This window comes from Paraburkholderia sp. Ac-20340, assembly GCF_017104965.1.
In the GTDB taxonomy this organism is placed as follows: domain Bacteria; phylum Pseudomonadota; class Gammaproteobacteria; order Burkholderiales; family Burkholderiaceae; genus Paraburkholderia.
The window spans coordinates 1-57,671 of sequence record NZ_JAAGPR010000042.1 but is presented as its reverse complement, the minus strand read 5'-3'; the positions used below and the strand labels follow the sequence as shown (position 1 = coordinate 57,671).

General features: G+C 64.3%; 41 protein-coding genes and 2 pseudogenes (1 of these 43 running past the window's edge). 22 read left to right on the top strand and 21 right to left on the bottom strand.

The features are described 5' to 3' along the window. Positions 1-10,382 carry the 3' portion of an autotransporter-associated beta strand repeat-containing protein gene (locus tag G3N59_RS32940; protein WP_346777975.1) on the top strand. 676 nt of this gene lie to the left of the window's left edge, so the window shows 10,382 of its 11,058 coding nt (coding positions 677-11,058); its start codon lies off the left edge, out of view; its stop codon occupies positions 10,380-10,382. A gap of 25 nt (positions 10,383-10,407) precedes the next feature. On the opposite strand, the gene G3N59_RS32935 is transcribed toward G3N59_RS32940, so the two are convergent. Together G3N59_RS32935 and adh are read right to left on the bottom strand one after the other, a co-directional pair. Next, a complete protein-coding gene (locus G3N59_RS32935) occupies positions 10,408-10,797 on the bottom strand; it encodes a DUF779 domain-containing protein (RefSeq protein ID WP_205987012.1) in 390 nt (129 codons plus the stop codon). A gap of 110 nt (positions 10,798-10,907) precedes the next feature. After that, a complete protein-coding gene (gene adh, locus G3N59_RS32930; RefSeq protein ID WP_205987011.1) occupies positions 10,908-12,428 on the bottom strand; it encodes an aldehyde dehydrogenase in 1,521 nt (506 codons plus the stop codon). 255 nt (positions 12,429-12,683) lie between these two features. Between adh and G3N59_RS32925 the strand changes: the two genes are divergently transcribed. Continuing rightward, positions 12,684-13,082 carry a BON domain-containing protein gene (locus G3N59_RS32925; RefSeq protein ID WP_205987010.1) on the top strand — a complete coding sequence of 133 codons (399 nt, stop codon included), beginning with the start codon at positions 12,684-12,686 and terminating at the stop codon, positions 13,080-13,082. 69 nt (positions 13,083-13,151) lie between these two features. Here G3N59_RS32925 and G3N59_RS32920 read toward each other — a convergent pair whose 3' ends face one another. Continuing rightward, positions 13,152-13,895, bottom strand: a complete 744-nt coding sequence (locus G3N59_RS32920; RefSeq protein WP_205987023.1) for a type IV toxin-antitoxin system AbiEi family antitoxin domain-containing protein — start codon at positions 13,893-13,895, stop codon at positions 13,152-13,154. A gap of 170 nt (positions 13,896-14,065) precedes the next feature. Next, a complete protein-coding gene (locus tag G3N59_RS32915; RefSeq protein ID WP_205987009.1) occupies positions 14,066-15,019 on the bottom strand; it encodes a LysR family transcriptional regulator in 954 nt (317 codons plus the stop codon). 99 nt (positions 15,020-15,118) lie between these two features. On the opposite strand from G3N59_RS32915, the gene G3N59_RS32910 reads away from it, so the two are divergent. Beyond that, positions 15,119-16,285: a mandelate racemase/muconate lactonizing enzyme family protein gene (locus G3N59_RS32910; protein ID WP_205987008.1), complete on the top strand. Its 1,167-nt coding sequence runs from the start codon at positions 15,119-15,121 to the stop codon at positions 16,283-16,285. A 173-nt stretch (positions 16,286-16,458) separates the two neighbouring features. Here G3N59_RS32910 and G3N59_RS32905 read toward each other — a convergent pair whose 3' ends face one another. The 3 genes from G3N59_RS32905 to G3N59_RS32895 form a co-directional block, all read right to left on the bottom strand. Further along, complete coding sequence (locus tag G3N59_RS32905; protein ID WP_205987007.1) at positions 16,459-17,577, bottom strand: Ig-like domain-containing protein; 1,119 nt, start codon at positions 17,575-17,577, stop codon at positions 16,459-16,461. A 378-nt stretch (positions 17,578-17,955) separates the two neighbouring features. Further along, positions 17,956-18,939 carry a DUF6492 family protein gene (locus tag G3N59_RS32900; protein ID WP_205987006.1) on the bottom strand — a complete coding sequence of 328 codons (984 nt, stop codon included), beginning with the start codon at positions 18,937-18,939 and terminating at the stop codon, positions 17,956-17,958. A gap of 24 nt (positions 18,940-18,963) precedes the next feature. Continuing rightward, complete coding sequence (locus tag G3N59_RS32895) at positions 18,964-21,075, bottom strand: hypothetical protein (protein WP_205987005.1); 2,112 nt, start codon at positions 21,073-21,075, stop codon at positions 18,964-18,966. Between the two features lie 242 nt (positions 21,076-21,317). On the opposite strand from G3N59_RS32895, the gene G3N59_RS32890 reads away from it, so the two are divergent. The 4 genes from G3N59_RS32890 to G3N59_RS32875 are packed head-to-tail and all read left to right on the top strand — an operon-like array spanning position 21,318 to position 26,487. Then, the gene (locus G3N59_RS32890; protein ID WP_205987004.1) at positions 21,318-22,037 is read left to right on the top strand and encodes a polysaccharide biosynthesis/export family protein; all 720 of its coding nucleotides are present in this window, start codon (positions 21,318-21,320) and stop codon (positions 22,035-22,037) included. 49 nt (positions 22,038-22,086) lie between these two features. Continuing rightward, on the top strand, positions 22,087-23,430 hold the full coding sequence (locus G3N59_RS32885; RefSeq protein WP_241024654.1) for a hypothetical protein: 1,344 nt from the start codon (positions 22,087-22,089) through the stop codon (positions 23,428-23,430). After that, positions 23,384-25,069 (top strand): glycoside hydrolase family 44 protein, encoded by a 1,686-nt coding sequence (locus tag G3N59_RS32880; protein WP_241024628.1) that lies wholly within the window; start codon positions 23,384-23,386, stop codon positions 25,067-25,069. Before G3N59_RS32885 ends, G3N59_RS32880 begins: the two co-directional genes overlap by 47 nt. A 53-nt stretch (positions 25,070-25,122) precedes the next feature. Continuing rightward, positions 25,123-26,487 carry an oligosaccharide flippase family protein gene (locus G3N59_RS32875; protein WP_346777974.1) on the top strand — a complete coding sequence of 455 codons (1,365 nt, stop codon included), beginning with the start codon at positions 25,123-25,125 and terminating at the stop codon, positions 26,485-26,487. A 28-nt stretch (positions 26,488-26,515) separates the two neighbouring features. Here G3N59_RS32875 and G3N59_RS37390 read toward each other — a convergent pair whose 3' ends face one another. Further along, positions 26,516-26,641, bottom strand: a complete 126-nt coding sequence (locus tag G3N59_RS37390) for a hypothetical protein (RefSeq protein WP_277397960.1) — start codon at positions 26,639-26,641, stop codon at positions 26,516-26,518. A 656-nt stretch (positions 26,642-27,297) separates the two neighbouring features. On the opposite strand from G3N59_RS37390, the gene G3N59_RS32870 reads away from it, so the two are divergent. Then, positions 27,298-28,131 (top strand): WecB/TagA/CpsF family glycosyltransferase, encoded by an 834-nt coding sequence (locus G3N59_RS32870; protein ID WP_241024626.1) that lies wholly within the window; start codon positions 27,298-27,300, stop codon positions 28,129-28,131. Between the two features lie 89 nt (positions 28,132-28,220). On the opposite strand, the gene G3N59_RS32865 is transcribed toward G3N59_RS32870, so the two are convergent. Then, positions 28,221-29,633, bottom strand: coding sequence for an undecaprenyl-phosphate glucose phosphotransferase (locus tag G3N59_RS32865; RefSeq protein ID WP_241024624.1), 1,413 nt, complete (start codon positions 29,631-29,633; stop codon positions 28,221-28,223). Between the two features lie 287 nt (positions 29,634-29,920). Here G3N59_RS32865 and G3N59_RS32860 point away from each other — a divergent pair, with 287 nt between their 5' ends. After that, positions 29,921-30,229, top strand: coding sequence for a hypothetical protein (locus G3N59_RS32860; protein ID WP_205987002.1), 309 nt, complete (start codon positions 29,921-29,923; stop codon positions 30,227-30,229). 137 nt (positions 30,230-30,366) lie between these two features. After that, positions 30,367-30,759 (top strand): hypothetical protein, encoded by a 393-nt coding sequence (locus tag G3N59_RS32855; RefSeq protein WP_205987001.1) that lies wholly within the window; start codon positions 30,367-30,369, stop codon positions 30,757-30,759. Positions 30,760-30,932: 173 nt separating this feature from the next. Here the strand turns inward: G3N59_RS32855 and G3N59_RS32850 are convergent, their stop codons facing one another. Further along, positions 30,933-32,348: a 3-deoxy-D-arabino-heptulosonate 7-phosphate synthase gene (locus G3N59_RS32850; protein WP_205987018.1), complete on the bottom strand. Its 1,416-nt coding sequence runs from the start codon at positions 32,346-32,348 to the stop codon at positions 30,933-30,935. A 188-nt stretch (positions 32,349-32,536) separates the two neighbouring features. Between G3N59_RS32850 and G3N59_RS32845 the strand changes: the two genes are divergently transcribed. Next, positions 32,537-33,034 carry a YbaK/EbsC family protein gene (locus tag G3N59_RS32845; protein WP_205987000.1) on the top strand — a complete coding sequence of 166 codons (498 nt, stop codon included), beginning with the start codon at positions 32,537-32,539 and terminating at the stop codon, positions 33,032-33,034. Here G3N59_RS32845 and G3N59_RS32840 read toward each other — a convergent pair. Continuing rightward, positions 33,025-34,254: an MFS transporter gene (locus G3N59_RS32840; protein WP_205986999.1), complete on the bottom strand. Its 1,230-nt coding sequence runs from the start codon at positions 34,252-34,254 to the stop codon at positions 33,025-33,027. The genes G3N59_RS32845 and G3N59_RS32840 overlap by 10 nt on opposite strands. 312 nt (positions 34,255-34,566) lie before the next feature. Here G3N59_RS32840 and G3N59_RS32835 point away from each other — a divergent pair, with 312 nt between their 5' ends. Beyond that, entirely contained in the window at positions 34,567-35,718 is a 1,152-nt protein-coding gene (locus G3N59_RS32835; RefSeq protein ID WP_205986998.1) for an MFS transporter, read from the top strand. Between the two features lie 37 nt (positions 35,719-35,755). Here G3N59_RS32835 and G3N59_RS32830 read toward each other — a convergent pair whose 3' ends face one another. The 3 genes from G3N59_RS32830 to G3N59_RS32820 all read right to left on the bottom strand — a co-directional run bounded on the left by G3N59_RS32830 (position 35,756) and on the right by G3N59_RS32820 (position 39,380). After that, positions 35,756-37,390: a bifunctional 3-(3-hydroxy-phenyl)propionate/3-hydroxycinnamic acid hydroxylase gene (locus G3N59_RS32830; RefSeq protein WP_205986997.1), complete on the bottom strand. Its 1,635-nt coding sequence runs from the start codon at positions 37,388-37,390 to the stop codon at positions 35,756-35,758. 120 nt (positions 37,391-37,510) lie between these two features. Then, positions 37,511-38,449, bottom strand: coding sequence for a VOC family protein (locus tag G3N59_RS32825; RefSeq protein ID WP_205986996.1), 939 nt, complete (start codon positions 38,447-38,449; stop codon positions 37,511-37,513). 55 nt (positions 38,450-38,504) lie between these two features. Further along, on the bottom strand, positions 38,505-39,380 hold the full coding sequence (locus G3N59_RS32820; RefSeq protein ID WP_205986995.1) for a fumarylacetoacetate hydrolase family protein: 876 nt from the start codon (positions 39,378-39,380) through the stop codon (positions 38,505-38,507). A gap of 186 nt (positions 39,381-39,566) precedes the next feature. Here G3N59_RS32820 and G3N59_RS32815 point away from each other — a divergent pair, with 186 nt between their 5' ends. Further along, positions 39,567-40,307, top strand: coding sequence for a TetR/AcrR family transcriptional regulator (locus G3N59_RS32815; RefSeq protein WP_205986994.1), 741 nt, complete (start codon positions 39,567-39,569; stop codon positions 40,305-40,307). On the opposite strand, the gene G3N59_RS32810 is transcribed toward G3N59_RS32815, so the two are convergent. The 5 genes from G3N59_RS32810 to G3N59_RS32790 all read right to left on the bottom strand — a co-directional run bounded on the left by G3N59_RS32810 (position 40,304) and on the right by G3N59_RS32790 (position 45,862). Next, complete coding sequence (locus tag G3N59_RS32810; RefSeq protein ID WP_241024622.1) at positions 40,304-40,948, bottom strand: glutathione S-transferase family protein; 645 nt, start codon at positions 40,946-40,948, stop codon at positions 40,304-40,306. The two genes, G3N59_RS32815 and G3N59_RS32810, sit on opposite strands and share 4 nt — an antisense overlap. A 100-nt stretch (positions 40,949-41,048) precedes the next feature. Continuing rightward, complete coding sequence (locus G3N59_RS32805; protein ID WP_205986992.1) at positions 41,049-42,197, bottom strand: porin; 1,149 nt, start codon at positions 42,195-42,197, stop codon at positions 41,049-41,051. Between the two features lie 324 nt (positions 42,198-42,521). Beyond that, positions 42,522-43,091: a thioredoxin gene (locus G3N59_RS32800; RefSeq protein ID WP_205986991.1), complete on the bottom strand. Its 570-nt coding sequence runs from the start codon at positions 43,089-43,091 to the stop codon at positions 42,522-42,524. Positions 43,092-43,171: 80 nt separating this feature from the next. Further along, positions 43,172-45,061, bottom strand: a complete 1,890-nt coding sequence (locus G3N59_RS32795; protein WP_205986990.1) for a tannase/feruloyl esterase family alpha/beta hydrolase — start codon at positions 45,059-45,061, stop codon at positions 43,172-43,174. A 126-nt stretch (positions 45,062-45,187) separates the two neighbouring features. Further along, the gene (locus G3N59_RS32790; RefSeq protein WP_205986989.1) at positions 45,188-45,862 is read right to left on the bottom strand and encodes a TetR/AcrR family transcriptional regulator; all 675 of its coding nucleotides are present in this window, start codon (positions 45,860-45,862) and stop codon (positions 45,188-45,190) included. A 327-nt stretch (positions 45,863-46,189) separates the two neighbouring features. Between G3N59_RS32790 and G3N59_RS32785 the strand changes: the two genes are divergently transcribed. From G3N59_RS32785 to G3N59_RS32750, 8 genes are all read left to right on the top strand, one after another. Next, positions 46,190-47,749 carry a DHA2 family efflux MFS transporter permease subunit gene (locus G3N59_RS32785; protein ID WP_205986988.1) on the top strand — a complete coding sequence of 520 codons (1,560 nt, stop codon included), beginning with the start codon at positions 46,190-46,192 and terminating at the stop codon, positions 47,747-47,749. A 79-nt stretch (positions 47,750-47,828) separates the two neighbouring features. Further along, on the top strand, positions 47,829-49,361 hold the full coding sequence (locus tag G3N59_RS32780) for an efflux transporter outer membrane subunit (RefSeq protein ID WP_205986987.1): 1,533 nt from the start codon (positions 47,829-47,831) through the stop codon (positions 49,359-49,361). Positions 49,362-49,388: 27 nt separating this feature from the next. Beyond that, positions 49,389-50,579, top strand: coding sequence for an EmrA/EmrK family multidrug efflux transporter periplasmic adaptor subunit (locus tag G3N59_RS32775; RefSeq protein WP_205986986.1), 1,191 nt, complete (start codon positions 49,389-49,391; stop codon positions 50,577-50,579). A gap of 603 nt (positions 50,580-51,182) precedes the next feature. Further along, positions 51,183-51,377, top strand: a complete 195-nt coding sequence (locus tag G3N59_RS32770) for a hypothetical protein (protein WP_205986985.1) — start codon at positions 51,183-51,185, stop codon at positions 51,375-51,377. Between the two features lie 79 nt (positions 51,378-51,456). Next, positions 51,457-51,618, top strand: a complete 162-nt coding sequence (locus G3N59_RS32765) for a hypothetical protein (RefSeq protein ID WP_205986984.1) — start codon at positions 51,457-51,459, stop codon at positions 51,616-51,618. 49 nt (positions 51,619-51,667) lie between these two features. Then, on the top strand, positions 51,668-51,982 hold the full coding sequence (locus tag G3N59_RS32760; RefSeq protein ID WP_205986983.1) for a hypothetical protein: 315 nt from the start codon (positions 51,668-51,670) through the stop codon (positions 51,980-51,982). Positions 51,983-52,098: 116 nt separating this feature from the next. Next, the gene (katG, locus tag G3N59_RS32755; protein ID WP_205986982.1) at positions 52,099-54,273 is read left to right on the top strand and encodes a catalase/peroxidase HPI; all 2,175 of its coding nucleotides are present in this window, start codon (positions 52,099-52,101) and stop codon (positions 54,271-54,273) included. A gap of 350 nt (positions 54,274-54,623) precedes the next feature. Then, positions 54,624-55,487: a hypothetical protein gene (locus G3N59_RS32750; RefSeq protein WP_205986981.1), complete on the top strand. Its 864-nt coding sequence runs from the start codon at positions 54,624-54,626 to the stop codon at positions 55,485-55,487. 15 nt (positions 55,488-55,502) lie between these two features. Here the strand turns inward: G3N59_RS32750 and G3N59_RS32745 are convergent, their stop codons facing one another. Next, a complete protein-coding gene (locus G3N59_RS32745; protein ID WP_205986980.1) occupies positions 55,503-56,387 on the bottom strand; it encodes a transglutaminase family protein in 885 nt (294 codons plus the stop codon). After that, positions 56,384-57,571, bottom strand: a pseudogene (locus tag G3N59_RS32740) (alpha-E domain-containing protein); the annotation flags it as partial. The gene G3N59_RS32745 and the pseudogene G3N59_RS32740, both read right to left, overlap by 4 nt. On the opposite strand from G3N59_RS32740, the pseudogene G3N59_RS32735 reads away from it, so the two are divergent. Beyond that, positions 57,534-57,671 (top strand): annotated as a pseudogene (locus tag G3N59_RS32735) (MotA/TolQ/ExbB proton channel family protein); the annotation flags it as partial. The pseudogenes G3N59_RS32740 and G3N59_RS32735 sit on opposite strands and share 38 nt — an antisense overlap.

Sequence of the window (57,671 nt, the reverse complement as noted above, 5' to 3'; positions counted from 1 at the left end):
CTGGCGCTGGCGCATCGCTCGATGTGCTCGGCATTGCGGGGCTTTCGCTGGGCTTTGCGCAGGCCGGTTACGTGGATGGCGGCGCGGGCGGCAACAATACGCTGCATCTGCAGCAGGGTTCGGGCGGTCCGGCCACCGGTGCGATCTCGCTGGCGAACTACATCAACTTCAATCACCTCGCCATCGACAGCGGCAGCTGGACCTTGAGCGGCGCGTCGAGTGCAGCCGATGCGACGCTCGGCGCGGCCGCCACGGCGATCCTCGATAACGCCCAGGGGCTGGGCACCGGCACGATCACGGCAACCGGCGGCGCGCTGCAGAGCAGCGTGGCGGGCCTGAACATAACGAACGCGGTTTCGCTGGGGACGGGCGGGCTGATTGCTTCGGGGTCCAATGCATTTACGTTGTCGGGCGTGATCTCGGGAACCGGAGCGCTCACGCAGTCGGGCACGGGCGCGCTTTCGCTCAGCGGCGCGAACACCTATAGCGGCGGTACGGTGCTCAACTCGGGTTCGATCGTCGCGGGCAATAACGCCGCGCTGGGCACCGGCGCGTTGACGCTCGGCGGGGCGGGCACGCTCGATACCAGCACGGCGGGCCTGTCGATCGGCAATGCCGTGAATCTGGGCGCGAACACGCTGACGCTCGGCGGCAGCAACGCGCTGGCGCTGTCGGGCGCGATCGCAGGAACTGGCGCGCTCGTGAAGAACGGCGCGGCAACCGTGACGCTCACGGGCCTGAACACGTACACGGGCGGCACGACCGTCAGCGCGGGCACGCTGGCGCTGGGCGCAGGCGGAGCGCTGGCATCGACGGGCGCGCTCAACGTGGCGTCGGGCGCGGTGTTCGACATCGGCGCGGCGAGCGCGAACCAGACCGTGGGCGCGCTGTCGGGCGCGGGTGGCGTGACGCTCGGCGCACATACGCTGAGTTTCGGCGATAGCACCAATCAGACCTTCAGCGGCGTGGCGAGCGGCACGGGCGGCCTCGTCAAGCAGGGCAGCGGCACGCAGACGCTCACGGGCGTGAACACCTATACGGGCGCGACGACGATCAACGGCGGCACGCTCGCGCTCTCCGGCAATGGCGCGCTGGCATCGACGGGCGCCGTGAATCTCGGCGCGAGCGGCGCGAGTTTTTCGATCGCCGGCGCCTCGGGCGCCCGCACGGTGGGCGAGCTTGCGGGCGTGGCGGGGTCGAGCGTCTTGCTGGGCGCCAATGCGCTGACGATCGGCGATGCGACCAACCAGACGTATGCGGGCGCAATCAGCGGAACGGGCGGCCTCGTCAAGCAGGGTAGCGGCACGCAGACGCTCAGTGGTGCGAACAGTTATACCGGCGGCACGACCGTCAACGCAGGGACGCTGGCGCTGGGCGCGGGCGGCTCGCTGGCGGCAACCGGCGCGGTGAATCTCGCCAATAGCGGCGCGGTATTCGACATCGGCAATGCGGGCGCGGGAGAGACCATCGGCGCGCTGTCCGGCGTGGCGGGAAGCGCCGTCACGCTGGGCGCGAACGCGCTGACTTTCGGCGCGGCCACCAGTCAGACCTTTGCGGGCAGCATCGGCGGCACGGGCGCGCTCGTTAAGCAGGGCAGCGGCACGCAAACGCTCACGGGCGCGAACACCTTCACGGGCGGCACGACCATCAACGCGGGCACGCTGGCGCTGGGCGCGGGCGGCTCGCTGGCGAGCTCGGGTGGCGTGACGCTGGGCGGCACGGGCGCGTCGTTCAATATCGGCGCGGCGGGCAACCAGACGATCGGCGCGCTCGCGGGCGTGGGGGGAACCACGGTGGCGCTGGGCGCCAATACGCTCAGCTTCGGCAACGCGACGAACCAGACCTTCGCGGGCGCGATCACGGGCACGGGCGGCCTCGTCAAGCAGGGCAGCGGCACGCAGACGCTCAGCGGTGCGAGCAGTTTCACCGGCGGCACGACGGTCAATGCCGGCACGCTGGCGCTTTCGGGCGCGGGCACGCTGGGCGCGGCGTCGAATCTCAATCTTGCCAATGCGGGCAGCGCCTTCGATATCAGCGCGGCGACGGGCGCGGCGACGATCGGCGCGCTCAACGGCGTGGCGGGCAGCACGGTCACGCTGGGCGGCAATGCGCTGACGCTCGGCAGCGCTGCGAACAGCGCCTATGCGGGCGTGATCCAGGGCGCGGGCGGCGTCGTCAAGCAGGGCAGCGGCACGCAGACGCTCACGGGCATCAACACCTACACGGGCGGCACGACCGTGAACGCGGGCACGCTCGCTTTGGGCGCAGGCGGCGCGCTGGCATCGACGGGCGCGCTCAATCTCGCCAATGCCGGCGCGGCGTTCGATCTCAGCGCAGCGGGCGCGAATGCGACCATCGGCGCATTGAGCGGCGCGAGCGGCAGCACGCTCGCGCTGGGCGGCAATTCGCTGACTTTCGGCGATACGACGAATCAGACCTTCGCGGGCGCGATCACGGGCACGGGCGGCATCGTCAAACAGGGCAGCGGCACGCAGACGCTGGCGGGCGCGAGCACGTACAGTGGCGGCACGACGCTCGATGCGGGCGGACTGGTGCTAGGCAATGCGTCGGCGCTGGGTACGGGCGTGCTGACGGTCGGCGGCCCGGCGTCGCTCGACAACAGCAGCGCGCTCACGGTGGCCAACGGCATCGTGCTCGACAGCGCGCTGAATGTGGCGGGATCGAATGCGTTGACGCTCTCGGGCGTGCTTTCCGGCGCGGGCAGTCTGACGAAGTCGGGCGCATCTACGCTCACGTTGACGAACGCGAATACCTTCACGGGCGGCACGACGGTCAATGCGGGCACGCTCGCGCTGGGTGCGGGCGGCTCGCTCGCGAGCACCGGCGCGCTGAATCTCGCCAACGCGGGCGCAACGTTCGACATCGCCAACTCGGGCGCTGCGCAGACCATCGGCGCGCTCAACGGCGTGGCGGGCAGCACGGTCGCGCTGGGCGCGAATACGCTGAGTTTCGGCGATGCGGGCAACGCAAGCTTCGGCGGCGTGCTGCAAGGCACGGGTGGCATCGTCAAGCAGGGCAGCGGCACGCAAACGCTCACGGGCGCGAATACCTTTAGCGGCGGCACGACGCTCGCGGCGGGCGGGCTGGTGCTGGGCAATGCGTCGGCGCTGGGCACGGGCGTGTTGACGGTGAGCGGCCCGGCATCGCTCGACAATAGCAGCGCGATTACCGTCGCCAACGGCATCGTGCTCGACAGCGCGCTGACTGTGGCGGGATCGAACGCGCTGACGCTCTCGGGCGTGCTTTCCGGCGCGGGCAGTCTGACGAAGGCGGGCGCATCCACGCTCACGCTGACGAACGCGAATACCTTCACGGGCGGCACGACCGTCGATGCGGGCACCTTGGCGCTGGGCGCAGGCGGCTCGCTCACGAGCACCGGCGCGGTGAATCTCGCCAACGCGGGTGCCACGCTCGACATCAGCAATGCGGGCGCTGCGCAGACCATCGGCAGCCTGAGCGGCGTGGGCGGCAGCGCGGTGACGCTGGGCGCGAATACGCTGAGTTTCGGCGATGCGGGCGACGCGACTTTCGGCGGCGTATTGCAAGGCACGGGCGGCATCGTCAAGCAAGGCAGCGGCACGGCGACGCTCACGGGCGCGAACACCTTCACGGGCGGCACGACCATCGATGCGGGGACGCTCGCCATCGGCGCGGGCGGTTCGCTCGCGGCCACGGGCGGCGTGAATCTTGCCAATAGCGGCGCGGGCTTCGATATCGGCAATGCGGGCGCGGCGCAGACCATCGGGGCGTTGAGCGGCGTGAGCGGCAGCACGGTGACGCTCGGCGGCAACACGCTGGCTCTCGGCGATGCGGGCAACGCCACTTTCGGCGGCGTGCTGCAGGGCGCGGGCGGCATCGTCAAGAACGGCACGGGCACGCAAACGCTCACAGGCGCGAACACCTTCAGCGGCGGCACGACGCTCAACGCGGGCGGGCTGATCGTCGGCAACGATGCGGCGCTGGGCACGGGCGCGCTGAGCGTGAACGGGGTATCGACGCTCGACAGTACGGCCGCCACCAAGCTGGCCAACGATGTCGTCCTGAATAGCGGGCTGGGCGTGGCGGGCAGCAACGACCTCACGCTGGACGGCGTGCTTTCGGGCAGCGGCGGGCTGACGAAGAACGGCGCGGCCACGCTCGCGCTCGACGGTGCGAACACCTACACGGGCGGCACGACGCTCGACGCGGGCACGATCGTCGTCGGCAACGATGCGGCGCTGGGCACCGGCGCGCTGAGCGTGAACGGCGCATCGACGCTCGACAGTTCGGCCGCGACGACGCTCGCCAACGACGTCGCCCTGAACAGCGCCCTCAGCGTGGCGGGCAGCAACGATCTCACGCTGGACGGCGTGCTTTCGGGCAGCGGCGGGCTGACGAAGAACGGCGCGGCCACGCTCACGCTCAACAACGCCAACACCTACACGGGTGGCACGACGCTCGATGCGGGCACGATCGTTGTGGGCAACAACGCGGCGCTGGGCACCGGCGCGGTCACGGTGAATGGCGCGGCGACGCTCGACAGTTCTACGGCGGTGGCGCTCGCGAACGACTTCATCCTCAGTAGCGGATTGACGGTCGCTGGCAGTAACGATGTGACGCTCAACGGCGTCCTCGCGGGCACCGGCAGTCTGACGAAGAACGGCGCGGCCACGCTCACGCTCAACGGCGCCAACACTTACATCGGCGGCACGCAGATCAACACGGGCACGCTCGCACTCGGCGCGAACGCGAGCCTGGCATCGACCGGTATCGTCGATGTCGCTACCGGCGCGGTCTTCGATCTGTCGGCGGGCAACGGCCAGCAGCAGTTCGGCACGCTCACGGGCGGCGGCACGGTGCTGCTGGGCGTGAACAATCTCACGCTGGGCAGCGCGGCGGACGGCACCTTCAGCGGCGCGATCGGCGGCAGCGGCAGTCTGACCAAGATCGGCAGCGGCACGGAAACGCTCACGGGCGCGAACACCTTCACGGGCGGCACGACCATCGATGCGGGCACGCTCGCGCTGGGCGCGGGCGGCTCGCTGGCGGCATCGGGCGCGGTCGATCTGGCCAATAGCGGCACGGGCTTCGATATCAGCGGGGCGAGCGGCGCGCAGACCATCGGGGCGTTGAGCGGCGTGGGCGGCAGCACGGTGACGCTGGGCGCAAATACGCTGACTTTCGGCGATGCGGGCGACGCAACGTTCGGCGGCACGCTGGCGGGCACGGGCGGCATCGTCAAGGATGGCGCGGGTACCGAAACGCTCACGGGCGCGAATACCTTCACGGGCGGCACGACCATCGACGCAGGCACGCTCGCGATTGGCGCGGGCGGCTCGCTCGCGGCCACGGGCGGCGTGAATCTCGCCAATGCAGGCACGACCTTCGACATCAGCGGGGCGAGCGGCGCGCAGACCATCGGGGCGTTGAGCGGCGTAGGCGGCAGCACGGTCGCGCTGGGCGGCAACACGCTGACTTTCGGCGATGCGGGCAGCGAGACCTTCGGTGGCACGATTGGCGGCACGGGCAGCATCGTCAAGGCGGGCAGCGGCACCGAAACGCTCACGGGCGCGAACACGCTCACCGGCACTACCACTGTCGATGACGGCACGCTCGCGCTGGCGGGCAATGGCTCGCTTTCCACGAGCGACGTCACGCTCGCCGGTGCGGGCACCACGCTCGACGTGAGTGGCTCAAGCGGAGCAACGTCGATCGGCGCGCTCAACGGCGTGAGCGGCAGCACGGTCGCGCTGGGCGGCACGACGCTCACGCTCGGCAGTGCGAACGATGGCGCATTCGCAGGCGCCATCGGCGGTACGGGCGGCATCGTCAAAGCGGGCGCGGGCACCCAAACGCTCACGGGCGCGAACACCTACACGGGCGGCACGACTGTCGATGCCGGCACGCTGGCGATTGGCGCGGGCGGCTCGCTGGCGGCCACGGGCGGCGTCAATCTCGCCAATGCGGGCACAGGCTTCGACATCAGCGGCGCAAGCGGCGCGCAGACCATCGGCGCTCTGAGCGGCGCGGGCGGCAGCACGGTCGCGCTGGGCGGCAACACGCTGACGTTCGGCGACGCCAGCAACCAGAGTTTCGACGGCACGATCAGCGGCACGGGCGGCATCGTCAAGACGGGCAGCGGCACGCAGACGCTCACGGGCGCGAACACCTATAGCGGCGGCACGACGCTCGACGCGGGCGGCCTCGTGGTGGGCAACAACGCGGCGCTGGGCACGGGCGCGGTGACGGTAAACGGCGACTCGACGCTCGACAGCACCACGGCGACCACGCTCGGCAACGACTTCGTGCTCAACAGCGGCCTCACGGTGCTGGGCAGCAACGATCTCACGCTCGACGGCGCGCTGTCCGGCGCGGGCGGGCTGACCAAGGACGGCGCGGCCACGCTCACGCTCAACGGCACCAACACCTACACGGGCGGCACGCTGATCAACGACGGCACGCTGGCGCTGGGCGCGAACGCGAGCCTGGCATCGACCGGCATCGTCGATGTCGCCGATGGCGCGACCTTCGATCTTTCCGCCGGCAACGGCCAGCAGCAGTTCGGCACGCTGATCGGCGGCGGCACGGTCAATCTCGGCGGCAACGATCTGACGCTGGGCAGCGCGACGGACGGCACCTATACCGGCTCGATCGGCGGCACGGGCAGCCTGACCAAGATCGGCAGCGGCACGGAAACGCTCACGGGCAGCAATACCTACACGGGCGGCACGACCATCGACGCGGGCACGCTCGCCATCGGCGCGGGCGGCTCGCTGGCGGCCACGGGCGCGCTCGATCTCGCCAATAGCGGCACGACCTTCGATATCGGCGGCGCGAGCGGCGCGCAGACCATCGGGGCGTTGAGCGGCGTGGGCGGCAGCACGGTCGCGCTGGGCGGCAATACGCTGACGTTCGGCGATGGCGGCAGCGAGACCTTCGGCGGCACGATTGCGGGCACGGGCGGCATCGTCAAGGATGGCGCGGGCACGGAAACGCTCACGGGCGCGAATACCTTCACCGGCGGCACGACTGTCGATGCCGGCACGCTCGCGATTGGCGCAGGCGGCTCGCTCGCGGCCACGGGCGGCGTGAATCTCGCCAATGCGGGCACGAGCTTCGACATCAGCGGTGCGGGCGCGGCGCAGACCATCGGAGCGTTGAGCGGCGTAGGCGGCAGCACGGTCGCGCTGGGCGGCAACACGCTGACTTTCGGCGATGCAGGCAGCGAGACCTTCGCGGGCACGATTGGCGGCACGGGCGGCATCGTCAAGGCGGGCAGCGGCACCGAAACGCTCACGGGCGCGAACACCTTCTCGGGCGGCACGACGCTTGCCGCGGGCACGCTCGCCGTGGGCAACGACGCGGCGCTCGGCAGCGGCGCGCTGAACGTGAGCGGCGCGGCCACGCTCGACAGCACCACGGCGACCACGCTCGGCAACGATGTCGCGCTGGGCAACACGCTGAGCGTGGCGGGCTCCAACGCGCTCACGCTCGACGGCACGGTGTCGGGCACGGGCGGGCTGACCAAGGACGGCGCGGCCACGCTCACGCTCGGCGGCGCGAACACCTACACGGGCGCGACCCAGGTGAACGGCGGCACGCTTGCGCTGGCGGGCAACGGCACGCTTTCGGCATCGAGCGATGTGAACCTCGCCAATGGAGGTACGGCGCTCGATGTGAGCGCGGCCACCGGCACGCCGACCATCGGCGTGCTCGATGGCGTGGGTGGCAGCACGGTCGCGCTGGGCGGCACCACGCTGACGCTCGGCAATGCAGGCGACGGCAGCTATGGCGGCACGATCGCGGGCACGGGCGGCATCGTCAAGGCGGGCAGCGGCACGCAGACGCTCACAGGCGCGAGCAGCTATACCGGCGCGACCACCGTCGATGCCGGCACGCTCGCGCTGGCGGGCAACGGCACGCTGTCCGCGTCGACCAACGTGAACCTCGCCAATGCGGGCACGACGCTCGACGTGAGCGGCGCGGCCACCGGCGCCACGCCGACGGTCGGCTCGCTCTCGGGCGTGACGGGCAGCAACGTCGCGCTGGGCGGCAGCACGCTTACGCTCGGCGGCGGCTCGGACGGCAGCTATGGCGGCACGATCGCGGGCAGCGGCGGGTTGGTCAAAGCGGGCGCGGGCACGCAGACGCTCAGCGGCGCGAACACGTATAGCGGCGGCACCACGCTTTCGGGTGGCACGCTGATCGCCGGCAACGATGCGGCGCTGGGCACCGGCGCGCTCACGTTCGCGGCGCCGGCGACGCTGGACGCCGCCACGGCGGTCAATCTCGCCAACGCCGTCAATCTCGATGCTGGCGCAACCATTGGCGGCAGCGCCGATACCGTGCTCTCCGGCGTGGTGTCCGGCACCGGCGGCATCGTCAAGAACGGCGCGGCCGGTCTTACGCTCACGGGCGACAACAGCTACGCAGGCGGCACGACGGTTAACGCGGGCACGCTCACGATCGGCTCGAATACCGCGCTCGGCACCGGCGGGCTAACGATGAACGGCGGCACGCTGGCGCTGGGCGTGACGGGCGGCGCGCCGCTTGCGGTGTCGCTCGGCTCGCTCGACGGCGCGGCGGGATCGACGCTCGATCTGGGCAACTCGGGCTTGACCGTGAACGGCGGCGGCAGCTTCGGCGGCACGCTGGCGGGCGCGGGCTCGCTCACCAAGGCGGGCGCGGGTTCGACGCTCACGCTCTCGGGCGTCAACAGCTACAGCGGCCCGACCGCCATCACGGGCGGCACGCTGGCGGTGAGCGGATCGGCGGCGAATTCGACGGTCACCGTGCAGTCGGGCGGCACGCTCACGGGCACCGGCACGGTCGGCGGCCTGATCGTGCAGAACGGCGGCACGGCGGCGGCCAGCACGCCGGGCGCGAGCCTCAACGTGAGCGGCAACGTCACGTTCCAGCCGGGCTCGACGCTGCAGGTCGCGACCACGCCGCAGCAGAGCGGTTCGGTGGCGGCGGGCGGCACGGTGAGCATCGGCGGCGGCACGGTGAGCGTGGTGGCGGGAAGCGGCGTCTACACGCCATCGACGCAATATCCGATCGTCACGGCCGCGAGCGGCGTGAGCGGCACTTTCACGAGCGTCAACTCGAACCTGCCGTTCCTCACGCCGACGCTCGGCTACAGCCCGAACAGCGTCTATGTGAGCTTCACGCCCAACGGCGCGGCGCTGGCATCGGCGGCGACTTCGCCGAACCAGTCGAGCGTGGCGGGGGCGCTGGCGAGCATGCCGTCGACGGCACCGCTGCTCTCGGCGGTCGTCTCGGGCGATGTGGCGACGGCGCGCCAGGCCTTCGACATGGTGAACGGCCAGTTGATCGCCGATGCAAAGACCGTGTTCCTGCTCGATACGCGTTATCTGCGCGATGCGGTGACCGACCGCCTGCGCCAGGGTCTCGCGCCCACCAGCGGGCCGCTTTCCGCGCTCGCAGGCGGCCCGGCGCTGTGCGATCAGCGCATGGGGCAGGGCGCGATGTCCGCGAGCGAGTCGGACGCTTCGCGCGGCGGTTCGTCGGGGGCGTGCGTCGATCGGCGGCCGTATCAGCCCGTGGTCTGGGCGCAGGGCTACGGCGCGGATAGCCGGCTGGCGGGCAACGACAATTCGGCGGGACTCGATCGCACATCGGCTGGCGTGATCGGCGGTGCGGACATGGCGTTGTCCGACCATTGGCGCGTGGGCGCGGCGGGCGGTTTCGCGCATAGCTCGCTGGAAAACGGCCTGAATTCGACGGCTGCGGTGGACACGTACCACGTCGCGCTCTATGGCGGCGCGCAGTACGGGCCGATTGGCGTGCGGCTGGGCGCGTCCTACACCTGGAACGATGTGAGCGAGGACCGCTACCCGGCCTTCACCGGCTATAGCGACCACGACAGCGCCAACTACGACGCCAAGGCCGCGCAGGTGTTCGGCGAAGTGGGCTACGCGGTGCCGTTCAACCGCTTCGCGCTGGAACCGTTCGCGGGTCTCGCCTACGTGAATCTGCACACCGATGGCTTCACGGAAAGCGGCGGCTCGAGCGCGTTGCGCAATCAGGGCGATACGGAAAACATTGGCTATTCCACGCTGGGTTTGCGCATTGCGACGCGTCTGGGCGAACTGCCGCTCGCCAGCATCAGCGCACACGCGATGGCGGGCTGGCGGCACGCGTTCGGCAATACGCAACCGGCCTCGACGCTCGCGTTTGTCGATGGCGGGTCGTCGTTCTCGGTGGCGGGCGTGCCGATCGCGCGCGATACGGCGGTGGTGGAACTAGGCGTCGATGCGAATCTGGCGAAGAATCTTTCGCTGGGCATCGCGTATAGCGGGCAATATGGCGGCGGCTCGCACGACAACGCGATCGGCGGGCGTCTGGCGTGGCGGTTCTAAGGCAGGGCGCGGCGGGCAGGAACGATCAGCTCGTCGCGCGCTCGACCGGATGTTGCGCCAGCCAGGCGTTTTCCGCGTCGTCATAAAGGCGCGAGCGCGTGAGAAAGCGCAAACCGGTCGGGCGTTCGAGAGAGAACATGCCGCCGTTGCCCGGCACCGCGTCGATGATCAGTTGCGTGTGCTGCCAGTATTCGAATTGCGATTCGCTCATGTAGAACGGCACGCCGGCGATCTCGCCGAGTTTCACATCCGCGCCGCCCACCATGAATTCGCCGATGGGAAAGCACATCGGCGCGCTGCCGTCGCAACATCCGCCCGACTGATGAAACAGCACCGCGCCATGTTCGGCCACGAGTTTCCCGATCAACGCAACGGCCGCGGGCGTTGCGACGACGCGTAGCACTTCGTCCGGCATAATCGGCACTCCTTTCGATATTTCTGCAATCCCTGATTTGCCTGCTTTTTCCCGCTGGAAACGAACGCGCCTCGCCGGATGGCGAGGCGCGCGAGTTCGTGTCCTGCTGCCTAGAAGAAGCCGAGCGGCTTGTCGCTATAGCTTACGAGCAGATTCTTGGTCTGCTGGTAATGGTCGAGCATCATCTTGTGCGTTTCGCGCCCGATGCCCGACTGCTTGTAGCCGCCAAATGCCGCGTGTGCGGGATAGGCGTGATAGCAGTTGGTCCACACGCGCCCGGCCTGGATCGAGCGGCCGAAGCGGTAGGCGCGCGTGCCGTCGCGCGTCCAGATGCCTGCGCCCAGACCATACAGCGTATCGTTGGCGATCTGCAGCGCTTCTTCCTCGTTTTTGAACGTCGTCACGGACACCACCGGGCCGAAGATTTCCTCCTGGAAAATGCGCATCTTGTTGTGGCCTTTAAAAACAGTTGGCTGTACGTAATAACCATTTTTAAGCTCGCCGCCGAGTGCATTGCGTCCGCCGCCCGTGAGGCATTGCGCGCCTTCCTGCTTGCCCAGATCGAGATAGGAGAGAATCTTTTCCAGTTGCTCCTGCGAAGCCTGCGCGCCGATCATCGTCTTCGTATCGAGCGGATGACCTTGCTGGATCGCCTCGACGCGTTTGAGCGCGCGCTCCATGAAGCGGTCGTAGATCTTTTCGTCGATCAGCGCGCGCGAGGGGCAGGTACAGACTTCGCCCTGATTGAGCGCGAACATGGTGAAGCCTTCGAGCGCCTTGTCGAAGAAGCTGTCGTCATGATCCATGACATCGGCGAAAAAGATGTTCGGGCTTTTGCCGCCCAGTTCAAGTGTCACGGGAATCAGGTTCTGGCTCGCGTACTGCATGATCAGGCGGCCCGTGGTGGTTTCGCCGGTGAACGCAATTTTGGCGATGCGTTTGTTCGAGGCGAGCGGCTTGCCCGCTTCCAGCCCGAAGCCGTTGACCACATTGATCACGCCCGGCGGCAGCAGATCCTGAATCAATTCCATCAGCACGAGGATGGAAGCGGGCGTCTGCTCGGCGGGTTTGAGCACCACGCAGTTGCCGGCCGCGAGCGCGGGCGCGAGCTTCCAGGTGGCCATCAGGATCGGGAAATTCCACGGAATGATCTGGCCGACCACGCCAAGCGGTTCGTGAAAGTGATAGGCCACCGTGTCGTTGTCGATCTGCGAAATCGCGCCTTCCTGTGCGCGGATCGCGCTGGCGAAATAGCGGAAATGATCGATGGCGAGTGGAATGTCGGCGGCGCAGCTTTCGCGCAGCGGCTTGCCGTTGTCGATGGTTTCGGCCACGGCCAGACGCATGAGATTGGCTTCCATGCGATCGGCGATCTTGCCGAGCAGCGTCGCGCGGTCGGCGGGCGCGGTGCGGCCCCACGCGTCCTTCGCCTTGTGCGCTGCATCGAGCGCGAGTTCGATATCGGCTTCGCGCGAACGCGGAATCGAGGTGAACGGCTCGCCGGTGATCGGCGAAATATTGTCGAAGTATTCGTTGCCGGCCGGCTTGACCCACTGTCCACCAATGAAATTGTCGTATTGCTTGCGGTACGGGTAGTCCGTGGTGAGGTACTGCAGCTCTGCGTGGTTCATGGGCGTGCTCCTCGCAAATCGTGAACAGGGGTTAGGCGCGACAGGGAGTGAAGCGTAATGAGGCGGCTGCGTTGTATCGCAGGGAATACTACGCCCGTCGGCGTCCGGCGTCTGAAGTTTTGATTTTGCGCTGCACAAGGAGGCTGCAAAGGGCGTGCGGCCATGCTGGCCAGGCGTGCATCCGATTCGGCGTACGGTACGTATTTGCGATCCATGCGGACCCGCATTCACGCAGATTCCCCTTTGGAGACCATCATGAAGACGGTAACGTTGCGCGTCGTTTCGAGCCTGACCCTCGCGCTGTTCGCGGCGGCGGCCTATGCCCAGACCGATTCCATGCCCGCCAGCGGAGCGACGATGCCGATGACGCCCATGGCGTCGATGCCGCCCGCGGCAGGCGCCGCGCCCGCGCATTCGGGCCACGCGACCAAGGCCGATCGCGCGCTCGCCCGTGCGGTGCGGCGTGCGCTGGGCAAGACCTCCGGCTTCGACGTATCAGGCGTATTCGTGCGCGCGCGCGACGGCGCGGTGACCTTGAGCGGCACGGTGCGCAACGGCGACCAGATCCGTCAGGCCGAGGACGTGACGCGTTCGGTGCAGGGCGTGACATCGGTGATGAACCGGCTGACGCTGTTTCATGGCGGCAATGGCTGATCTAGCGCCGCGCGCCGCGTTGTGTCATTCGTTAGCGATGCCAGGTATCGGCATTCGGGGAATTCGAGGCTAGGCCTTGAGGTTCAGCGCGGGCACGCCTTTCCGGCTGCTCGTCCAGCGCTTGCCCGGGCCTAAGCGGTCCACATGACGCTGGAGATCTTCGCCCCACGCATGACCGCTCGCCGCGCCCAGGTCGCGCACGAGCTTGACCACTTTCACGCGCGTGCAATGCGACAACAGACGGTCGAGCACCTTCGGCCGCAGATCGGGCAGCGTGGCCGCCATGGCGATCGCTTCGTCGAGCGCTTGCCCCTTGCCGCCACGCTTGCCGATATCGCTCGCGAGTTCGAGCAGCGCGCGCTCGGGCCGCGAAACGAGAATCGACGGATCGAGGTTGGGCAGCGCGGCTAGCGAGGTGTTGCTGGGCAGGGCGTCGTCGAAGAGTTGGGTGGTCTGCAGCGTGTGCGGCAAGTGGAGATCGGCCCAGTCGGGCATCGCATACGGACGCCGCGCCCAGAGCGAGAAACGCGTATGCGCGTCGATGCTCAGGCGGCCGCCTTGCCAGTCGAGCGCGGTCTTGCCGCCGACATGCAGGCCATTCGCGTGATGGCTCAGATACGCAAGAATGCCGGCGCGCGTGGGCGAATCGCCCGCGAGCAGATAGGCGCCCTTGGAGAGCCGTTGCAGCCAGCCGGCGCTGACGAAATAAGTGGTTTGCTGGGCGCTCACGCCGCAGTCGCGCAGCATTTGCGGGTCGAGCGGTTGCCCGCGCGGGACGCCTTCCATGAGGCGCAGGAGTGTCTTGCTGGCCATGTGTTCGAATAACGGGTTGCTAGCGATCCGGCAGGCCAGTTGGCTCGGTATCGGCATTGGTATCGCGCTCAGTTTCGAGCATGATTTATTTTAATCGACTCCGGTAAATTTTGTATTTAAGACGAAAAAAGTATGAATTCGCTGGGCGCGCGCCGGGCGTGTGCCGCGGGTCATTTTCTGGGTGTTTTCCTGCGTCCCGCAACCGTTTTGCCGAGTTCGACCGGCACGAACGGCGCCTCGAAATGCTTGACGAGAAAGTCGATAAACGCGCGGGCGCGGGTGGATTCGTTACGTTGGCCGGGGTAGTAGACGAACAGGTCCGCCGAGGGTAGCACCACATCGGGCAGCACGAGCTTGAGCCTGCCGCTTTGAATGTACTTGGCCAGATCCCACTCCGAACGGATCAGAATGCCGTGGCCGTCCAGCGCCCAGCGCAGCACGATATCGCCATCGTTGCTGGAGAGCGCGCCGCTCACCTTCAGCGCCTCCAGATGATCGTCCTGCATGAATTGCCACACGCCGAAGGCGTCGTCGTTTTGCGTGTGAATGATGCAGCGATGCGCGAGCAGATCTTCCTTGCGCTGCGGCACGCCATGCCGTTCCAGATACTTCGGCGACGCGCACAGAAAGCGCCGGTTGCTCATCAGACGCCGCGCGCGCAAACGCTGGTCCGGCAATTCGCCGAAGCGGATCGCCATGTCGAACGCGCCGTCGACCAGATCGACCGGGCGATCCGTCACGACGAACTGGATTTCCACGTGCGGATAACGCCTGGCGAATTCCGATACCAGCGGCGCAATGGTGGTGCGCCCGAAACCCAGCGTCGCGTTGATACGCAGGCGGCCACGCGGATCGGCGGCCGAGCCTGAGATGGCGTCTTCCATCTCCCGCACCTGTTCGAGGATCTGCGCGGCGTAGCGCGCGAAGGTCTCGCCTTCGGGCGTCAGGCTCACGCTGCGGGTCGTGCGGTTCACGAGCCGCGTGCCGAAGCGTTCTTCCAGAATGCCCAGCCGTTTGGTCGCCGCGGGCGGTGTGATGCCGATCGATCGCGCAGCGCCGGACAGGCTTTTGAGCTTCGCCAGTTGCACGAAAAACTCGAAATCGGAAGTGGAATCAGTTCTCACTTTTGGTAAAAAATGAAATGAATTTAGGTGAAGTATAGGGCGGTCTGCGGCGGCTATGCTACGTCCCATTGCAGCCGCGTCAGTCCAGGAGACAGCACCATGAAAATCGTCGAGATTCGCGAAATAACCGTTCCGATCAGTTCGCCGATTCGCAACGCCTATATCGACTTCAGCAAGATGACGCTGAGCCTCGTTGCCGTGATCACCGATGTGATGCGCGACGGCAAGCCGGTGGTGGGCTACGGCTTCAATTCGAATGGCCGTTATGGGCAGGGCAAGTTGATGCGCGAGCGCTTTATTCCGCGCATTCTCGAAGCCGATCCCGCTGCGCTGGTGAACGATGCCGGCGACAATCTCGACCCGCACAAGATCTGGGCGACGATGTTCACCAACGAAAAGCCCGGCGGTCACGGCGAGCGTTCGGTTGCGATCGGTACGATCGATATGGCGGTGTGGGACGCGGTGGCGAAGATCGAAGGCAAGCCGCTTTTTCAACTGCTCGCCGATCGTTACGGCAACGGCCAGCCGCAGCGCAAGATCTTCGTCTACGCGGCGGGCGGTTATTACTACCCGGGCCAGGACCACGACAAGCTGAAGGACGAAATGCGCAGCTATATCGACCGTGGCTATACGGTCGTGAAGAAGAAGATCGGCGGCGCGTCGCTCGACGAAGATCTGCGCCGTATCGATTCGATTCTCAGCGTGCTGGGCGATGGCCAGAAACTGGCCGTGGACGCGAATGGCCGTTTCGATCTGGATACCGCGATCCAGTACGCGAAAGCGCTCTCGCAATACGATCTTTTCTGGTACGAGGAGGCGGGCGATCCGCTCGACTACGAACTGCAGGCAACGCTGCGCAACTACTACGATAAGCCGATGGCAACGGGCGAAAACCTGTTTTCGATGCAGGATGCCCGCAACCTGATCCGCTATGGCGGCATGCGCGCTGACCGCGACTGGCTGCAATTCGATTGCGCGCTGAGCTACGGTCTGGTCGAGTATCTGCGCACGCTCGATATGCTGCGCCAGCATGGCTGGTCGCCGAGCCGCTGCATTCCGCACGGCGGGCATCAGATGTCGCTGAATATCGCCGCCGGTCTGGGCCTGGGCGGCAACGAATCCTACCCGGATCTGTTCCAGCCGTATGGCGGCTTCCCCGATGGCGTGAAAGTCGATAACGGCTTTATCACGATGCCGGATCTGCCGGGCATCGGCTTCGAAGGCAAGGCCGATCTTTACGCGCAAATGCGCAAACTGTCTGATTGAAGCGGCTTGCTTCGATTTCCTCCGCCCGGATGGCGTTTCAAGCGCGGTTTCGAGCGCAGTTTCAAGCGCATCAAGTGAGATTCAACCCGCCATCCGAAAGCAGGATTTCTCCGGTCAGATAGTCCGACGATACGAAACGCACATCGCCACATCGCGCCCCGATACGAACAGTCTCACCCGTTCGACGCCATGAAATCGGTCACCGCCTTGAACCAGCCCGCAGTCGTATCGATCACGAGCAGACTGCCCGTGGACGGATCGATCTGGCTGCTCGAAATCCACAGGATGCAGCCATCCGCGCCCGCGCTTTTCAGTGCTTTGAGGCGATACATCATCTGGTCGTAAGTGAGGATTTCGCTCGCGTTGCTGCTATCGGTCCAGACGGGCGTGATGTAGGGCAGCACTTTTTTCGACGTGCCGTTGAGCGTGTCGAAGGCGCGCGATTGCTCGACGGCGTAGACGGCCGCGCTGTTCCAGTCGGTGTCGCCAGTGGACGTGCCGTCGTAGCCGTAGTTGTAGAGCGACGGGCTGTAGTAATCGACCAGCGCCGCCACGGCCGCGTATTGCGGATTCAGCGCGTCGTAGGTCGTGGCCGTCGTCGAACTCCAGCCGAATGTGTTCTGCGGCACTTCCGCGTAAAGGCCGACGACCGCGCTGGGATTGTCGGCCTTGAAGTCCGTGAGCGCTTCGGTCAGGTTCTGCACGATGGTCTGGCCGTTGCCGGTCGCGGTGGTGGGATAGAAGCGTTTGGTGTCCCAGACTTCGAGGTCGAGCGAGACCGGGATCGCGCCGGTGCTGTCCGCGCTGGCGGCGGCGGTGGCGATCTTGGTGCTATCGACGGTGTATTCGTCGGTGCAACTCGTGAGCGGGCAGGTGACCAGTTTGCTGGAGTAGAGCAGGTTGAGCGGCGTGATGCCCAGACCCTCGAACCACGTGTCCGAGATCGTGTTGACGCCGCTGGCGTCCTGATACTGCTTGAGCTTGAGGAATTCGTAGACGGTGAACGCTTTCGCGCAGGTGACGCTGGCGCTGGCTTCCTGAGCGTCGCTGGTGGCGGTGATCGTGGCGCTGCCGACGGCTTCGCAGGTGACTGCGCCGTCGTCGGTGACGGTCGCGACGGTCGTGTCGCTGCTGTTCCATGTGACGCCGGTGTTGCTGGATGCGACGCTCGCGGTCAGTGCCGATGAATGCCCGACCGTGAGCGAAAGCGTTGTTGGGCTGACCGTGACCGTGCTGCTAGTTGACGTACTGCCCGAGCCACCGCCGCCGCATCCTGCCAGCGCCGTCAGCATGGCCAGGCTCGCGCTCAAGGCGCCCGCAAAACGGCGAATTGCGCGACGTCCAGCCCGATGTCCTTTTTTAAATCCCGTCAAAACCTTTCAGCTCCTTTCGATATTCGATTGCCTGCCCGATCGACGCGGCAGTTAATCGCTTATTTGCGCTTTATTCTCGCGCTAACGTTTGCGCGAATAAGAATGCAATGGCATGCCGATTAATCGGCATTAACCGGAAATATCAGGCGGACAAATCTGCATTCGCCCGGCTCACGTTCCTGATAACGGAACGCCAGCGGAAAAATGAAGGGGAAGCGTGAAAGAAAACAGGCAGAAGGGGCGGTAATTCTGACCGGGCTGCCGTGGCGGCAACCCGGTAAGCGTCATTTATTCAGCTTAAGCCGAGACCATGCCGCGCAACTTGTTCAGCAGTTTGAGCCCGCGCCGCGCGATGGCGGAGTACAGCTCGGCGCCCTTGAGCGCGGCGTCGAAGTGACGCTCGTACGGCTGCACCTTGATCGGGAAATACGGCGAAAGCTTCTCGACCACCTGCTCCAGCGGAATATGCGTGTTGCTCTGCACCACGGCGAACAGGCCGTCGCTGCTTTCGGCGAAATGCTGCGCGGCGCTCCATTCCTTCATGTCGTTGGCGAACCAGACGCTTTCGGCGGCGTGCAGCGTGCGCTGGCCCGGCTGCGGGAACGCGTGATACTGGTCGAGCAGGCCTTCGCGCTCGGCGTTGAGCCAGTACAGCGTGTATTCGGTCCAGTCGATCGCGTAGTTGGAGAGCAGCACGCGGCGCCAGTCGGTGCCGTACATCTGCGCCAGATGCTCGTGCAGTTTCAGGCAGAGCGTGCGCGAGAGGATCGTGGGCGTCCACCAGAGGCCGTCGCGGTCGAGGCCCGGATCGACGTTCAGCAGTTTCGCCGACGCTTCCCAGAAACGCGGCTCGGCGGTACGCGGCTGGCGGTGCGTGAGCGCGCGGCCGTCGTGAATCAGCGTATCGACGGTAAACGGATGCGTGGCGAAGCAGTCCGGGTCGAACACGAGGAAATATTCGGTCTCGATCCACTCGGGCGCGTTCAGCTTGATGATCTGCTGGCGGTGCCAGTTGCGGATCTGATGGCGCTGCGAGAACTCCGCGAAGACGCCCATATAGAGCGATTCGTCGATCACCTCGATCGGGAAGTCGGCCCACGCTTTCGCATAGCCTTTGACTTCGTCGACTTCTTCGTGCGGCACCACGAGCACGATGCGGTGAAACGTATCGGGCGTGGTGAAGTGGCGCAGCGACGAAAACAGGATGTCGCAGCGGCCGATGTTGTCGGCGTAATGCCGTCCCCGGGTCTTGATCGGCAGGATCGCGCTGATTTGGGCCATGGTGTTCCGGTCTGTCGCCGGTAATTAGAAGAAGCGGTAGATGAAGTCGGGAATATAGGCGCGACGGTGCGTCAGCGCGAGGCCGATAAGGCGGCCGCCTGCGTCCTGCACCTGCGTTCGCAGGGTCAGCGCGATGGGCTTGCGCGTGGATTCGGCGCGCACGGCAAGGATCGTGGCATCGGCGAGCGCGGCGTTTTCCACGCCGGCGAACGACTGGCTCGCGGGCGGCGCGTGCAGCACGATGTAGTCGTGCGCGGCGCGCAGCGCGTCGAAAAGCTCGCGGGTCTGATGCCACGACGCCGGGAACATGCCGTTGCGCGGACGCGCCACCACGATGTTGTGGCCGTCGACGCGTTCGTAGACGAGGTCGTGCGGATTCGCGGGCGCTTCTGCGGATGCATCCTTTGCCGGTGCGTCATTCGCGCCGGCCGTGCGGGCCGCGGCGTAGCCGGGCCACCGCAGCAGGCCGCCCGCATCGGGCAGGCCGTAAAGCGGTGCGGCCTCCGGCGCCGATGCCATGTCGAGCACGAGAACCGGTTTGTCCGAACGGCTTTCGAGTTCGGCGGCGAGGCCGCGAATCACGTCCTGCAAGCCGTCGTTCTTGCCGAAGGACAGCGCCATCACCAGTTTCGCGCGCGAGTCGGTGCTCGCGTTGATGGCGGCGATCATGCGGCCATAGGTCAGATGCACGGGCCGACTGACGGCGGGCGTGAGCACGCCGGCGCCGCTGCGGCGCGGGCCGGTCTGCGCGAGCGGCGCGGCCAGCACCGGCAGCAGCAGCGAGCGTTCGGCCTGTTCCGGGCTCAGGAAGGTTTCGCGCATGCTGGCCAGCACGAGCACCACCAGCGCCGAAATCAGCAGCCCCGCAGCCACGGCCGCCGAGACGATCAGGCTGCCCGGCACGCTGCGCTCCGAAGGCGGGAAGGGCGTCTGGATCACGCGCACGTTCGTGCTATTGACCTGGCTCACCTGGCCTTGCTGGATCTTCGCGAGTTCGACCTGGCGCGAGCGTTCCTTGAAGTTGTCCGCGAGAATGTCGCGACTCGCCAGCATCTGGCGCATCTGGCTCGAAATATCGCTGAGGTTTTTCAGGCGCGCGCGCGCATCGGTGATCTGCTCTTCGAGCGCGTGCTGCAAGGCGGTTTCGCCCGCGATGCTCGCGTTCAGCGTGGACAGCTTGCCCTGCACCACGTCGTAATAGTCGTTGTGACCGAGGCGCGTGGCCGTGGTCATTTCCTTCTTCTGGCGCGCGATATTGGCGCGCATGTCGGCGACCTGCTGGTCGAGTTGCGTCACGAACGGCGAGCCCGGCAGATAACGCGCGGCGAAATCGGCGCGGCGCGTTTCGAGCTGCATCAGCGAAAGCTGCATCGTGTCGAGCGCGTGCGCGGCTTCGGAATCGTCGGTGTAAATGGGAATGGTGGCGTTCACGCCCTTCGACGAAGCCTGCGTGGACTTCAGTTCGCCGCGGTCCTGCGCAAGCTTGGTATCGTTTTCGAGCTTGTGCTGCACGAGCTGGCTTTCCAGTTGCACGGCGCGCGCGATCTGGTCGTCTACATCGACGATGCCGTGCTTTTTCTGGAAGGTCAGCAGGTCGGCGTTGGCGCGGTCGAGCTGGACTTTGACATCGTCGAGCTGGCCGGTCAGGAAGTCGACCCGGCCCGACGTGAAGATGGTCGCGCGGCGGCGGAAATATTTGTCGAGCAGGCGCGACAGGGCATCGGCGGCGACTTTCGGGTCGGGGTCCGAGTAGTTCAGCGTGATCGTGTTGGCCAGGTCGTTCTGTTCGATATGCAGACGATGTTCGAAATTCGCCAGTTGCGCGTTGATTTCGCGCTCGCTCGCGTTCGGCCCCAATTTCGAAATGATGACGTCGCGATGAAGCTCAGGGCTGCTGAGGATCTGCGCTTCGACGCTGTCGAGCTGGCCGGCGGCGGGCTGCAGGCCGGCGGAACCATTGGTATTGTTGGACTGATCGTAGTATCCGGCGAACAGCACGAGCAGGGTGGCCTGCGCGCGATAGGGCATCGGCACCGCCAGCGCGACGATCACCCCGATCGTGACAATGGCAAGAAATACCGCTGCTGCAATCTTGCGGTAATAAAAAAAGGTGTTGAGATAATCCCGGATCGTCAAATCAACAACTGCTGCCCTGCGGTCAGGCCTGGTCCTAGTTGTAATAACCATATGGTTGTGGTTCCTGGCCCACAAGTTAGATACCGAAGGCGCATATAATACGTAAGAAAACATGGCTCAGCCGGTATTTCTATAAATTTCGCGCGGTCGCTGTCGTTCGCTGATGACACTTTTCAGGTGTTATCGTTTGCCTTCGCGCAACGGCCAGTCGGCGCCACCCAATTACACGCTCTACACGCTCGATGAATACAATTCGCCCGGCTTTCGTCCTGGTGCTGATGATGCTGACCGCCTGTACCCGCACCTGGGTGGAGCCGCAATACCAGCGACCGGCCAACTTCGCGACCTGGGTCGATTCGACCCCTTCCATTTATCGCATTCAGGCGGGCGACGACCTGTCGGTCACGCTGCCTTTCAACGCCGAACTGAACTATCGCGGCCCGGTCGCGCCCGACGGCACGCTGTCGATGCCGTTCGCGGGCACCCTGCCGGCGGCCGGCCTTTCCGTCGCGCAGCTGGCCGAAAGCATCAACAAGGCGCTCGCCACCAATGGCGTCACGGGCAACGCGCATGCAACGGTCGCGATCGCGCAGTCGTCTTCGCATATCTACGTGGGCGGCCAGGTGGGCAAGCCCGGCGAAGTGCCGCTGCATCCGGGCATGAGCGTGCTGCAGGCGGTGATCGAGGCGCAGGGCCTGCTCGACACGGCGCGCACCAATGAAGTCGTGCTGATCCGCCGCAGCCCGGACGGCCGCCCCATGCTGCACACGATCAATCTGGACGCGCTCACGCATAGGGGCGATTCGGCGCAGGACGTGATCCTGCAGTCGTCGGATACGATCTTCGTGCCGAAGTCGTCGATCGCCGAAGTCGATCAATGGGTCGACCAGTACATCGACAAGGTGTTGCCGTTCAATCGCGGCCTCGACTACACCATCTCGAACAATCACATCCTGTACTAAAGGTATCGAGGGCACAGGAAGCACTCTCAGGCAGAACACCTTGTACGAGATGGAAACCGCCACTTCGACGGCCCGGTCCGCGCCTGTGTTTTCGGCCGAGCCGGCGCGGGCGCGCGTCCTGCTGTGGCTGCTCGCGCTGCTGCCGCTGTTCGGCCAGACCTTCCACTACATCAGCGCGCTTGCGCCCTTGTGGGCGCTGTCGAAGGCGTTCCCGATCCTGTCGCTGCCGGCCGCCTTGCGGCTGGCGGGTCACCCGCGCTTTCCGGTGACGCGGCAGATTCTCATCAGCTTCGCGTGGCTCGTGCTGTTTCCGAGCTTCGCGGCGATGTTTTATTTCCACGAAGGTTTCTTCACCAGTATTACTGCGCAGGTGAAACTCCTGCCTTTACTTTATTTCTTTTCTTTCCTCGCCTTACTGCTGACGCTCGAACCCACGCTGCACGAACTCGAACGCAGCTTTATCGTCGCGGGCATGATCGTGATCGGCGCGCTGATCCTCATGTGGGCCGTCGTGCCCGATAGCTGGTATCGGGACGATTACGTGATCGGCCAGTCGCCGTTCTTTACCGCCGACATGCGCGGGCACCGTATCCGCATGTCGATGTATTTCCCGATCATCCTGCTGTTCTTCTGCTACCGGCGCGCATTTTTCGAGCGGCATCTGGGCTATTTGCTCGGCGCGGCCGTGGCCTTCGCCGTGACGCTGCTGATCGTGAAAACGCGCGCGATGATCATCGGCATCATGGGCGTGCTGATCATCAATACGTTTATCTGGTCGCGGCCGATGGCGCGCGTCGGCCTGCTGGTATGCGGGCCGTTCGCGCTCGTGGGCATGTTCTCGGCGGGCTATCTGGCCACGACGTTCAATCTGAATTCGGCCAACGGTTTCGACACGCGGCGTATCTCGATCGATCTGGCTTCGCGCTTTCTCGGCAACGAACCGATGCGCTGGCTGTTTGGCGTGGGCACCATCAGCCCGACGAGCCGCGACAGCCTGTTCGATTACTTCCACCATTTCTTCTTTCTCGCCGACATCACCTGGCTGGGCATCGTATTCGAGTACGGCCTCGTGGGCGCGCTGATCATCCTCTTGTATCAGGTGCGCGGCATGATGCTGTACCGCCGTCTGCGCGCGAAAGTCGACGACGATTTCCTTGGCTCGCTGTTCGATTACCTCGTCTATATTCTGGTGATTTCGTTCTTTTATCCGCCCACGCTCACGCCTGGCGAAACCGCGGTGATACTCGCGATCTTCGTCTACATCTGGCGCGCGGGCGGTCTGGGCGATCAGGCCGAAACCCATGCTGACCATGCCACCGACCAGGACGTCGACCACGACGCTTCCGATGAAGCCGACCCACGGAGCGACCATGCCGCGCACGCGACGCCCTAGACTTTTTCTCGCGCCGCTTGCGGCTGCGTTGCTGGCGGCGGGCACGGCTTCGTGCACCGAAGCCACCTCGGAGCCGGCGCCGGTTGCCATCAGCGTCGATGCGGCCGCCAATCGCCATGCAATCAGCCCGCTGATTTACGGCATCAACTTCGGCACCACGGCAACGCTGCGCGATCTGCGCGTGCCGATCAACCGTTCGGGCGGCAATAGCGCGTCGGCGTATAACTGGCGGCTCGATGCGCGCAATGCGGGCAAGGACTGGTATTTCGAAAGCGTTGCCGCCAATCCGAACGATATCAACGATCAATACGGCGATCGTTTCGTCACGCTGAGCCAGGCGGGCGGCGCCACGCCCATCATCACGATTCCGATGCTCGGGCGCGTGGCGAAACTCGGGCCGCAGCGTCAGACGCTGGCGAGTTTCTCGATTGCCAAATACGGCACGCAGCCCAATCACGATGTGGATGGCACGCCGGACGCGGGCAATGGAGTCGGCATGGGCGACGTGCCGATCACCGGCAACGACCCGAACGACGCCACCGTGCCCGACGACGCGCAGAACGAGCAGGCGCGCGTGGCCGCGCTGGTGGCGCAGTTCGGCGGCGCGAATGCGGGCGGCGTGCGCTATTACGCCATGGATAACGAGCCGAGCCTGTGGCACGTGATTCATCGCGACGTGCATCCCACCGGCGCGCATGCGCGCGAAATCGCCGACAAGGTCATGGCCTATTCGCGCGCCGTGAAAAGCGCCGACCCGCACGCGAAAGTGCTCGCGCCGGAAGAGTGGGGCTGGGCCGGTTATTTCCATAGCGGCTTCGATCAGCAGAACGCCGTTGCGCATGGCTACGATCACGCGCCGGACCGCGAGAACGAAACCCAGGGCATGGACTACGTGCCGTGGCTGCTGTCGCAATGGAAAGCGGCGGGGCATCCCGTCGATGTATTGAGCTTGCACTTCTACCCGCAAGGCGGCGAATACGCCGATGGCGGCGCGGCCAATACAGCCGAAATCATGCTCAAGCGCAACCGCTCGACGCGCGATCTCTGGGACCCGCACTATACGGACCCCACGTGGATCAACAGCGTCGTGGCGCTGATTCCGACGATGCGCCGCTGGGCCGATACCTACTACTATGCCGGCACGCCCATCGCGCTGACCGAATACAACTGGGGCGGCGAAACGCTGATGAACGGCGCGACCGCGCAGGCGGACCTGCTGGGCATCTTCGGGCGCGAAGGACTCGATATCGCCACGCGCTGGGGTTCGATCGATCCGTCGATGCCGGTGTACAAGGCGATCAAGCTCTATCGCAACTACAACGGCAATGGCGGCGCCTTCGGCACCACCAGCGTGACGGCCAATGCGCCCGACCCGGACACGGTGGCCGCGTTCGCAGCCTTGCGCGCGAGCGATCATGCGCTCACGCTCGTAGTCATCAACAAACAGCTCGACCGTCCCGCCGATGCCGCGGTGTCGCTCGCGCATTTTGCGGCGAACGGCGCGGCCGAAACCTGGCAGCTCGCCAATAACCAGCTTGCGCGCGTGCAGGACGTGCACTACACGAACGGCACCTTGCGCGCGACGCTGCCGCCGCAAAGCGTGACGCTCTTCGTGCTGCGCGGCAATGCTGCGTCATGATTCGCCATCCTGATTAATTGACGACCCGACTCTTGCAACCGGATAAACCGCACGTGAGCGATACCCAAACCGCGCCCGCTTCGAGCGGCGCTTCGATCGTCCGTGGCTCGCTCGTGAGCCTGGGCGTGCGCCTGCTCGATCTGCCGAGCCGCTACGGTTTCCATCTGCTGACCGCCGCCGCGCTGGGCGTGGTGCAGACGGGCAACTTCTATATCGTGTTCAGCACGATGGTGGCGCTCGCGGGTTTCGGGCGGCTGGGCATCGATCAGGCGCTCACGCGGCAGATCGCCATGGACGTGGCCTCGGGCCGCGCCGGCGCCGTGCGGCCCGCGATCAAACGTGCGCTCACGCTGGTGGTGCTGGCCTCGGTTGCGATTTCCCTTTTGCTGGCCGCCGGTGCTGCCGCGTTCGCGCAGTACGGTTTGAAGAAGCCCGATCTGGCGTGGCCGCTCGTGCTGGGTGCGCTCGCCTTCGTGCCGCAGAACGTGGGCGCGGCGCTCGCGGGGGCGCTTGCCGGGCTGCAGCGCGTGGGCCTGAGCCAGATGATCTATTCGTGGCTGTGGCCCGCGATCTTCTGCGTTGCCGCGATTCCGGTCGTGCTCACGGGCGGCATGACGGTTGCGCACGCACTCATGTTGATCGCCGCGAGCTTCGCCGTGACGGCGCTGGTGGGTGCGATCCTGCTCAAGCGCTCGCTTGCGGCTGTGTCTGCTGGCGAGTCTGCGGGTGGCGAGTCGGTGCGTGAAACCCCGCGCCTCTTCAAACCGGGTTTGTCCCTGTTCGGGCTGGAGTTCACCAAGCTGCTGATTACCTCCGCGCCTGCGATCGTGCTCGGCATCGTGGCGACCTCGCGCGAGACGGGGCTGTTCGCGCTGGCATGGCGGCTCGCGCTGGTCGTCAACCTGCTGATCAGCGGCGTGACCGGCATGGCCGCGCCGCGCTTCGCCAGCCTCTATGCGCGCCGCGATCTGGCGGGTTTGCAGCGCAGCGCGGCGCAGGCGGTGGGCATCGTGCTGTGTCTCGCGCTGCCGTGCACGATCTGCATGCTGCTGTTCCCGGAGCGCCTGCTGGCGCTGTTCGGCGCGGGATATGGCGCGGGCGCGACGGCCTTGCGCGTGCTCGCACTCGGTCAACTGGCCGCGGCGTGTTTTACGGCGATGCCCGAATTGCTCGGCATGACGGCGCATACGTCGGTGCTTTATCGGATCAACTTCTATTCGGTGGCCGTGCTGCTGATTGGTCTTGCCGTGCTCGCGCCGCTGGGCGGCAGTGTCGGCGCGGCGGCGGCGGCTTCGCTGGCCGTGGCGGTGAACGGCGCGATTGCGGCGTGGGCAGCGCATCGCCTGCTCGGCGTTGCACCGCTGGCGGCATTGTGGGCGAAGGCGAGTGCGGGGCTTTCGCGCGACACGCGCAACTGATCAGGATGCCGAATCAGTGGCCGACGCGTTAGCGTACCGGCTGCTGATGCAGATTCGCCGCGCCCTTGAGATGCGCGGCCAGACGTAGCGCGAGCGCCACGATGCTCAGCGTCGGGTTCGCCTGCCAGGCGATACCGGTGGCGCCGGCTCCCACGATGCACACGCCTCCTTGCAGCACGGTGCCGGCGGGGATCTCACGAGCGTCGACAATCATATTGAACGTAAAGCGCGCTGCGGATGAAGCGGAGTTGAATGGGAAATCGGCGTTTTATATTGCGCGCAAACGTTAGCGCGTGTGTATTGTTCAGATATTAACGGTCGATCGGGCGATATTACCGGGATCGCCGCGCACTGCCGCGATGTTTTAAATCGGACTAATGGTTTGCGTGCTGCCGGCACTATAAGGAAACTCCCTTACGGCAAATTACGCAGCCGCCGCGATGTTAGCCGTTTCGTGCTGCGAGTACGATGGTTTTCCCCGCGGCCACGCACGCTTTCGAGCCGACAGTACGGGGTTTTCGGGCAATCCGGCTCAATCATCTGACGAATTGAAATATGAAAGGTCACATGCCGAAGATAATTTCTTTGTGCGTGTGTCGTTGAAAAAACACGTCAGCCTTACCCGCTTTTTGAGATGCGCTGGTACTATTCGTTTTGCAGTTTTTCTGCGAATAAAACCATACGTCTTGGCTTTGCCAGGAGACCAAACAACATCACGTCGGACGAATTGCCTCTTTAACCTGCGCGCTTGATTGCGTGCGCGTTTCTGGGCGGTATGCATCCGTGCGGGAAGTCGGGGTTGTAAAAACAATGAGCACTGCGCTTTCTCAAACGGCGGCGCCGGAAGCGACCGCACAGGCAGGATCGGCTGCATCGGCAGCATCGTTGCCCAGGATCACGTTGTTCGGCCTCGACATTGCCGCGGTGCCGTTCGACACCGCGCTCGACGCACTGTGCGAAGCCGCGCAGCAACGCGACGGCCGCGCGCGCGTGACGGTCACGCCCAACGTCGATCATCTCGTGCGGCTCGACCGCCAGCCCGAACTCAAGGCGCTTTATCGCACCGCAGACTTTCTGTTCGCCGACGGCATGCCGGTCGTGTGGGCAAGCCGTGCATTCGGCAAGCCTTTGCCGGGCCGTGTGACGGGCGCGGACCTCGTGCCCGCACTGTGCGAACGCGCGCGCGTGGGCGGCTGGAAAACCGTGATCGTGGGCGGCATGCCGGGCCAGGAACAGACGCTGTTGGATGGCCTGGCCACGCATTTCCCCGGACTCGACGCGCAAATCATCGCGCCGTCGATGAACTTCGATCCGACCGGCCCGGAAGGCGATGCGATTGCCGAGCGCGTGCGCGCGATGGCGCCCGATATCGTGTTCGTCTGCATCGGCATGCCCAAGCAGGAGCGCTGGGCGTTCCGTCACGCGCCTTCGCTGCAGGGCGGTCTGATGATCTGCGCCGGTGCGGCGATCGAATTTGCGGCAGGCCTGCAAAAGCGCGCGCCGATGTGGATGCAGCGTTCGGGTTTCGAATGGTGCTGGCGCATCATGCAGGACCCGGCGCGTCTGTGGCGCCGTTATCTGGTCGACGATCGCCACTTCCTGCGCATCTGCTGGCGTCAATGGCGTATCGGCCGCGGTATTTGATAACGCGTCTGGCCCGCTGGAGCCGATAAAGCAAAACGCCGGTGCCCCAAAAGGGCACCGGCGTTTTAGTTTGTGTGTGCTGGGAAGGCCTAGATCGCGTTGCGGCCCGAAATGATTTCGGGGATCGTGCGCATCAGGATCTGCAGATCGAGCCACAGCGACCAGTGCGTGATGTAGTAGCGGTCGTATTCGACGCGGCGCTGCATCTTGTCAGGCGTATCCGTGATGCCGCGCAGACCGTTGATCTGCGCCCAGCCGGTGATGCCGGGCTTCACGCTATGGCGCAGCATATAGCCGGGAATCAGGCGTCGATAGAGTTCGTTGTGTTCGGCCGCATGCGGGCGCGGGCCGACGAGACTCATCGAGCCGCCCAGCACATTGAGGAACTGCGGCAGTTCGTCGAGCGAGCTACGGCGCAGAAAGCCGCCAATCGAGGTGATGCGGTTGTCGCCAGCCACGGCCTGACGCACGATGCCTTTGTTGGCGGCTTCTTCCTCGCGCGTGAACACCCGCATCGAGCGGAATTTGTGCACGACGATCGGCTCGCCGCGCTCGCCGTAGCGCAATTGGCGGAACAGGATCGGGCCCGGCGAATCGAGGCGGATCAGGATCGCGATGGTGATCATGATCGGCGAGAGCAGCAACAGCATGACCATCGCGCCGACGATATCCACCGTGCGCTTGAGGACACGCGAGAGCCCGAGGATCGGCATGTCGTGCAGCGCGAGCAGCGGCACGCCCGCGAGGTCGGTGCTGTACGTTGCGAGATCTTCGACGAAGCGCGATTCCGGCACGAAATAAATTGCGGCCGTCGAATCGTAAAGCTGCTGCACGATGTCGTTCGTGATGTTTTCGCCGTCGAGTTGGCCGGTGGCGATAAAGACCGTTTCGAAATCGTTGGCCTGAATACGCGGGGCAGCATCGGCAAAACGGCCCAGATACGGCGGCAGCGTTTCGCCGGCGCGCGGCACCACGGGCGTGTCGTTGTAATAGCCGATCACGCGGATACCGAGAATCGGCGAGCGGCGCAGGCGCAGATTCAGCTTGCGCGCTTCGCTGCCCATGCCGAAGAACGCGGCGTCGCGCTGGTTGCCGGGCGCATTGTTGATGCTGTGCGCCGCGCCGCGCAGCACCGCGAGACCGGCGAGTTGCAGCGGCAGCGCGAGCGTGGCCCATTTCGCCAGCAACACGATGCTTTCCTTGCCGCCCAGCCGCGCGCCTGCGATCAGCAGCACCAGCGCGACACCCAGCGGCGCCCAGCGCATGGCGCCGCGCCCGAGCATCCACCAGAGATCGCGGGCGCTCGCCAGCAGATGGAAACGCGCAAACAGAAGAAAGGCGGCAACGGCTAACAGACCCGCGAGCGCTCGCAAATAGATCAGCTCGCCGCCCGAAACGTGCGGCGGCAGCAGTGCGAGAAAGGCGCCCGCATTGAGGGTCGCGCTGAGCCCGCCGGCCAGCGCCATGAAAAGGCGATGATGATGGCTAGACTGGGTGGACATGACGGCTTCGGCTGGTTCGTGCAGCTAACGACTCGACAGCGTTCATCAGGCCCGGCGACGCTTAAGCGGCCGGGGCTCGGGTGGTGCATGGGGAGTACGTCTGCACGAGACAGGCGTAAGACGTGCGCAAATGGTGCCGGGCAGTTTGGGTTCGCCGGTCTGGCCGGCGAGACACAGCTCGCGTCTGAACATTTGCGGTCGGTAGCATGCGGTGAACGGGCGAACGCTTTTCTGGCGGGTGCGCTTGTGTTCCTGCATGCGGGCAGATGGCCTTTCCCCGATGGCCGATGGCACCTGTTGTTCGAACCGGCGGCCCGAGTGGTCTAGATTCGGGTCGTTATTCCGGAGCAACGGGTTGCCATCCGATATTCGCGCTCATCTTACCAGCGACTTATGTATTTTGCTTACTTCAAATTGACGCTTCGTTAAAAAGACCTGCGTGTGTGGTCAATTCGTCACTGCACGGAGTTTCTACGTTTGCTGAACGATATCGGCGCATGGTGTTTTTTAAAATGAAATGGCGCACCGGTGCCGGCTATTCCCGTCGTTCGGGCATGCGCAAACGTTTTTATCGGCTCGATGATGTTTTATTCTGACGAATGATTTTCGTGCCTGATTGAAGGGATGTTGCAAGCGCGTGTGCGCTCGGGCCCGATCGGCCTCAAGTTACAATGCGTTGCGCCGTTATTGCGTTGCGTATGGTCTCGATCACCTTATCTGCCCGGAGCCGGAATTGAAGCGTATTGCCCTGAGCCTGAGCTGTTGCCTTTGCGTTGCCGCCCTGGCTTACGCTCCGGCGGGCGTTGGCGCCACGCTCGGCAATGACGCGGGTTGCTCGGGCAGTCTCGCGTTTCCGAATTGCATCGATGCTTCCGGCAATAATTACTCGGTGCAGCATTTCGGCAATACGGCGCCCGTGAACGAAAAACCGCCGATGACAGGCGGCGCATCCGATCGCGTGCCGACCACCATCGGCAGTTCGACTTACGTGAGCGGCGTGGCGGCGGACGGCGCAACCTGGAATGAAAGCGTGACCGATTATGGCAATGGTACGCGCACGATTTCAGGCATGGACGGCAACGGCGTGGTTTATACCCACTATTGCACCTTGAACGGCTGCAATTGAATCGCGCCCATTCACGCACCATGCCTGCGTGATTCAAATGGAAGAATGGCGAGTGAGTTTAAACGCGGCGCGCAATGAGTTGTTTCGTATTCCTGTGCGACGCTCGCAGTGATTCCGTTCAGTGATTCCGTTCAGTGATTCCGTTCTGCGACTGCGTTCAGGTTCGATCGCTTTTAAGGTAACGCGCGAATGGCGGCGGCGAGATCGTCCGTATGCACCATGAGATCGCGCACCTGGACCAGCATCGGATATTGATTCAATACCGAATGCCAGTGCGGCGATTCCAGCAGCGCCTGCCAGACGGGTTCGAGCGCGTGCGCATTGGCGTGCTGGCGCTCGGCCAGCGCGTTCGCGAAGCTGACGCTCGTTTGCGCCGATAACAACTGCATGCGGCTGGCTGCGCCCAGCAGGCGCGGCGGCATTTCGGCGGGGGCGTCGCAGCAGTACAGCACGGCGTCGCGCAAGGCCGCATCGTCGGTCGACAGCGCGTGCAGCGACGCGCCGTTGAGTTTCACGGTGCCTTGCTGCGTTTCGAACGCGTAGACGCTGTCCACGTTGGCGTGCGCGAGCAGGCGCAGGCCGCGCAACAGGCGGGGGAGATCGGTCGTGGCGGCATCGACGGATGCTTTCGCTTCCAGCAGCAGGCGCACGTTCCAGGGCGCGGCGTCTGCGCCTTCGCCGTCCAGCCTGGCGCGTTCGAGCAGCACGGCATCCCATTCGGTTTTGGCGCGCTCGTGGCTGCCGGGAATGGCCGAGGGCACGCGCATCGACGTCACGACGCGAAACTGCTGGCCGCTCGCATCGGCATCGTTGAGCCGCGTGGCGAGCGCGTCGAGCGCCTGCATCGCCAGCATTTCGACGGCCGCGCCGCGCTGCTGCGAACGCGTGCCTTGCGCAATGGCCTGGGCGCTGCCGGGACGCGGGCCGTTGCGATCGAGCAGCGAACGGTACTGGCGCACGTGTTCGTTCGCCGCGAGCGCATCGAGGCGCAGCAGATGCGCAAGCGCCGGGTTCTCCGCAAGCTTGACGATGTCGCGCTGCAAGGTGGCCGATGCCGCGATGGCGGGCGCGTCGCGCAACGTGTCCAGGGTTTGCGCCAGTGCGGGCCATGCCGCCTGCGCGGCGGCGGCCTGCAGTTGCGCGAGCGCGTCGCGTTGCGCGCCGGGCGTCAGGCGCTGCAGCTTCGCGGGATGGGCGATGGCGTTGACGCCGGCGTGGATCGCGCGCCGGTCGTGGTCGGCTTCCGTGGCCAGCGCCGCGTATTCGCGCACCAGCGCCTCGCGATGGCGCAGAACCGTGGCCTGCAGCGTGGCATCGCCGCCTTCCTCGCGCATCGCGTGGCGAATCATCTGCGCGAGCGCGTCGATGAAGGTGTGCCGGATCGCCGTGTCCGGCGTATGCCCCGCGGCGAGCGCTTCGCGCGCCGCTTCGATCGAGACGGCGAGCCGGGTCGCCGGGCTGTGGCCGTCGGTCAGCGCCGAGGCGGTGGCCAGCGGCGGCAGGCGATAACGCCGGTCGACGCGGCGCAGCGTTTCGTCGAGCAACGGCGGCAAAGGTGGCAGCGGCGGCAGCAATGAGGGCAGCGGCATTCTGGAGCGCACGTTAATTCCGGCAAGGACCGTGAAGCCGGAAACTGAACGATGATATAAGAATCGTAAGTTTCAGGGCCCCAAGGGGCACGAGCCTTCAAGGTTACAGCAGATACGCCAAACCTTTCGAAACAACGTGCAGCCGGGGCCTTTCTTCAACCTGTCGAAAGTCGCGAGCGAAAGTCTGGATGCTGAATACCGCCGATCTGCTTGATCTGCTCAATACCTGCGGCGACCCCGTCGAGGTGCGCGCGCACGACGCCGTAGTCAGCGTCGAGGCATTTCTCGCGCTGGATCTCGGGCTCGAAGGCGTGATCTGCAAGAACCTGCTGATACGCGATAAGCGCGGGCTCTACTTACTGGTTGTACGCGCAACCAAAAGTCTCGACCTGAAGGCGCTGGCGGGCGCGCTGGGCACGTCGCGGCTGTCGTTTGCCGATGCGGCGCATCTGGAGCATCAGCTCGGCACCTGGTCGGGCGCGCTCAGCCCGCTCGCGCTGGCCAATGACCCGGACAACCAGATCGAACTCGTGATCGACGCGGCATTGCGCGCCGAGCGCCGCGTGCTGTTTCATCCGCTCGACAATGCCGTGACGGTCTCGCTGACGATGCAAACGCTGGAGCACTTCTGCGAACGCATCGGACATGCGGCTCGCTGGGTCGAGGTGCCCGAGCGTCAGCGCTGATCTTCGATAAAGCCGTGACGGGTTGCGGCGAAGCCCGCGATGCCGATCAGCACGCCGGTGGCGGCCATGAGCCAGCACGGCACGAGCCAGCCGCCGCTGAACGCAAACAGCTTGCCGGTCACCCACGGTCCCGCCGATGCGATCAGATAACCGCTTGCCTGCATGACGCCGCTCAGCGCGGTGGTGCCGCTTTCGGTGCGGCTGCGCAGATTGATGAGCGTGAGGCCGATGGTGATCGCCATCGCGCCCAGGCCCGCTGGAATCACCCAGAGCAGCGCCAGTTGCGGAAAGTAGGCAAGACCCAGCGTGCCGATGACCGTGCAGGCCGCCGCGACGATCACCACGCGCTCGGGCCGTCGGGTCGTGGCGAGCAGATTCGGCACGACGAGGTTGTGCGCGAGCCCCACGAGACTGTAGAGCGCGAGCATCGCGCCCGCGTGGGCGGGGGCGACGTGCGCGGTCTGCACCAGCATCGTCGGCAGCCACGCGAGCAGGGCGTACATCACCCACGCGCCGCCCGCGAATACGACGACGAGCGCCCAGGTCTGCGGCCAGCGTAACGCGCGCCGCGTGAGGCCGGGGTCGCGCGCGCCTTGCACGGCTGTTGGCGGCCGATGCAGCACGAGCCAGGGCAGCGCGGCGATCACGGCCAGCAGCGACCATGCGCCGACCGAAAAACGCCAGCCGAACAGATGCGCGACGGGCACCGCCAGCAGCGAGGGCGCCGCCGCCCCGACCGCCGACATGATGCAGTAAGCCGCCGTCATCGCGCCTACGCGGCCCGGCAGGTAGCGCTTGATCGTCGCGGGCAGCAGCACGTTGGCCATGCCCATGCCGCCGAGCGCCATCAGCGAAAACAGGCCCAGGCTCCAGACCGAACCGGAGAGCCACGCGCGGCCCAGATCGCCCGCGCAGACCAGCAGCATGGCGAGCGCGATGCCGCGCTCCAGGCCGAGCCGCCGGTTGATCGCCGGCGCGCAGCATCCGAATACCGAAAACGCCAGCGCCGGCAGCGAGCCGAGCACGCCCTGGGCTTGCGGCGAAACCAGATAACTCTTGCCGATGAGGTCGTAGATTGGCGACAGCGCGGCCACGGCGGCGCGCAGGTTGGCGGCAACCAGCAGGATGCCGGCGACGGCGATCAGGCTGCGGGCCGTGTAGGGCGTGGCGGCGGGCTGGGGCGCCGCGTTTGCCGCGGGCGGGAGAGTGCGGGTATCCATCGTCGGTATTGCCTGGCCGGGCGGGGGCGTCCCGGTTTTCGTGCTGAAGCCCGCAGTGTAGGTAATTAACCAAGTAGTTACCGATAGGGGTTTACGTGAGGCATTTTTATTGCCGCGAAGTCACGCAATAGAGCATTGCAAAAGCGTTAATAAACAGAGTGTTTGGCGATTCGTGAGGTATCGCGGATTCGCGGTTTTGATGGCCTGGATTAACTATTTGGTGATAAATGAACTGCGTGCGGGCGGGCCTCGAAAGGACGCGCACTCGCCCCTGTTAAGCTGCTGCTTTCCTTCAACGAGCGGATCGCCCACGTGCGCCCATTCAACGCCGTCGTCATGCTGATGGGTGTACTGCTGGCATCGGCCGGCTACGGGGCGACGTTTCTCTTTTCGATGCATGTGCGTCTGGCCGGCGGCACGGATTTCCAGACCGGTGTGGCGCTGGCGGGCGCGGCGCTCGGCACCTTGACCGGCGTGCCGCTCACGGGCTGGGCCGTGCGCCACTGCGGCGCGGCGCGCATGGCGGCGCTGGCGTCGTTAGCGGTGGGCGCGGGCGTGGCGAGTTTCGCCTTGACGGAGCGGCCCGGCGCGATCGATGCGCTGCCGGGTTTTCTCGTCGGACTGGGTTGGGGCGCCTTCTGTCTGGCCGCGCCGATGGCGCTCGCCGAGCGCACCAGCGACGCCGATCGCGGCCTCTGGTTCCTGCGTTTCGCGACCGTGCAGATGACGGGTATCGGCGGCTGTCCGGCGCTGGCCGCGTTGGCGATCCGCTGGTGGCGCGTGCCGCTCGACGCGTTGCTCTTCGGCATCGGCGCGCTGTGCGTGATTGCCGCGATGTTGCTCGAAGCGTTCGGGCAGCTTGCGCGCGTACAGCCGCAGCGCGATAGCTGGCTGCGCAGCATCGGCGCGGTGGCGCGCACGTCTGCGGTCTATCCGGTCGTCATCATTGCGCTGGGCGGCTGCGTGTTTTCCGGGCTGATGACATTCCAGATGTCGCTGGTGCACGGCACGCAGGCGCAGGCGGGCACGTTTTTCAGCGTCTATACGATCACCGTCGTGGCGACGCGCTGGCTGCTTTCGCGTCTCGTGGCGAGGCTGCGGCCGCAAACCGCCACCAAAGTCCTGCTGGCGATGATGGTGCTGGGCAGCGGCGCCATGTTTGCCGTGCCTTATCACGCGTGGTTTCAGGCGATATCGGCGGTATTGCTGGGCACCGGTTACGGGCTGGCTTATCCGATCGTGCAGTTGCAGGCCGTAAACGATTCGATCGCCGCGCATCGGCGTGCTGCGCTCACCTGGTTTGTTGCCGCTTATTTTGTGGGCGCATTTGGTTTTCCGGCGGTGGGCGGCTGGGTGCTGGTGCACGGCGGCAAGAGCGCGTTGCTCGTGCTGATCGCCGCGTGCGGGTTACTGGCGCTCGCGCTGGCGGTGTGGCGCGACCGGCGCAGGCTGATGGTGGCGTGAGGCGGCGCGCGGTCTGCACGCCGCCTGTTTTCGCGTCTTATGCCATCGTGCTTTGCTGGGCTTCGCACGCATCGTCTGCTTGAGCGAGGTCCATATTCGCGATCAGTTTCGCGATGAGCGCGTTGGCCTCTTCCGGCGTGCGTGCTGCGCCAAATACATAGTAGTCCGGACGAACAATCACGATCTTCGCATCGTGCTGCGCGAAGAACCGCTGATATTTTCCGCTGAGATCGTAGAGCACGCGATCGGCCACGATCTTCGATTCGTCACACGTCACGCCGACCGTGTGTGCGCCCAGCACGTCAAGCGCCGCGCGCGAGGCATCGTCCAGCCAGTGTTGCGGATCGACGTCCAGCCCGATGACCTGAAAACCGGTTGGCACCGCGTCGTCGAAACGCATCGTGCGGCCCCGGTTGCGCACCTGACCGTGGACGCCCAATTGCCCGGCGATACCGCCCTCGGCGCTATTCTGCGTGTGCACGATGAGGCCGTCGGTGAGGCCGGGGAAGGGCGGCAGCGGCGGCACGTTGCCGCCCAGATACGCGGCGTCGCGCTGGGCCGCCTTGACGGGGTCCGAGGTGCAGACCACTTGACCCATGGCGATCGACGCGTCGATCACTGCGCGCACCTGCGGGCGGCGCTCGGGCGTGTAGCCATCGAGCAGCGACGGCGGCGCGATATCGCGTAGCACCAGATCGAATCGCCAGGCAAGATTCCATGCGTCGCGCAGACCCGAACACATGCCCTGGCCCATGAACGGCGGCATCTGGTGCGCGGCGTCGCCGGCGATCAGCACGCGGCCACGGCGCCAGTTATCGGCGATCAGCGAGCGGAACGTATAGAGCGCGTAGCGCACGAGCGTGGCCTGTTCGGGGCCCACCCACGGTGCAAGCAACTCCCAGACTTTCTCCGGTTGCTGCATCGCTTCGCGGCTTTCGTGCGGCAGCCGCATGAATTCCCAGCGCCGATAACCGGGACCGCCTGGCACCATGGTCGTCGGGCGTTGCGGATTGCACCACTGGCCGATGTCGGGTACGTCCAGTTTCACGCCGTCATGCGGTTTCAGATCGATGACCAGCCAGTCCTCCTGGAAGCCCAGATCCTCGAAGTCGATACCCACGGTCTTGCGCACGAAACTGTTGGCGCCATCCGCACCGATCACATATTTCGCCTTGACCGTTTGCGTTTCGCCGCTGCGCGTGACCTTGCCGTCCTGCATCGTGACGCGTTCGAGCGTCAGTTCGCAATGATCGGCGTGCTGGTGCAGTTCGATGGCTTCCCAGCCTTGATGAACCGAAACCGTCGGCTGCGCTTTCGCGCGGCAGTCCAACAGCGCTTCGAGCGAAGGCTGATTGAACAGATAACCCACCGGCCCATCGCTGATCGATTCCGACGACCAATCGATTTCCACCAGCGTTTTCCAGTCGGCGTTGAACCACTGATAGGTTGCCGAAGGCTGTGAAATTGATTCGACATCCTGACCAATACCCATAGCATGAAACATGCGACGGATTTCGTGATCGTGAAAGACTGCGCGTGGCAGCGGATAGAGCGAAGGCCAGCGGTCGTACACCGCCACCTTGTAGCCGCGCTGCCCGAGCAGAATGGAAAGGGTTTGCCCAACGGGACCGTAACCGACGACGACCACATCGAGAATGTTCCGGGAAGCCATAGTGTTCACCTTCAAACGAGCGAGTGATGCCCTGGCCGCCGGCGAGGCCGGCAGCCATGAGTCTGTGTCTGATGAAAATACCGCGTTGCTACGGGGCGCTTTTGCGTCGCTGGTCAGCGATCAAGCGGTCAATTCCGTATTGCGGATGAAGTTGTCGGGGACCGCGGGGCCCCAGAGGTAAAGCGAATCTTCCGGATCGTAATCGCCGGCCGGCCATTGCGCGCCTGCGGAAACGAAGTCGATATCCGCGGAGTATTCGCAGAACGAGCCCCACGGGTCTTCAACGTAGTGGAAGTAGTTGGAGCCAAGCACGTGACGGCCCGTGCCCCAGCCCTTCGTATAGCCCGCTGCGGCCATCTGCGCAGCGCCTTCGCCGACGCTGTTGACGTCATCGACATCCCAGGCCGCGTGATGCCAGCCGCGCGCGCTGCTTTTCGCGAACGCCACGAGATGATGGTCGCTGCCGTGCGGCGCATGCGTGAAGGCGATCAGGTCCTGCGATTTGTCCGAGAGCCGCAGCCCGAGCGTGGCGTGATAGAAGTCCAGCGCGCGCAGCACATCGGGCGTGAAAAGCAGCACATGCGAAAGCCTGCGCGGATGCACGGTCTGCGCCTGCGAACGCGTGTGCGAGCCGCGCGTATCGGCGGGACTGCCGTCGAGATGGCACGGTGTCTTTGCCGACGGACTGGTCTTGGGCCCGACCTTCACCTGGACCAGATTGCCGTCCGGATCGCGGAACCAGAAACCGTCGCTGCTGCGATCGTGCAGCACCGTGCGGCCGGTGGCGGCGACCTGGGCGTAGAGCGCGTCGAGATCCGCCGCGTAGGCGTTGAAGGACAGATACGCGAGCGACTTGTGATCGGCAGCAAGAATGCGCGCCCAGCGGTGCCCGTCGGCCGCATAGAGCGCGAGTTCCGGCGCGCCGCCGCCATCGCGCTCGACGCGCAGACCGAAGCTGCGGAAGAAGCGTTCGGCTTCGTCGATAGAGGGCACGTTGAGCGCGAAATGATCGATCGAATGGATGCTCGCGCGGCCGCGACCGGCCTCGTTTTCAGGCATGTTTGTCTCCTTCATGTCGCCCGCGCGGCTGGCGGGCGGTCTGCGGTTTCGATGCTCAGCGTGCCGCGCGATCGCTCGCACGCGTGTTCACACTTTCGTCCGCAATCACGTTGCGCAACGTGCCGATTTTTTCGACCGTGACTTCGCAGACGTCGCCGGCCTTCATCAGCAGTTTCGGCTCGCGCGCCCAGCCGATACCCGCCGGCGTGCCAGAGACGATCACATCGCCCGCTTCGAGCGTGATGGCCTCGCTGATGATGCTGATGAGGCTTGCCACGTCGAACACCATTTCATCCGTGCTGGCCGATTGCACGACCTGACCGTTGAGGCGCGTTTCGAGGCGCAGGCCCTTCGCGCCGGGCGGCAATTCATCGGCGGTGACGAGATCGGGGCCGAAGGCGCCGGTGCCGTCGAAGTTCTTGCCAACGGTCCATTGCGGCGTCTTGAACTGATACTCGCGCACCGATCCGTCGTTGAAGAGCGAATAGCCGGCCACGTGCGAGAGCGCGTCGTCTTTGTCGATATGACGTCCGCTCTTGCCGATCACCACGGCGATTTCGCCTTCGTAGTCGAGGCCCGCGCAGTCCGTCACGCGCGGGCGGATCATCGGCTGATCGTGGGCAATCAGACTGGTCGCGACGCGGAAGAACAAGGTGGGGTAGTCGGGCTGCGCGTAATGGCTTTCGGACGTGTGATCCGAAAAATTCAGGCCGACGCAGAGGATCTTGGGCGGACGCGAAAGTGGCGGAAGCAGGGTGACGTCGGCGAGCGCGACACGCTCGTCGGTGGCCTGTTCGCGTGCGTAATCGACGAGATTCACGCCGCGCGCGAGCAGCGCTTCAAGCGTCTCCTCGCCGATGATCCTGATCTGCTCGCCCTCGCGCACTCCAAGTGCCGCCTTGCCATTCCGCTCAAAACTTACCAGTCGCATTTCCTGCCTCCGAACATTGCTGGGGGTCGATTCCCGTTGATTTGACGTTTTCGTCAATTCGTATACTAGGCGTTTTGACAAAATCGTCAACTAGATTAGATTCAGGACAAACCCTAGAATGCTGGGGAGCCAATCGGGCGCAAGTCGCCGCCAATCGAACGGGAATCGCACGTCAATCGCACGCACATGGACGCTTCAGAAGAGAACTATCAAACCCGCGTGGGCGCCGCGCGCCGCGAGAAAACGCGTAATCGCCTGATTGAAACGGCGCTGGGCGTGTTCGCGGAGAAAGGCCCGGACCTGCCTCTCATCGACGATTTCATTGCGGCGGCGGGCGTGGCGCGGGGCACGTTCTACAACTACTTCCGCACGACCGGCGAGCTGCTCGTGGCCGTTGCGGGCGAGAGCAGCGATCAGGTGCTGGGCGTGATCGATCCGCTCGTGCTGGCCGAGGCGGACCCGGTGCGGCGGCTGGTCGTGGGTTCGCGGCTCTACATGACGATGGCGGCGCGCTATCCGCTGTGGGGCGCGTTTATCACGCGCGTGGGGACGCGGCGCGGCTCGCGCGGCCGTCTGCTCGACGAATACCTGACGCGCGATCTGCAACTGGCGATCGATTCGGGACGCTTGCGCGTGAGCCACGTGAGCGTGGCGCGCGATATCGCGCTGGGCGCGATCATGTATGGGATCGAGACGCTGCTATCGGGCGACGCGCCCGTGGACTACACCGAGCAGGTGATGTTCACGTTATTGCTGGGTTTTGGCGCGAAAGAGGATGAGGCGCATGCGCTGGCATTCGCGCCCATTGCCGATTGCGGCGAACCGCAGGGCGCGATCTTCGAGAAAGACCCGATGCATGCGCAGGATGCATCGGATCGAACGAATCAAGCAGATCAAGCGGATCAATCCGAACAATCAGCGGATTAAATCCACGGATGCTCGAGACCTTCCGTGCGCAAGGCGCGCTGAACGGCCGGGCGTTCCAGCACCTGCTGCAGATACGACGCCAGACGCGGACGCAGTCGCGCAGGTTGCGAGAACTGCCGCGTCCAGCGGCACAGCATCAATGCATAGGGATCGAGCACGCTGTAGTGCGCGCCCAGAAACCACGGGCCGCCGCTCGTTTGCAGCTGGTTTTCCAGTTGATCCAGTAAAAGCGCGATCTTCGCTTCGGCGTGCGCCTGGACCTGTTTTGCGCCCTCGGCATTGCCCGCATCCACCCAACGTTCCGGGTAGAAGTAGGCAATCAACGTTGCCTGAAACGTATTGGTCAACCACATCAGCCACATATAAAACTGCGAGCGTTCGGGCGTGCCGAATGCGGGCGCGAGTTGTGTCTGCGGAAATTTATCGGCGAGATGCAGGCAGATTGCGGCGGTTTCATAAAGGACGAGATCGCCATCGATCAAAACGGGAATCAGGCCATTCGGATTGAGTTTGAGGTACTCCGGCGACTTGTGCTTATCCTGCGTGCGGTCCACCAGCGCGAGTTCGAATGGCTGGCCGATTTCCTCAAGCACGAAATGAGGCGCCATGCTCGCATTGCTGGGGTAGTAGAACAGCTTCATGGGCATTTCCCTTCTGATCGTTGTGGTCGAACGAAGTGATTGTGCCGCAGCTTGCCCGCGTAGCGTCTCATTTTTGTCGGGGATCGGTAATCGACGTCGATCAGAATCGCGTGCGCAATCCCACTGTGGCGACCACCTGCGTAGCCGTGGACGAAGCGCCGCCCGCCGTATCGATGAACGCAACATAATGCGCGCCCGTCACGTGTTGATAAATGCCTTCGAGATACACATCGGTGCGCCGCGAAAACGAATACACGAGTTGCGTGTCGATCTGTTGCCACTTTGGATTGACCGAATACGAGCGGGTATCCGAAACATGGCCATCGGTATAAACGAATGCGAGCCCGAGTTTTAAACGACTCGCAAGCGGATACTGTCCATTGAGTTCGTAGTTATCGAAACTCACGTGGCCGCCGGTCGAACCGAAAGCCGTGCTGCCTTCGAACTGGCTATGCGAATAGACAAAAGCCAGCGACGCGCCATTCACGTCATAGCGAACCGCGCCTGCCGCCACGCGCTGCACGTCGGCGGCGAGTGTGAATCCGCCCACGCCGTTTGCCGCCGATTCGGTGATATCGACCGCGCCGCTGCCCGTCGCGCCGCCCGCGTGATCGATCTGCAGATAACCCGCGCCCAGGCTCAAAGGCCCGTTCGCGTAGCTCGCGCCCGCGCTCCACGCGCGATTCGCGTTAAAGCCCGTACTGTTCGAGAACGCGTAAAGACCGCCAAATTGCAGGCCCCCGACGTTTGGGCTTGCGTATTTCACGGCATTGCTGAAGCGCAGGGAATCGGCGAGATTGTCGTTGTCGAAGGGGTGCGCAAAACTCGTCTTGCCAAACGACCCGGCTTCGGCGGAAAGCGGCGCGACGTAATCGACCACCGAATCGTACTGACGGCCTACGGCAGCGAAGCCATAGCGTTCGCTCGTCAGGCCAACCCACGCTTCACGGCCGAACAGCCGGTTGTCCTGGCCGAGCTTGCCGTTTTGCGCGTTGAAGCCGTTTTCGAGCACGAAGACGGCCTTGACGCCATTGCCCAGCGATTCGCGGCCGCGAATGCCGAAGCGGCTGCCGTTGATGGTGCCGCTGGTGGCCTGAAATAGCGCGCCGTGCGCGCCGCTCTTGCTCACGTTGTTGGTGTACATGAGACCGGCGTCGATCAAGCCGTACAGCGTGACCGAGTTTTGCGCGAAGGCGGAAGACGAAAGCAATGCGGCGGCGAGTGCGCCAATCAGATTGGTTGTTTTCAAGTGAAACCCCTGTATGCGTCAATCGAACCTTGCGAACTGCGAGGTTCGACCGATGCTAGGGAGGGGTTTGCACTTCGCTAACGAATGGGTTGCGAAAAGCTCAGCGCACGCGCGCTGCTATGCAATTCACGCTGGCGGGATTAGGTTTTTCGCGGCTTCGCTGCTGGAATAAGGAAGCGGATAAAACCTTATGCATCAGCTATTTCGATGCAATACCTCAGCGCGGCAAGCACGCGTGAATGACGCTGTCGCCACGTATCGAAAGCCCATTATTTGGCTTTGCGGAAGACTGAATTCCGCTTCGTACGTGGCGAAATACGCACGTTAGCGCAGGCGCGCGGCCCACGCGGCAACTTCATCGCCGCTGCTGATTTTCGGATCGACAATACCGTCGATCATGAAGGTCGGCGAAACGTGGATGCCGTTCTGGCGCGCGTATTTCGCGTGCCATTTCACTTCGGTGTCGAGACCCGGAATCGCGAATGCCTCGCGCAATGCAAGGCCGCTATAGCGCTCGATACGCGCGATGATGTCGTTGGGCGTGGCGTCCATGTTCGGGCCGCTGCAATGGCGCTCGAATTCGAATTCCTCGCGATGCGCGGCCACGGCGGCCATGACCGCTTTCGCGTTTTCCTTGCCGCCCGGCAGCGTCGAAGCCGCAAGAATGCAGCGCACGATCACGCCCGAAAACATGTGCCACGACTGCGATTGCAGGCGGATTTTCACGGTGATGCGATCGGCGCCAGCCGTTTCCAGCAGGGCGTCGAGCTTGCCGAACGCGCGCACCGAGTACGGGCAGGTCGGTTCGAGAAAGACTTCGAAAACGCGCGGGCCGTGGCCCCAGGTGAGCGGGTCGGCGCGCCAGGCGGGCGTGGTGGATTCGGCTTGCGTCATGGTGATGTCCTGATGTTGCGGATGATGGAATGCAGTCGGATCAGGCGAAGGTATGCACGCGCCCGATCCGGCAATTCGACTTATTGCGGCAGCGGGAAGATCTGATCGTCACGCACCACGTATTGCTTCTGGAAGCCGGGGCGCAGCATGAATGCGCCGTACCAGTCGATCTTCGCCGGTTCCTTTGCGGGGCTCGGCGCAGGACCGTAGCTGGACGCGCTGGCGGGATCGCCCTTGCCGAGATAATGCGCAATCTGCGGGAACGGATAGATCGGCCGGCTCGCCAGCGCAGGCTGATTCGCAATTGCGACAGGCGGCAGCGCGGCGTGTGCGCCCATGCCGCCGCCCCGGCCGTCGCTGCCGCCCTGCGGACCTTGTGGACCTTGCGGGCCCTGTCCATCCATCGGCGGCGCGCCGTGCGGCATGCCCGCGCCGCTGGCCGGAGGCGGACCGCCGAAGCCGCCCGCGCTGGCCGCGATGCGTTCCGCACGCAGGCTGGCCGGTGCGGTGCCGTGTTCGACCCAGTTCATCAGCGGGCTCAAGGTATCGACTTGCGCGAAGCCGTCGCCGCCACCGCAATGCCCCACGCCCGGAATCATGAAGAGGCGCAGGAAGCGATCCGTTGCGCCCGCACCCATTTCGGCCTGCACGGCGCGATAGTAGGCGATGGAGATCATCGGCGCGATCGAGAAATCGGCCCAGCCGTGCCACATGATGAGCTTGCCGCCATGCGCGGAAAACGCGTGCAGATCGGGGTTGGTCGCATCATTGAGCGGATGCAGTTCCTGCATGCGCATGAACTGTTCCGTGGTGAACGGGAAGGTGGTGGCGCTCGATTCGGCCTGCGAGGGCACCAGGTTGACCACCGGCACCATGCCGCTGAACAGCGCAGCGGACATCACGTGCGCGCCGCTATTGGCGTCGCGCGGCACGAACGATCCCCACATCATCTCCGAACCGGGTTCGAGGCCACCAGGCAGGAAGCGACGGCCGGCGGCATCGGTCGGGCCGGTGTAGATCTTCTGCGCGACCGACCATTCGGCGGGCGTCAGGCATTGCTGCGTGTTGCTTGCGCCGGGCTTGCATGCCACCCAGCTTTGTTGCACGTGACACGTGCGCGGATCGCTGAGCAGGCCATCTTTCACGCCGTCGAGCGTGTCGCAATGCGCAATCACGGCGTCGTGCAGCACGCGCAGTTTCGGCGCGAGCAGGATGGGCTTGCCGTCGCTGCCGCGATTGGCTGCGACCGTCCACGCGTGGAAGAACGAGTTCTGGATCTGGAACAGCATCGCGGGCGCGCCGGCCGAAATGCCGTCGAAGTCGTCGGGATAGCGCTGCGCTTCCATCAAGGCTTCGCGGCCGCCATCCGAGCAGCCGGAGAAGTAGGCGTAACGCGGCGCGACGCCGTAGAACGCGCGCATCAGCGCCTTCGAGGCCAGTGCCGTGAGGTGATTCGCGCGATAAGCGAAATCGATACGCTTTTGCGGATCGGCCGCGAATGCGCCTTCGTCGGGCGCGCCCATGCGGCCGGTGTGGCCCATGTCGGTCGCGGCCACGGCGAATTCGCCGTCGAGCGCCGGGCGGCAATCGCCTGCATTGCCGATACTGGCATTGATCATGCCGCACAGGCCGCCGCAACCGGCCTGCAGATAGCGTTGCGTCCACTTGCTGGCGGGCAGGTCGAGCTTGAAGCCGATCGCGGGTTCGATCGTGCCGCTCACTTCGCAGAACTCGCCCTGAGCGGTGTTCAGGCGTCGGGTTTCGATCGAGACGGGCGCGCCGACGGCGGCGTCGAGCTTCGTTTGCGCAAGCGCTTCACAGCTTTGCACGGGCGCCACGACAGGCAGGGTGACGCCGGGATCGGCAAAAGCCGGCGCCGCGCGTAAGAGTGCAAGCGTCGCTAGCGCGCAAAGCGCGAGAGCCAGCGCAATCGTGCGCCGGGTAAGGGAATATAAGGAAAATGCGTTCATCGCGAGAACCGGGTTTCGTGAACCCGTGTTCTTAGCATCTTTTACGCTTCGATGGTCGTAACGAGATCCATCGATTAATGAAATCGATGGGTCGATAAACAAAAGGCATGGGTATCGACCGGCTGCTTACGCAGCAGGCTCACGCTTGACGAAGGCCAGCGCGAAGGTTTGCACGGCCGCGTCCACCCAGCGGTCGATCTGCGCATCGGAAGGCCGCGAGTCGGGGTGCGTGATGCATTCCAGTTGTGCCTCGCCGCGCACGATGCTGATGAAGAGATTCGCCGCCGTGGTGTAGCCCACGGCCTGCACATCGATCTGGCCGCGTGCGGCCGCGCGCTCCAGAAATTGCCCGACGATGCTCGCGACCACCTCGGGCCCGGCCGCATAAAACGTGCGCCCCAGTTCAGGAAAGCGCCCCGATTCCGCGACGATCACGCGAAAAAGAGCAAGCCCCGTCGGCGAAACAATCAGGCTGAGATAGGCGCGCGCGAGTTTGGTGAGCGAGCGCGTGATGTCGTCGGACTCGAACTCCATATGACGCAGCGAATTGGCGAACTGGCCGCATTCGCGCTGGATCACGGCTGCGAACAGCGCTTCTTTCGTCGGCCAGGCCGCGTAGACGGTGGACTTCGAGACCTGCGCCTCGCGCTGGATCATGTCGGTCGTGGCCGCGCTGAAGCCGTGCGCCAGAAACACATCGCGTGCGGCGTTGAGCACGGTGTCGGCCTTGCTGGCCGCAGGGGCGGAATCGGTATTGCGAGGGCGGCGCGCCGGTGCGCCGGATGCCTTGAGCGTCGCCATATTTTTAGAGTGAATTGCGAAAACGGTGTCGCGGGATCGTAACACAGCAGCGCGGCCGCACTCGCGGACAAACGCACCGCTACCCGCGACTGTACCGATCGGTTCGATTTTCGTTGACTCGGCCGGGATGTCCTTTTATCATGCGATACCGATCGGTACTGAACAACCGTTTCGATCATCCCCTTTTTAGATGATTGGCTGCCGCGCAAACGTGCCGACCGGTCTCGTATTGGGCGGATAGCGCAGGTTCACGCGGCCGCGCACATCAATTTAATCAGGATTGCAAATGAATCAGGACTTGGGAACGCAAACGTTCCGGGGTGCGCAATGAGCCCGCAAGGCGCGGCTCACGCGCCGCCGCCGCCATTGACCGGCGGCCGTCTCGCGCTGGGCACGCTCGCCGTGGCGCTCGCGACCTTCATGAACGTGCTCGATTCGTCGATTGCGAACGTTGCCATTCCCACCTTGTCGGGCAGCCTGGGCGTGTCGGTGGACGAGGGCACGTGGGTCATCACGGTCTTCGCGGCGGCGAATGCGGTGTCGATTCCGCTGACTGGCTGGCTCACGCAGCGGCTCGGCCAGATTCGCCTGTTCGTGGGCGCGATCGTGCTGTTCACCATCGCTTCGTGGCTGTGCGGAATGGCGCCCAATCTGCCGATCCTGCTGGCCGCGCGCGTGTTTCAGGGCCTGACGGCGGGACCGCTGATTCCGATGTCGCAGGCCATCCTGCTCAGTTCCTGGCCGAAGCAGAAGTCGTCGACGGCGCTGGCGCTCTGGGCGATGACCGCAACCGTGGGGCCAATCGCAGGACCATCGCTGGGCGGATGGATCACGGATAGCTATAGCTGGACGTGGATCTTCTACATCAATATTCCCGTGGGTATTTTCGCGGCCGTGGCGACGTGGATGATCTACCGCACGCGCGAAACGCCCACCCGCAAGCCGCCAATCGATCTGGTCGGGCTGGGGCTGCTGGTTGCGTGGGTCGGCACCTTGCAGGTGATGCTCGATAAAGGCAAGGACCTCGACTGGTTCCATTCGCCCGTTATTGTTGGACTGACGATTGCCGCTCTGGTCAGTTTTGCGGCCTTCGTAATCTGGGAATTGACCGAGGAACATCCGATCATCGACTTGCGCCTGTTCGGCCAGCGCAATTTCCTGGGCGGCACGATTGCGATTTCGATTGCGTATGGCGTGTTCTTCGGCAACCTCGTGTTGTTGCCGCAATGGATGCAGGAATATCTGGGTTATCGCGCGGTGGATGCGGGTCTCGTGATCGCGCCCATCGGCATCTTTACGGTGCTGCTTTCGCCGGTGATTGCCAAGGTATTGCCGCGCTCGGATGCGCGCCTGATCGCAACTCTAGCGTTCATCGGTTTCGCTGCGGTGTTCTGGATGCGCTCGAATTACATCGTCGATATCGATACGTATCACCTCGTCGTGCCCACGTTGCTGCAAGGCATTCCGATGGCGATGTTCTTCGTGCCGCTCACCGCGATCATTCTTGCCGGACAGCCGCCGCAAAAGATCCCGGCGGCAGCGGGGTTGTCGAATTTCGTCCGTGTGTTTTGCGGCGCGGTGGGCACCTCGCTGGGCGCGAACGAATGGTACGACCGCACGGTGGTGCATCACGCGCGCCTCACGGAACAGGCAGTGCCGGAAAATCCGGCCTTCACGCAGTTCATCGATTTTCTCGGCAAAACGGCGCACTTCGATACCGCGACGGCGCACACGGTTTTCGGACAACTCGTCGATACCCAGGCGGCGATGCTGGGTTTGAACGACGTGTTCTGGATTTCAGCGGTGATCTTTATCGCGATCATTCCGCTTATCTGGATCACGCGTGCGGGCAAGTCAGAAGGCGGCGCCGATTCGGCAGCGCATTGAGCCTGTTTCAGGACATCGCTCCAATACGATCATCAGGACAAGCATGAATAGCGTTTCAATCCTCCGCCCGCGTACTCCAATGCGTACCCTGGCGATTGTAGTTGCTTGCACAACGGTATCGCTGATGGCCGGTTGTGCGAACTACGCCGGCATCAAGAGCGACAAGACGCTCGCGCAGCCGCAGCAGTTCGAATCTTCGCAGAGCATTCCGGCGCAGGGCGGACAGTGGCCCTCGCTCGACTGGGCGCAGCAGTTCGGCGACCCGCAACTGCCGAAGCTGATCGACGAAGCGCTCGACGGCAACCCGAGCATTGCGCAGGCGCAGGCGCGTATCGCCAAGGCCTCTTCCTATATCGATACGTCGAAGGCTGCGCTCGCGCCCAAGGTCAACGCGAGCTATTCGTGGACGCGCGAGCTGTATTCGTCCAATGCCTTGTATCCGAGCCCGTACGGCGGTAGCTGGTATAGCGAAAACAATGCGCTCGCCAGCGCGTCGTGGGATCTGGATCTGTGGGGCAAGAACCGTCAGCGTCTGGCGCAGGCTGTTTCGTCGCAGCGCGCGGCGCAGGCCGATATGGAACAGGCGCGTATTACGCTCGCGGCGTCGGTCGCGCGCACGTATAACCAGCTTGCGCAGCTTTATTCGTTGCGCGATATCGCCGCGCGCGAAATCGATAATCGCAAGACCATCGGCACGATTACGAATGGCCGCGTGGCGGCGGGACTGGATACCAACGTCGAGCGTCAGACCGCCAACGGCAATATCGCCACGAGCCAGGGCAATCTCTCGCAACTCGACGGCCAGATCGAAAGCGTGCGCTATCAATTGGGCGCGCTGCTCGGCAAGGGCCCGGATCGCGGCTTGCAGATTGCAAAACCGGTGCTGAACCCGCGCGCGCAAGTTGCGTTGCCCGATAACCTGCCTGCGGATCTGGTGGCGCGCCGTCCCGATATCGTCGCCGCGCGCTGGCAGGTCGAAGCCGCGATGCACGACGTCAAGGAAGCCAAGGCCGAGTTCTATCCCGACGTGAATCTCGCCGCAGGCTTTGGTTTCGACGCCTTCGGCTGGGGCAAATTCCTCAATTTCACGAGCCGCCAGATGAGCATCGGCCCGGCCGTGCATCTGCCGATTTTCGATGCAGGTGCATTGCGCGCGCAATTGAAAGGCCGTTACGCCGACTTCGATCTGGACGTGGCGAACTACAACCAGACGCTGATCACTGCGTTCCAGGACGTGGCCACGACCGTGTCGTCGATCCGCTCGGCGGACAAGCAGTTGGTCGACGCGCAGAACGCGCTCGATGCTTCTACGAAGGCTTATCAGCTTGCGGTGATCCGCTACAAGGCCGGTTTGTCGGAGCAGTTGCAGGTGCTCAATGCAGACCAGAATCGTCTTGCTTCCGAGCAGACGGTAGCGAGCCTCAAGGCACAGCGCGTCGACCAGCAGATGGCGCTGATCAAGGCACTGGGCGGCGGCTTCGACGCGCATGACGCGCACGATGTCAATCTCGTTGCGCCCGCACAGATCGGCAGCGACGCGAAAGGGGCGAACGGTGCGCCGTGGACCGGCGCGCGCGTTGAAACCGCAGCCAGCCATCCGTCGCAACCATAAAACGAAATCGCACAAGAGAAATCTGAAATGAATACCACCCAACGGCCTGTTGAAGACGCGCAGGGCACTGAACAGAACGGCAAGCGCAAGCGCATGATGACGCTGCTGGTTCTGGTGATCGTGATTGCCGCGATTGCCTACGGCCTCTATTACTTCCTTGTCGCGCGCTTCAGCGAAGGCACCGACGACGCCTACGTCAACGGCAACGTCGTGCAGATCACGCCGCAAGTCACAGGCACGGTGATCGCCGTGAACGCGGACGACACGCAGACCGTCAAGATCGGCGATCCGCTGGTGCAACTCGATCCGGCCGATTCGCGCATCGCCCTGCAGCAGGCCGAAGCGAATCTCGGCCAGACCGTGCGCCAGGTGCGCGGTCTGTTCGCCGACGACAGCCAGTACGAAGCGCAAGTCGCCGTGCGTCAGGCGGACCTCTCGCGTGCGCAGGACGACCTGCGCCGCCGTATGCAGGTTGCGCAGACGGGCGCGGTTTCGCAGGAAGAAATCTCGCACGCACGCGACTCGGTCAAGAGCGCCGAAGCCGCACTCGACGCCGCGCAGCAGCAACTCGCCGCCAACCGCGCGCTGACCGCCAACACGACCATCGCCAATCATCCGAACGTGATGGCTGCGGCTGCGAAGGTGCGCGACGCGTACCTCACGAACGCCCGCAACACGCTGCCCGCGCCGGTCACCGGTTACGTCGCGAAGCGCTCGGTGCAGGTTGGCCAGCGTGTTTCGCCGGGTACGCCGCTGATGTCGGTGGTGCCGCTGAATGCCGTGTGGGTCGATGCGAACTTCAAGGAAGTGCAGCTCAAGCACATGCGTATCGGCCAGCCGGTCGAGATGACGGCGGACGTGTACGGTTCGTCGGTGGTGTATCACGGCAAGGTGGTGGGCTTCTCGGCAGGCACGGGCTCGGCGTTCTCGCTGCTGCCGGCGCAGAACGCCACGGGCAACTGGATCAAGGTGGTCCAGCGTCTGCCGGTGCGTATCGCGCTCGATCCGGCCGACCTCGAAAAGCACCCGCTGCGTATCGGCTTGTCGATGCAGGTCGACGTGAATATCAAGGACGATACGGGCAGCCAGCTCGGCAACGCGCAAAACACGACTTATGAAACCAACGTGTTCGAAAAGTACGGCGACGAAGCCGATGCGGAAATTGCCCACATCATCACGGAGAACGCGGGGAACAAGGCGGGCGCGCACGCCGAATAAGCCACGCACGCCACGACGCCTTCGGCGGCTTTCGTATGAATAAAAGCCGCTGACGCAACGTATGAAGCAAAACAGGAACATCCGGCGCTTTTCGACCGGATGTTCTTTTTTATGCGTAATCGCGACGCTAGCTCGGCCCGTTCAGGACATTGGGGAAAATCCTGGATAGTGGGTCATAAAAAGTGAGATTTAACAAAGTTAGAATGAAGGCTCTAGATCGGCGAAGGTGAAGTTCCGCGAACCACGAGGCGGACGCTCACCGTACCGGTCATTGGCCGCAGTGGCAGCGGCCAGGCTTGTTGGTGATTTCCTGGAGCCTGTTCATGAGCAATCCTGATCAAAATATGACTGCCACCTCGCACAAAGCCAGCGCCTCTGCGCTGCCAGTCTCTGCCCAGCCCGGGGCGGCAGTCTGTTCACCTCGACGTCCTCGCTTCGGGTGTTGTCCGCCATTGCGCTAGACAACGCCAGCCATCGACTTGCAGCACGCTCGGCAATCCGCGCGTGCCTGCACGCAAAGCCATAGTTTGAGCCGCTGACCTGGTGAGCCATTCGCCCGGCCCGCGAGCGCGTTTCGCAGACTTTCGTCGCGAGGGAGACGTCATGCTGAGCCACCACGAATTCGCCACTTTGTTGCTGCTGAAGGATGCACCGGAACGCATCGAGCCGGACCGCCTGGAACTGGGCGCGTTGCGCGATCTCCAGTTGATCGCCATCGATCCGGCCGCCGGTCTGCCCGGATTGCGCGTGACCGCGCGCGGCGACGCCATGCTGCGCGCCATCGCGCGCGCCTGTTGAGCTTCGAATCGATGGCGGTCCGCACGTGCAGGAAGTGAAGGATGGCGGTCCATACGTAACGGCAATCGTGGAGGCTGACGTGCAAGAGTCCTTGCTGGGTATGAGTGTGGGCACGGTCGTGCTGCTGATCGCGGCATGTGGCGTTATCGCGCACTATCGCCGCGAAAGGCGGCGCGCCGATCTGTTGCGCAATCTCGATCACCACGAATGGCTGCAATGGTCGCGCTCGCGTGGTCGTTGAAACGCCATCGGGCGACTGAAATCGATACCAATAACGGGGGGGAAAAATCATGAGCTTCGAATTTGCTGAGCGGGATCTGGCGCACATCCGCAATGTTCTCGGCTATCTCGAGCGTTCGACCGACTTTGTGCGGCAAACCGAAGCGGGCGCGGTGGTCAGCCTCGGTTATTGGCGCGCGCGGGTGAGGGCGATTCAGGTCATGCCGCTACTGCCCATGCATATCGACAAACAGGCGAAAGAACTGATTGGCCGCCTCGACCGTCTGGAATCGGCCCGGCAGGGCGCACAGGCGGTGGAGAAAAAAGCAGAGAAAAAACCGGAGAAAAAATCCGGCGAAAAACGCGCATTGGCGTCGATGTATTGAGCGCGGCGATACCGCGCGGCGCGCACCGCCTATCGGCGGAATATAGACGTTCAATTGGGGCCAGTCGGCGGTAACGGATATATTAGGGCGTTCCCCCCAAGCGAAACGGAGTACACATGAGCACGCCCATCGATACACCCACCCCCGATGAAGCCAAATGCCCGTTCCATGCCGCCACCAAGCCGATCGCCGGCAGCGGTACTGCGAACCTCGACTGGTGGCCCAAACAACTGCGCGTCGACCTGCTCAACCAGCATTCCAGCCGTTCGAATCCGCTTGGCGAAAGCTTCGACTATCGCGCGGAATTCAAGAAGCTCGACTACAGTGCGCTCAAATCCGACCTGCGCAAGGTGCTGACCGATTCGCAGGAGTGGTGGCCTGCCGACTGGGGCAGCTACGCGGGTCTCTTTATCCGCATGGCGTGGCATAGCGCCGGCACCTATCGCATGATCGACGGCCGTGGCGGTGCAGGCCGTGGCCAGCAGCGCTTCGCGCCTCTCAATTCCTGGCCCGACAACGTCAGCCTCGACAAGGCGCGCCGCCTGCTGTGGCCGCTCAAGCAGAAGTACGGCCAGAAGATTTCGTGGGCCGACCTGATCGTGCTCGCCGGTAACGTTGCGCTCGAAAACGCGGGCTTCCGTACCTTCGGTTTTGCGGCTGGCCGCGAAGACGTGTGGGAACCGGACCTCGACGTGAACTGGGGCGACGAGAAAAAATGGCTCACGCACCGTAACCCCGAAACGCTCGCGAAGAACCCGCTTTCGGCCACGGAAATGGGCCTGATCTATGTGAACCCGGAAGGCCCGAATGCCAGCGGCGATCCGCTTTCGGCCGCGCCCGCCATTCGCGCAACGTTCGGCAACATGGCGATGGACGACGAGGAAATCGTCGCGCTGATCGCCGGCGGCCATACGCTCGGCAAGACGCACGGCGCGGGTTCGGCGGAGCACGTCGGCACCGACCCGGAAGCTTCGTCGCTCGAATCGCAGGGTCTGGGCTGGCACAGCGGTTATGGCTCGGGTGCGGGCGCGGATGCCATCACCTCGGGCCTCGAAGTGGTCTGGACGCAAACGCCCACGCAGTGGAGCAATCACTTCTTCGAAAACCTGTTCAAGTACGAATGGGTGCAGACGCGCAGCCCGGCTGGTGCAATCCAGTTCGAAGCGAAGGACGCGCCGGAGATCATCCCCGACCCGTTCGATCCGTCGAAAAAGCGCAAGCCGACCATGCTGGTCACCGACCTGACGCTGCGCTTCGATCCCGAATTCGAAAAGATTTCGCGCCGCTTCCTCGACGATCCGCAGGCGTTCAGCGAAGCATTCGCACGCGCGTGGTTCAAGCTGACGCACCGCGACATGGGCCCGAAGGCCCGTTACCTCGGCCCGGAAGTGCCGTCCGAAGATCTGCTCTGGCAAGATCCGCTGCCGGCGGCGGTGCATCAACCCAGCGCCGCCGATATCGCCGATATCAAGGCGAAGATCGCTGAATCGGGCTTGTCGGTGAGCGAACTGGTAAGCGTGGCCTGGGCGTCGGCATCGACGTTCCGTGGCGGCGACAAGCGCGGCGGCGCCAACGGTGCGCGTATCGCACTCGCGCCGCAGAAGGATTGGGACGTCAACAAGGCGGCCGTGGCCGTGTTGCCGAAGCTGCAGGCGATCCAGCAGGCGTCGGGCAAGGTATCGCTCGCCGATGTGATCGTGCTGGCCGGCGTGGTGGGCATCGAGCAGGCGGCCGCGGCTGCAGGCGTGACGGTGGCCGTGCCGTTCGCAGCGGGCCGCGTGGATGCGCGCCAGGATCAGACCGATGTGGAATCGGTGGGTCACCTCGAGCCGCTCGCCGATGGCTTCCGTAACTATCGCCGCGTGCAGGATGGCGCGTCGACCGAAACGCTGCTGATCGACAAGGCGCAGCAACTGACGCTGACCGCGCCCGAACTGACCGTGCTGGTCGGCGGCCTGCGCGCGCTGGGCGCGAACTTCGACGGCAGCCGCGATGGCGTGCTGACCGACAAGGCGGGCGTGCTGAGCAACGACTTCTTCGTCAACCTGCTCGATATGGGCACGGCATGGAAGGCGGTCGATGCATCGGCGGAACGCTTCGAAGGTCGCGACCGCAAGAGCGGCGAAGTGAAGTACACCGGCACGCGCGCCGACCTGGTGTTCGGTTCGAACGCCGTGCTGCGTGCGCTCGCGGAAGTCTATGCAAGCAGCGACGCGAAGGAAAAGTTCGTTAAGGATTTTGTCGCTGCGTGGACGAAGGTAATGAACCTCGATCGCTTCGATCTGGCCTAAAGCCGGTTCCGGGATGTTGAATCCGTCCCGGCGTTGAATGACACTTGAAATGGTCCGATTGGCCTTTACGGCGAATCGGACCATTTACTTTTAGGCGCTGATTTCCGGCGTTAAATTTTTTGCTGTTTGAAATCAGAGGAATTAGTTGCCGTATTGTTGCCGTATTGTTTTTTGTTCGAACAAGCGTCGGCGCACTCGCATCATGACGATATTGTCTGATCGAGATCCGGCAATGGAATGAATGCAGTGGCGTGCAGATTGCACATGCCCGGTGCCCTTGTTAGGATGGCCCCACGTCACCGGGCCGACACAGACCTGCGTAACCAACTTTGGCAACGAAGGTCGGACACATGAAACATAACATCTATCAGATCTACTACTCGGAGCAGAGCCGCAACGAGCTGGACCCCGGCTTTATCGCGCTCGACAATACGGGGCAACGTCCAGACTGGCGCGAGTACTGGCCCATGCGCCGCTTTCTGCTGGAGGAGACGCTGGAGGAAGATGTCCTGTATGGTTTCTTTTCTCCGAAGTTCAAGTTAAAGACAGGACTGGATTCGGCAGAAGTCCATGCATTCCTGAATGACGCTCCAGACGATGTCGATGTTGTCACCTTCTCGCCGTTCTACGACCAGGCCGCCTATTTCGCCAATATCTTCGAACATGCCGCGTGGATGCATCCAGGCATTGGGCCGCTGATTGACGAAGTACTGGAGTTGATTGCGCCGGGGCAGAACACCGGGACCGATTTCGTCATGAGTTCGTTCGAGACCATTTTCTGCAATTACCTGGTGGCCAAGCCCGCGTTCTGGCGGCGATGGTTAAAGGATTGCGAGCAGATCTTTCAGATCGCCGAAGCGGGCGCCAATAAGCTGGCAGAACAACTGAACATGCCTGTCAAGCATGACGGCGACGGTGCGCCGGCCAAGGTCTTTATCATCGAAAGAATCGCGTCGCTCATTATCGCAACGCAGCGCCCCTGGCGGGTGCATTGCTTCGATTCGATGACATTGCCGCCGCAGAACAAGTGGTTGGCGGAACACTATGCAGCGGATCTGATCGCACTCGACGCACTTAAATTTACGGCGAATGCAACCGGGAATCCTCAATTCGCGTGGCGCTTTTTTGAATTGCGCCTTCGTCTGTACGAGAAGATCCATCAGCCGAACGATCAAGCGGCGGAATCCGGGCAAGGCCAGGATCAAGACACCTAGCCCGACGCTTCGCATTCACTGCGCTTTAACCTGCACGGCGACCTCCACCTGATGCGCGCCGCCGCCCAGAATCACGCCACGCAGCAGCGAGACATCGGTGTAATCGCGGCCGATCGCGAGCGTCACGTGACCTTGATCGGCCAGTACATCGTTGGTCGGATCGAGATCGACCCAGCCTGCCGCCGGCACATAGAGCGACACCCACGCATGCGAGGCATCCGCGCCGATCATCGGCGCTGCGCCTTCGGGCGGATCGTTGCGCAGATAGCCGCTCACATAGCGCGCCGCCAGCCCGATCGAACGCAGACAGCCAATCATCACCTGGGCGAAATCCTGGCAGACGCCATGGCGTAATTCGAACGCGCGCGCGGCGGGCGTATCGAACGCCGTTGCCGTCGGGCGATAGGAAAAGTCCGCGTGGATGCGGTGCATCAGATCGATCGCACCATCGAGCACGCTCGTGTCAGGGCCGAAGCTTTCCAGCGCATAGGCACGAAATGCCGGCAGCAAGGCGATATTCGGCGATGCAAAACAAAATTCGGACTCCGCATAAAATGCGCCACCCACTTCATAGCGCAGCGCATGCGCGACGCTTTCCCACGCAGGCGTCGCCGCGGCATCGAGCGAGGCATAGCGCGGCGCCAGCAGCACGGTGGTTTCGCTCGTCATCTGCAGATCGCTATGCGGCGCGTCGAACGAGAAATACAGCACTTCGTTGCCGAACGGATCGAAGCGGCTCGTCTGATAGGACGGCGCGGGCTCGATGGCCGAGCGATGCGCGAGCACGCGTTGCCACGGCAATTCGAGTGGCTTGATGGTGGCGAGATGCTGCGCGGTTTCAACCGGCGTCGAATAGCGGTAGGTCGTGCGGTGCGTGACCGCGAGGCGCGTGCCGCTCATGACCACACCTGCGCGGCGGGCGGCGTGGCATGGCTGAACCAGCGCGCGCTGATTTCATTCGAGGTGGCCGCCATGCGTGCCGCGAGGCTGTCGCACAACGCGACGAGCGCGGGATAGCGGTCGTCGTCGCCGGGTTCGCAGAGTTCTTCGAGCGTGGGCAAGGCGTCGATGGGCGCGAGCTGCGAGGCGAACGGCTCGCGGCGCGGTCCGCCCGCCGCCTGGGCGATTTCGTCCAGACGCGAGCGCAGGCGCGCGTACACGCCATAAAGGCCGCGCGGATTGGTGGGATCGGTCACGATCAGGTCGAGCAGGGCAGGCACTTCGAGGCGTCCGGGATAAAGCGAGCGATAGGTGAGCGTGCTGTCGAACAGTTGCAGCAGCACGTCGAAGCCCGCGGGCGTGGCGAGCGTGCGCTCCTGCGCGGCGATGCGCAGCATGGTTGCCATGGCGGCGACGCGCTCGATATGGCGGCCCGCGAACAGCAGGCGCCAGGCTTCGTCGCGCGTCATGCGGTCGCCCTGGCAGCCGCTGATCGCGCTCAGTTGCGTGCTCAGCACGTCGAGCGCGCGAATCAGCGCCATGCGGTCGTAGGACGTTGGGCGACGCAGCGGCGTGGCGGCGCTCTCGCGCGCCGCAGCGGGCGCGAGCGACAGCGCCTGCAGCGCATCGCGGAAGTCGTTGCGCGAGGCCAGCACCGTGCGCCAGTGATCGCTCGACAGACGGCCGCGGATTTCGCCGCACGCATACGCCTGGCCCGCGAGCGTCTGGCCGATGCTGGCGCTGCCGCCGCTACCCGCGTTCTCATGCAGATTGGCCACCAGCACGCGCTCGAAGGCGTCGAGGCCGCGCCGTACATCGCCGCTCGCGGACGGCACGAGCCCGCTCGCGGCGGCCAGTTCGATGAAGGTGCCGGACAGTTCGCCCGCATCGCTGCCTTCGAGCGAACCCAGAATCAGGCGGCACAGGCGCACGCCGTTTTCCGCGCGCTCGCCGTAGCGGCCGGCCCAGAAGAGGTTTTCGGCGGCGCGGCTCGGTACGCGACGGCGTTCGCGGCGCAGGTCGCCGGGCTGCATCGGCCGGGGCAGCATCGAAAAGCCGCTGCCCGGCTGGCTCGACAGCACCCAGGTATCGACGCTGCTGCCGCCGGCCTGCATCGACACCGCAATCGGTCTGTTCGCCGCCATCCCGGCCGTCGTCGCCTACAACAGCTACGCGCACGATATCGACCGTCTGGCGATCCGCTTCGAAACCTTCATCGAAGAGTTTTCGAACATCCTGCAGCGT

What these genes read in the sequence shown, in the direction of transcription:
- G3N59_RS32825 (WP_205986996.1), bottom strand. Translation starts at nt 38,449, where the DNA reads ATGCCTGAAAACGAGGCCGGTCGCGGCCGCGCGAGCATCCATTCGATC.
- G3N59_RS32910 (WP_205987008.1), top strand. Translation starts at nt 15,119, where the DNA reads ATGAAAATCGTCGAGATTCGCGAAATAACCGTTCCGATCAGTTCGCCG.
- G3N59_RS32790 (WP_205986989.1), bottom strand. Translation starts at nt 45,862, where the DNA reads ATGGCGACGCTCAAGGCATCCGGCGCACCGGCGCGCCGCCCTCGCAAT.
- G3N59_RS32830 (WP_205986997.1), bottom strand. Translation starts at nt 37,390, where the DNA reads ATGGCTTCCCGGAACATTCTCGATGTGGTCGTCGTCGGTTACGGTCCC.
- G3N59_RS32840 (WP_205986999.1), bottom strand. Translation starts at nt 34,254, where the DNA reads ATGGATACCCGCACTCTCCCGCCCGCGGCAAACGCGGCGCCCCAGCCC.
- G3N59_RS32770 (WP_205986985.1), top strand. Translation starts at nt 51,183, where the DNA reads ATGCTGAGCCACCACGAATTCGCCACTTTGTTGCTGCTGAAGGATGCA.
- G3N59_RS32820 (WP_205986995.1), bottom strand. Translation starts at nt 39,380, where the DNA reads ATGCGACTGGTAAGTTTTGAGCGGAATGGCAAGGCGGCACTTGGAGTG.
- G3N59_RS32860 (WP_205987002.1), top strand. Translation starts at nt 29,921, where the DNA reads ATGGCACCTGTTGTTCGAACCGGCGGCCCGAGTGGTCTAGATTCGGGT.
- G3N59_RS32925 (WP_205987010.1), top strand. Translation starts at nt 12,684, where the DNA reads ATGAAGACGGTAACGTTGCGCGTCGTTTCGAGCCTGACCCTCGCGCTG.
- G3N59_RS32920 (WP_205987023.1), bottom strand. Translation starts at nt 13,895, where the DNA reads ATGGCCAGCAAGACACTCCTGCGCCTCATGGAAGGCGTCCCGCGCGGG.
- G3N59_RS32885 (WP_241024654.1), top strand. Translation starts at nt 22,087, where the DNA reads ATGGAAACCGCCACTTCGACGGCCCGGTCCGCGCCTGTGTTTTCGGCC.
- G3N59_RS32890 (WP_205987004.1), top strand. Translation starts at nt 21,318, where the DNA reads ATGAATACAATTCGCCCGGCTTTCGTCCTGGTGCTGATGATGCTGACC.
- G3N59_RS32935 (WP_205987012.1), bottom strand. Translation starts at nt 10,797, where the DNA reads ATGCCGGACGAAGTGCTACGCGTCGTCGCAACGCCCGCGGCCGTTGCG.
- G3N59_RS32760 (WP_205986983.1), top strand. Translation starts at nt 51,668, where the DNA reads ATGAGCTTCGAATTTGCTGAGCGGGATCTGGCGCACATCCGCAATGTT.
- G3N59_RS32845 (WP_205987000.1), top strand. Translation starts at nt 32,537, where the DNA reads ATGCTGAATACCGCCGATCTGCTTGATCTGCTCAATACCTGCGGCGAC.
- G3N59_RS32785 (WP_205986988.1), top strand. Translation starts at nt 46,190, where the DNA reads ATGAGCCCGCAAGGCGCGGCTCACGCGCCGCCGCCGCCATTGACCGGC.
- G3N59_RS32775 (WP_205986986.1), top strand. Translation starts at nt 49,389, where the DNA reads ATGAATACCACCCAACGGCCTGTTGAAGACGCGCAGGGCACTGAACAG.
- G3N59_RS32880 (WP_241024628.1), top strand. Translation starts at nt 23,384, where the DNA reads ATGAAGCCGACCCACGGAGCGACCATGCCGCGCACGCGACGCCCTAGA.
- G3N59_RS32905 (WP_205987007.1), bottom strand. Translation starts at nt 17,577, where the DNA reads ATGCTGACGGCGCTGGCAGGATGCGGCGGCGGTGGCTCGGGCAGTACG.
- adh (WP_205987011.1), bottom strand. Translation starts at nt 12,428, where the DNA reads ATGAACCACGCAGAGCTGCAGTACCTCACCACGGACTACCCGTACCGC.
- G3N59_RS32795 (WP_205986990.1), bottom strand. Translation starts at nt 45,061, where the DNA reads ATGAACGCATTTTCCTTATATTCCCTTACCCGGCGCACGATTGCGCTG.
- G3N59_RS32900 (WP_205987006.1), bottom strand. Translation starts at nt 18,939, where the DNA reads ATGGCCCAAATCAGCGCGATCCTGCCGATCAAGACCCGGGGACGGCAT.
- G3N59_RS32815 (WP_205986994.1), top strand. Translation starts at nt 39,567, where the DNA reads ATGGACGCTTCAGAAGAGAACTATCAAACCCGCGTGGGCGCCGCGCGC.
- G3N59_RS32780 (WP_205986987.1), top strand. Translation starts at nt 47,829, where the DNA reads ATGCGTACCCTGGCGATTGTAGTTGCTTGCACAACGGTATCGCTGATG.
- G3N59_RS32800 (WP_205986991.1), bottom strand. Translation starts at nt 43,091, where the DNA reads ATGACGCAAGCCGAATCCACCACGCCCGCCTGGCGCGCCGACCCGCTC.
- G3N59_RS32850 (WP_205987018.1), bottom strand. Translation starts at nt 32,348, where the DNA reads ATGCCGCTGCCCTCATTGCTGCCGCCGCTGCCACCTTTGCCGCCGTTG.
- G3N59_RS32745 (WP_205986980.1), bottom strand. Translation starts at nt 56,387, where the DNA reads ATGAGCGGCACGCGCCTCGCGGTCACGCACCGCACGACCTACCGCTAT.
- G3N59_RS32810 (WP_241024622.1), bottom strand. Translation starts at nt 40,948, where the DNA reads ATGAAGCTGTTCTACTACCCCAGCAATGCGAGCATGGCGCCTCATTTC.
- G3N59_RS32870 (WP_241024626.1), top strand. Translation starts at nt 27,298, where the DNA reads ATGAGCACTGCGCTTTCTCAAACGGCGGCGCCGGAAGCGACCGCACAG.
- G3N59_RS32750 (WP_205986981.1), top strand. Translation starts at nt 54,624, where the DNA reads ATGAAACATAACATCTATCAGATCTACTACTCGGAGCAGAGCCGCAAC.
- G3N59_RS32865 (WP_241024624.1), bottom strand. Translation starts at nt 29,633, where the DNA reads ATGTCCACCCAGTCTAGCCATCATCATCGCCTTTTCATGGCGCTGGCC.
- katG (WP_205986982.1), top strand. Translation starts at nt 52,099, where the DNA reads ATGAGCACGCCCATCGATACACCCACCCCCGATGAAGCCAAATGCCCG.